Genomic DNA, 57,671 nt, shown 5'->3' on the forward strand with positions numbered 1-57,671 from the left:
TAGTCACTTTAACCATAGCAGAAAGGGGTTCTTTTTTCATCACTTAACGGGTGAAGATGAAAAAGTAATTGTAAGCTGCCGTGAGGCAGTTTCACATGGTTTTAATTAAAAGTATGAATTATTCAGGGTTAATTATCATAGTAACTTTTTATAATTTGATTTATGTAAACTTAAATCATTATTCCTTAAAAATAAAAAACTCTAGGTAACAAAGTATTTATAATATAGTACTTTGTTACCTAGAGTTTTTTGTATAATTCCTTATTTTTGAGCCAAATTTTGTCAGGGGTTAGTGATTTATTTAGCTAAACTTAAAATCGCTTCTGAAACCGTATCTTGAGTGATATAGGTAGCATTTTGAACATCAGTTACTAAGTCACCAACCACAAAACTATGAGTTGCCTTATCAAACATAGCAAGGTCGTTTGTATCATTCCCAAACATAATAAAATCAGTTGGCAATTGAAGACTATCAAAAGCACTCCACTTTGAGATACCTGTTGGAGATAAGTCAATTAACTGTTCAGATCCGTGGAAATGAACAGAGATATCAGCTTGTTTGAGCTCTTTTATTATCTCTTCATTAGTAGTGAACAAAACTGTTTTAACAATCATCTCTAGTTCTGAAATAGCAACGTTTTGAGCTGTTTGATTCGGATCAATACCAAGATATAGGGGGTGAGTGGTGTCTCCTGAGTAAGAGTAGTTCCAGTCACTATCAATCATATAATTTAATTGATGTTTGTCAATTAAATCTAATATTAACTGAATTTGTCCATCAGAAAAAGGAGTAGTCTGAATGGTTTTATTTTGTCTTGTGAAAGCACCATTTCCTCCAATTAAATCAAATTGATGAAAATCTTCTGGTAAAACAGGTAACATATCGCGAATAGGTCTTGCAGAAGCAAAGACAACTTGCCTTTTTTTACTTAAACAACGAATTGCTTCAGCAACAGCTTCGCTCATCACTTTACCTTTAAAAATAGTAGTGCCATCTAAATCAAATACAACGGTCATTAGTTACGCTCCTTTTTGTTTATCCATTGACTGTAATTCATTTTTAATTGAGAAACAAGTTCTTTATAAGAAATTCCTTTTAAAAGGGCAAATTGTTCAAGGTTTTCTTGTTGCATCATAAGATAATCAACGTCGTCCTTTGTTACTTCTTTTGCCCAAGCTAAAGCTTCCAAACCATCAGATTCAAATAATAACCTGTCTAAAGGAACTCGCCTAATAACTTGTTGAACAGCTGGATCAGTCATAAGAGAAGGCCCGACAGTAAAATAGGTGTCTAGTCCTAAGTAATTGTCTAAATAATCAAGAGAAGAATACCAATGAACCAGATAGGTGTTAGGATATTCTTGAATGATATGAGCAATTTTCTTTTCCATTCCTTTTGTATGGAGGATGACAGGTTTATTTTGTTCAGAAGCAAAAGCTAGTTGTTTTCTAAAAATTATTTCTTGAATAGTTAAGGGGACAGATGTCCATTCATTATCCATGCCAATCTCCCCAATAATACTAGCTTCTTCTAGAATGGGAAGAAAATCAGAAAAGCTCATTTGATCAGCATCCCAAGGGTGAATACCAGCACTAAGTGATAAAAAGGGAAAATGGCTAACTAATTGTTTATTAGTTAGCCATTCCTTAGTTGTTTGGCAATTAATGGTTGCTGGAATACTATTTACTGTTAGTAACTCAAATAATTGTCCCTCAGCGTCAAAATGACAGTGTGCATCAATCATTTACTCAAACCTCCTAATTGCGGATTAGTAATTAAGCCATAAATTGTATTGCGTCGTTCCCCTTGATTGGCTAGCCATTCTCTTGTTTGATTTTCTTGTGACAAATCAATTTCACTAATCATTCGACTCGGCGTATCTCCCATAACTAAAATACGGTTGGATAAATAAAGAGCCTCGTCAATATCATGGGTCACTAAAATAATCGTTTTATTAAGTTCTTTCGCAATTTTTTTTAACCAATCTTGTAAGGTATTACGTGTAAAAATATCAAGAGCGCCAAAAGGTTCATCAAGCAGTAAAATGTCACGCTCAACCATAACCGTTCTAAGAAAGGCGACTCGTTGTTTCATTCCACCAGAAAGAGCATCTGGGTAAGCATCTTTTACTTCATACAAACCAAATTGCTGTAACAACGAATCAATTTCTTTTTCACTATGTGTTAAACCGTGAATCTTTTGATAAAGAGTGATGTTTTCTGTTACTGTTTTTGAGTTAAACAATAAATCATCCTGAGGCATATAAGCAAAATGATTGTTAAGACCATGAACAATTTTCTCATCCACTTTAAGTTGTCCTTTATCCTTATCAAGGGTACCGGCAAGGATTTTAAGAAGACTAGATTTTCCGCAACCACTAGGACCTAGAATAGAAACAAATTCATGTTCTTTTACACTAAGACTAAGATGTTCAAACACCCATTTACCTTCATAAATTAAGCCTAAATCTTCTATTTTTATGTGTGTCATAAGTATTAATCCTTTTTGATAAAGTCGTTAGTATACATTGTTTTTGAATCAATTTCTTTTTCAATTAATTTATTTTCTGTCATAAAATCTGTGTAGTTTTGCCAAACTTCATCTTTCATAACGCCCCATTCTTTCGGATTACTTGTATAATTTTTTGACAAGAACTCTTGTGACTTTTCTAAAAAGGCTAAATCTTGATCAGGAGTAGATTCGTGTAAGATACCAGCACTTTCTTTCGGGTTTTCCATTGTCCACTCATAACCTTTTTTAGTGGCATCAATAAAGTTTTGGATTAACTCAGGGTCTTCTTTAATTAACTTGTTTTGAGTGACAACAATAGGTGTGTAGTAGTCTAGTCGACTATCTAAGTCTTTTAACGGCATAAAGTTTAAATCATAACCATCCATCTTAGCTTTAGTTAAATCCCAACCTTCATAAAACCACTTAATATCAACGTTATTTCCTAAGTCGCTTGCACCAACACCAGCATTACCAACAGTTGTTAGTTTACTAAAGTCAGCTTTATCATTTGTCATAACGGCATTTAAGACAGCTTCTTCACTAGCTGATTGCCAACCTGCGTAAACTTTTCCTTCAAAATCTTTAGGTGATTTAATATTTTCAGAAGCTAAGCTCACAAAACCAGATGTGTTATGTTCTAAAACAGTAGCAATTGCAGTGACTGGAATAGGAGCGTCACTAGCTGTCGCGTAAGTTAAATCTTCTTGGTAACTTAAAGCAAATTCACCTTTTCCAGCGCCAAGTAAAGCTAAACTCGTATTATTTTCACCTGGTTCAATAATCTCTAAATCGATTCCTTGATCTTTGTAATACCCTTTATCTTTAGCGACGTAAATACCTGTATGATTGGTATTAGGTAAGTAATCAAGAATTAAAGTTACTTTTTCTAAATCGTCCTTTTTATCTGAAGTAGCACTATCTTTTGTGCCACAACTAGCAAGTAGAGCTAAACAGGTGAGGGATACAGCTGCTAATAATATATTTCTTTTTTTAAACATGAGAAATCATCCTTTTCTTTACTAATATTTTTTCAATAAAAGAAACTAAGGCGTTAAGTGCTAAGCTTAGAACAATAATAACAATCACTGTCGCAAAAACTTTATCTAATAAATAACCATTTTTTGCTCGAATCATGTAATAACCTAAGCCTGCTGAGGCACTAAGCCACTCTCCAACAATGGCGCCACCAACACAATAAGTCGCCGAAATCTTTAAACCTGAAAAGAATGCTGGCATTGCTTCGGGAATTTTCACCATGGTATAGAGCTGTTTTTTTGATGCGCCATATGTGCGTAAAAGATCAATTTTTTCTTCATTGGTATTTTTTAGAGCGTCTGAAAAAGCGACTGCTATTGGAAAAAAACACATAAGTATAACAATCAATACTTTGGGTGTTAGTCCAAAACCAAACCAAATCGAGAAAATAGGTCCTAAGACAAGAACTGGAATGGTTTGAGAAATAACTAGATGAGGATGCAGCATTAATTTTAATGGGTTAAAAATATCCATTAATAAAGCCACACCAAAAGCTAATCCAGATGCCAAAACTAAACCAATTAAAGATTCTTCAAGAGTAATGAGCGCATGTTGAAAGAGTGTCGCTCTTTCTGCAATTAAGGCGTTTAATATTTGAGAAGGAAGGGGAAGAATGTATAAGGGAACATTAAAAATGCGTCCCAAAATTTCCCAAATTAGTAAAACAACAGAAAAACTAATAACGGGATATAACCATTTTTTATTCATTAAATGGGTCCTCCTTTCATTTTTTACATAAAAAAAGACAAGGCTAATGGTTAACCTTGTCGAATCAATGTGATTTTAAAATCATTCTAACTCCCTACGACGGTACTAACCGACAGGTTCAAAGGGTCTAAAGCGATGCTTACTCTCAGACTAAAAAGCCTCCCCCGCATATTCAAATATAGGCTGAGTTTATCACTTAAAATGAAAGCGGTCAACTTAAAAATTGATTGGAGTTATTTTTACAAAACGTTATACTAGAAGTATCAAAAATAAAGAGGGATATCTATGGCAAATCATCATGCGTTATCGATTAGATTATTAGAAGTTAATTCATTATATATCAATGAAATTGACCGCAATGCATTCAGCATCTTTTTTGCCATTAAAGGCAATTTTTTATGTAAGAAAAAGAATGAATCTTTTCTATTAAAAGAACAATCTTTTATTATTAATAATGGCTCTGAATCTATTTTGTTTTATAAGCAAAATAAGCAAAATTCATTACTACAGTTGACCTTTTATTTTTCAGAAGTTGAAAAAATTATCGGGGAAGATTGGCGACCGTATTTTAGTGATGATAAATTAATTTATATTAGTGATGAGGATCGGGGAGTACTAACGGAAAATATTTTCCGTTTAGTTTTAGATTATTCATCTTACGGGATAAAGGAACAACCTTTTGCGACAATGAATCGTTTGTTTTCTTTTTTAGATCAATTAAACAAGATTGTTTTAATCGAGAAACAAACGGAACAGGCTAATTATTTTTTGGTGAGTGATCATCCTAAAGTGATGTCTGTTATTCGTTATGTTGAGGAGTTTTATAATCGTAGAATCAGTCTTCAGGAAATTGCTAAAAAAGAATTTTTATCAGAAGCTTATTTGTCCCGTTTATTTAAAGAAGAAACGGGGATTAATTTCTCAGAATACGTGGATTCTATTAGGCTACAACATGCAGTCAATGAGCTGAGGAGTTCACAGTTACCAGTTTTAACGATAGCTTTAAATAATGGTTTCTCGACAGCTAAGCGCTTTTCAACTCTGTTTAAAGAAAAATACGAGATGACACCCCATCAGTACCGGAAGCAGATAATAAAAGAAGAACACTTAGAAATGGCTGATATGGAAGAGAAAGAAGATTTTGATATCATTTCAGAAGAAGAGATGATTCAAATTATTGCTCAGTATATGCTGAATAAAAATATTAAAAATGATACAGAAGACCTACCAGCTCAGTATCATTTACCAGTGGGCAGAGAAGTCCAAAAAGTACTAACAAAACCTGAAAAAATAATTAATATAGGAGATGCTGAAAAAGGGATTTCAGAAGATGTAAGGGAACAAATTAGGCTCTTACAAGAAAAAATTCCTTTTGAGTACATTCGATTTTTTGGCTTGTGTGATGAAGTGTCTCATGAGCATCATATTATTATGGATAAATTTGTGAATAATCATAGGTTGTTTACCTTTATTCATGAAATGCGTTTGAAGCCGATTATTGTGTTAGAAGTTCGTGAAGAGACAACTTTAGACTCGTGGAAAAAAGAATTGGAGAACTTAAAAAAAATCATCCAAGGTTATGTCCATTTTGAAGCAAGTTTTAAGTTTGGCTGGTATTTAGAGATTAAATTAAGTGAATCCACAGAACGGGATGAAACTGAATTTTATTCTTACGCAGCTAAGTTTCTTAAAAACAATTTTACAACAGGGCATATTGGCTTGACTCTTTCTTATAAAGACCAGAGAGCGTTTAAAGATATGTATCTTAGATTAGAAGAAAACCTCAATGTGCCCCATTTTATTTCTTTTAATTACAGAGATTACACCTTAAAAAGTAAACGTCATGCAACTGAATATCTTGAATTTATTGAAGAATTGGACCAGTTAAAAGAATGGTTGGAAAGTAGAGATAATTCTCGGATACCAGATATCATGGTATCGGAATGGAATATAGTGGCTAGTAACAAACAAGTGTTAACAGGTACTTTCTTCCGTTCGGGGATAGTAATGAAGTCCTTAGTTCAATTATCTTCCCGTGTGAAATGCGTTGGCTTTTGGCTAAACTTGGAAAGTGAAACGTCATTAAATAGGGAGAGCAAGGGATCGAATTTATCCATTTTTCTACATGGTTCACTCAGAAGGCCTTTATTTTTTGTGTTAACTCTTTTTGAAAGAGTGGGAGACCAAATTATTATTGAAAATGAGAATTATATCTTAACTAAGCGATTTAATTCCTACTATTTATTGTTTTACAATTATTATTACCTTAATCCAGCTGATACTGCTTATCAGAATTTATGGAAAACCTCTAAAAAAGAGGCTAACTTTTTGTTTAGTGAGTTAAAAAAAGGGAATTATTTAGTGAAACGCTTTTTATTAGATAGTAATCACGGTGGTATTTATAATCAGTGGTTAAAAGCAGGTGGTATTTTAGAGATGGATACTGATATTCAAGAATATTTGTTCCAATCTGTTGTACCTGATTTCCAAGTAAAAGAGCTAGCCATATCAGACGGAGTGTTAGAAGAGAAGGCTTTGTTAGAAATTAATGCTTGTTACTTACTTATCATAAATCGAACAAAAGATCTGTAATTTCACATAAATCAAAAAAAGACCTTCTTATTTTGATATGAAAGCGAAAACAGTTTTAAAGAAGTAAGGATTTACCATGTATATCATAAAATAACACACGACAATAATCAGATTAAATCATATGATTAAAGTGTGGAAACGTATAAAGAGGTGCGCAAGTGAAAAAAGTTTTAGTATTACACACAGGTGGAACAATTTCAATGACACAGGAAAAAGATGGTGCGGTAGGTTTATCTGCTAATCATCCCTTAACTGAGAGTATGGATTTGATTCCAAAAAATGTTGAAGTAAGTGTTGAGGAGATATTTAATTTACCTTCTCCACATATTACACCAAAAGAAATGTTGATTTTAAAAACAAGAATCGAGCAAGCTCAAGAAGAAGCTTATGATGGAGTGGTTATCACTCACGGAACAGACACGCTAGAAGAAACAGCTTATTTTCTAGATATTTCTTTTGATAAAAGAATTGCAGTTGTGTTAACAGGTGCGATGCGCTCAAGTAATGAATTAGGCTCAGATGGTTTATATAACTATATTCAAGCTATTATTACAGCAGCTGATGAAAAATCAAAAGATCAAGGTGTTTTAGTTGTTATGAATGATGAAATTCATGCCGGCAGATTTGTCACTAAAACCCACACAACAAGTGTCGATACCTTTAGAACCCCAACTTTTGGGCCAATTGGTATTTTGTCTAAACATCAAGTTATCTTCTTAAAAGAGGTAGTAGAACATCATGCTCTTTCGATTAAGGAAATTGAAGGTAAAGTTATTTTACTTAAAGCTTATGCGGGTATGGATGCTATGTTGTTTGATGTTTTAAAAGAAGCAAAAGTTGACGGTGTTGTAGTTGAGGCTCTTGGAGCTGGAAACTTACCGCCAGAAGTAGTTACATCTTTGAAAGAATTAATAGACTCAGGTATTCCAGTAGCACTTGTTTCAAGATGTTCTAACGGGATTGCTGAAGATATTTATGACTATGAAGGAGGTGGCATTCCATTAAGAAAAATGGGTGTCATGTTTGTAAAAGGTCTTACAGGACCGAAAGCGAGATTGCGCATGCTCGTAGGAATTAATGCACGTTTATCACATCATGAGTTACGTCAATTTATGACAGAATAAAAACTAAAGGGGATAAACCACATGATGTATCGTATAGAAAAAGATAGTGTTGGAGAACTTGAAATACCTGTAGATAGTTATTACGGGGTTCATTCGCTAAGAGCGAAAATAAATTTTCCAATTACCAATCAACGACTTGACCAAGATTTTATTATCAGCTTAGCCCAAGTAAAAAAAGCAATGGCTTTAGCTAATCATCAATTAGAATTATTACCAGATCATAAAGCAAACGCGATTATCGCAGCTAGTGATGAGATTATTAGCGGTAAATTACATGACCAGTTTATTGTTGATCCTATTCAAGGTGGAGCTGGTACAAGTAGTAATATGAATGTTAATGAAGTGATTACTAATCGCGCTATTGAGATATTAAATGGTGTCAAAGGTGATTTTTCTGTCGTGCATCCTAACGATGATGTGAATAAAGGCCAATCAACAAATGATGTTTACCCAACAGCAGGTAAACTAACATTACTTAAAAAAATTCCTTTACTGATGGCTGAATTAGAAAGACTAAGTGAGGTTTTTAAAGATAAATCAACAGAATTTGAATCGATTTTAAAACTAGGTAGAACACAATTAAGTGATGCTGTTCCAATTACCTTAGGACAAGAATTTCATGCTTATTACTCTGTAACAGAAAGAAATATTAAACGTTTAATTCATGCTCGTGAAGAATTATTAGCTGTTAACTTAGGTGGAACAGCTATTGGAACAGGCATTACAGCTCATGAAGACTTATCTGAAACCGTGATTCCGTATCTAAATGCTATTTCAGATGAAGAGTTATCTATTGCTGATGATTTAGTTGACGGGACACAAAATATTGAACAATACGTTGTGTTATCAGATACACTAAAAGTGATTGCGATTAGCTTGTCTAAAATTGCTAATGACATTCGTTTATTGTCATCAGGACCAAACTCTGGTTTAGGGGAAATCGTTATTCCGGCTCGCCAAAACGGTTCATCTATTATGCCAGGAAAAATTAACCCAGTTATTCCAGAAGTTTTAACTCAATGTGCCTTTGTGGTAATGGGGAATAATGCGGTGATTGGTTCAGCAGCAGAAGCAGGGCAATTAGAGTTAAATGCCTTTGAACCAGTTGTTTTCCATAAATTACTAGAATCATTCCAAGTATTAACAAATGGAATTGCGACATTTATTGATCATTGTGTGATTGGCATCGAAGCTAACGAAGAAAGATGTCATGATAATTTAGAAAGAAGTACTTATTTAGCAACTGTCTTATCAGAAACAATTGGTTATACGAAAGCAGCAGAAATCGCCAAAGAAAGTCTGGCAACAGGCCAAACGATTCGTGAAATTGCTGAAGAACAAGGTATTTCAATAGATGGTAAAAATAAAGTAACTGTTAAATAGAACAGATTGGTAGGAGAAGAAGAATGGACGTTAAAGAACTCGCTTTAGAAGCACATGAGAAGAACCGTGGTAAGTTAGAAATTAGAAGTAAAATGCAAGTAACCAATAATGAAGAATTGGCTTTAGCTTATACACCTGGTGTGGCTGAACCTTGTAAGAAAATAGCTGAAAACCCAGAAGATAGTTATAAATATACATCTCGTGGTAATTTAGTAGCCGTTATTTCTGATGGTACTGCCGTTTTAGGCTTGGGCAATATTGGACCAAGTGCTTCAATGCCAGTTATGGAAGGAAAATCGATTCTATTTAAAGAGTTCGCTGATGTCGATTCATTCCCATTGGTTATTAACGAAACAGATCCAGACAAATTAGTTGAGATTATTGCTTCTCTAGAGTTTAGTTTTGGTGGTATTAACTTAGAAGATATCTCTGCACCAAGATGTTTTGAAGTAGAAGAGAAATTAAAAGAGCGTTTAGATATTCCTGTCTTCCACGATGACCAACACGGAACAGCTATTGTAACTGTTTCAGGAATCATCAACAGTTTAAAATTGTTAAACAAAGAATTTGCTGATTTAAAAGTAGTCTTAAATGGACCAGGAGCAGCTGGAACAGCAATCATTAAGCTATTACAAGAGTTTGGTGTTAAAGATATTATCGCTTGTGACCGTGAAGGAGCTCTTTATGAAGGTCGTGAAGGATTAGTAGATCCTCATAAAATCGATCTTGCTAAAACGACAAATCCAAGACAAATAACAGGTGGCTTAAAAGAAGCTATTGTGGGAGCTGATTGTTTCATTGGTGTATCAGTGGCAGGGGCTCTAACAACTGAAATGGCAAAATCAATGGGAGATAACCCGATTGTTTTTGCAATGGCTAACCCAGTTCCTGAAATTATGTATGACGAAGCGATTGAAGCAGGCATTAAGATTATGGGAACAGGTCGTTCTGATTTTCCAAATCAAATTAACAACGTTCTTGCTTTCCCAGGTATCTTTAAAGGTGCTTTAAGTGTTCGTGCTAGTCAAATTAATGAAGAAATGAAAAAAGCAGCAGCCCTTGCGATTGCTGATTTAATTACAGAAGAAGAACTAACAACTGAGTATGTTATTCCAAATCCTTTTGACAAACGTGTAGCACCTGCAGTAGCGAAAGCAGTAGCAGAAGCAGCAGTTGCTAGTGGTGTGGCTAAAGGAGGTTTATAATAGTGACTTATCGTATTGAGAAAGACTCGATTGGTGAAGTGCGTGTCCCTATAGAAAAAAAATGGGGCGCTCAAACAGAACGAAGCCGTCAAAACTTTAAGATTGGTCATCATGTAATGCCAATCGAGGTGGTCTATGGTTTAGTCGAGATTAAACGAGCTGCAGCCATTGTTAACCACGAGTTTGGTAAATTACCTATTGAAAAATCAGAAGTGATTGTAACGGTTTGTGATGAGATTTTAAGCGGTATGTGGGACGATGAATTTCCGTTAAATGTTTTCCAAACAGGTAGTGGTACACAAAGTAATATGAATACCAATGAAGTGATTGCTCATTTGTGTGAAGAAAAGGGCTCTTTAATTCATCCAAACGATGATGTTAATATGTCTCAAAGCTCCAATGATACTTTTCCAACGGCTATGCATATTGCGGCGTTAAAGAGTTTACAACCTTTACAAGAAGAGATGGATCAATGGATTAAGTTACTTAATGCTTTAGAAGAAGAAAATAAAGACATTATCAAAATTGGTCGAACTCATTTACAAGATGCAACGCCATTAACTTTCGGACAAGAAATCAGTGGTTGGAAAACAATGATTATGAAAGCCAAAGAATTCATTACAGCAAGTAGTGAACCCTTAAATCATTTAACGATTGGTGGAACAGCCGTTGGAACTGGATTAAATGCCCCTAAAGGATTTGATGTGGCAATGGCTAGTGAGATTGCTAAACATACGGAATTACCATTTGAAACAGAAGCCAATAAGTTCTATGGTTTAACAAGTTATTCAGGGATTTCTTTTGCTCATGGTGCGATTCGTGCTTTAGCAAGTGATTTAATGAAAATTGCCAATGATATTCGTTGGTTAGCTAGTGGTCCTCGTGCAGGACTAGGTGAAATCATAATTCCTGAAAATGAACCAGGTAGCTCAATTATGCCTGGAAAAGTTAATCCAACTCAGGCGGAAGCTTTAACAATGGTTGTATGCCAAGTTTTAGGAAATGATACAACGATTCAATTTGCTAGCAGCCAAGGAAACTTTGAGTTAAACGTGTACAAACCAGTCATTATTTTCAACTTTTTAGAGAGTGTGACGTTACTGCATGACGCGATGGTTTCTTTTAGAACTAACTGTTTAGTTGGAGTTAAAGCAAACGTTGAAGCTATGACTCAAGGTGTGGAACGTTCGTTAATGTTAGTCACAGCTTTAAGCCCGTACATCGGTTACGAAAAATGTGCTATTGTGGCTAAATTAGCCCACCAAGAGAATCTATCTTTAGAAGAAGCGATTTTAAAATTAGAGTATGCAACTAAAGAAGAATTTAGAGAATGGGTTAAACCTGAAACAATGATTTAATTAAATAAGTTATAAAAACACTTTCTGTTGTCTAAAATGATAATAGGGAGTGTTTTTATGTTTTTTTGTCATTAATATCTAATAAATGGTATAATTAGGTAACATAAAAATGCTAAAGGAGGAATTTATATGAAAAAAGTATGGTTAGTTGGTCTATTGTTGTTACCAGTCGTTTTTTTAGTCTCTTGTGGATCAGATAAAAAAAGCGATGTAAAGGTAGCGTCTATTCAACAAGTTTTAGGTAATACAGCGAGTAGTATTCAAAGTAATGCCCTGTATCATTTTGAAAAAGGGAAATTGAATGTACTAATTACTTTTTCTCCTTTCCAAGATCCTAATCTAGAGCCATCAAGTAGTGAATTTAAGAAAACATTTCAGAATGATTTAGAAATGTTCAATAAAGACTTTCCCAATGAAGCATTAACTGAAAAAGACTATGACAGTCAGATTGAAAAAGAATTTAAAGACGTGGTATTTAAAATTGATGATAAAGCCAAAGAGGTAACCTTAACCAGTAAAGAGGTAAAAAAAGTCTTTAAAATGTCTGATAGCAATGATAAAAGATTGATTGATGCTATTGGCAATGAATATGAACTTGTAATTGATGAGAAGTAATTATCTACGAAACACTTAGTGATAAAAGCTAAGTGTTTTTTTGTTATTTTCTTTTCTTTAACTCAATTTATAGTAAACTAATGAGAGAAAGAATTTACTAGGAGAAGTGTGAATGAAAATCTTATTAATAGAAGATGATATGAAATTAAGGCATTTAGTTCAAAGTCACTTAGAAAAATATGGCTATCAAGTCACAGCAGTAGCTGTTTTTGATGATATTGTTACTATTTTTAACGACATCGATCCTCATTTAGTCTTAATGGATATCAATTTACCCGTTTTTGATGGGTTTTATTGGACAAGACAATTAAGGAAAATAACGAAATGTCCGATTCTCTTTTTGTCAGCAAGAGATAGTCAAATGGACCAAGTAATGGCACTTGAATATGGCGCTGATGATTATTTAATTAAACCTTTTTCATTTGATATTTTGTTAGCAAAAATTAAAAGTCATTTGAGAAGATCTTATGGCGAATATTCTGATTTAAAAGAAGAAAGAGTGATTCGTCAAGAAGGATTGCTTTTTTATCCGGAGCGACTAGAAGCTGTTGTGGATGATAAAAAAGAGTTATTATCTCAAAAAGAAGGTCAGTTGTTAGAGATATTAATGAACCGCTACCCTGATGTTGTCTCGCGACAGGACTTATTGAGCGAGATATGGGATGAGGAGCATTTTGTTGATGATAATACCTTATCCGTTAATATGACACGACTGCGCCGCAGATTAGATCAATTAGGGTTAGAAGAAAGTGTTCTTACCGTTCGCGGAAGGGGGTACCGTTTATTATTAACTTAAAAAATTCTTTTTTATTTTTTGTTAGAAATCAACGTCTGTACTTAATTAGTTTTTGGATAAGTATTTTTCTTATTATTGGAATCGTCTATTTAGATGGTTATCGCAATAGTTTGTTGCTTATTTATGGTGTGTTATTAAGTCTTGTTATGAGTTTTGTTTATCTATTTGTGACGTGGTTTAGACAAAAAAGATTGTATCAAGTGTTACAAAAACAAGATGAAAAAACTTCTTTTGAAGTGATACAAGAAGATGAAAGTCAATTATCTCAACAAATTTTTGGAGTAATGAATCAGCAACATCAAGATTATTATCAAGAAATTTCGGCGCATAAAGATTCTTTAGACGAACATCAAACCTTCATGTATCAATGGGTTCACCAAATGAAAACACCGATTGCGGTCTTAGAATTAATGGCAGAGTCAAATGATATTGAAAAAAATAGTGTGTTAGAAGAAACGGATCGATTGTCAGAAGGTTTAGATTTGGCTTTAAATATGGCGCGCTTAGAATCTTTCCATCAAGATTTTATTATTGAAAAAGTTTCTTTAAAAAAATTGATGACACAAGTCGTGAATGAACAAAAAAGAACTCTAATTAGAAATCAAGTTTACCCGAAAGTCATTATTCAAGATGACCTTTTTGTAGAGACAGATAAAAAATGGTTGAGTTTTTCGTTGTCTCAGATTTTGTTAAATAGCATCAAGTACACTGATCCAGAAGAAACGAGATTATACATTTATTCTGAGGAAGAAAAAAATGAGATTAGTCTGATCATCCAAGATTTTGGAATTGGCATTCAATCTGAGGATTTGCCTAAAATTTTTCATCCTTTTTTTACAGGAGAGAGAACCAGAAAATCTCGTGAGGCAACGGGGATGGGGCTTTACTTAGTAAAGAAAGCTTTGGATAACTTGGAACACGTTATTGAGGTTGAGTCAGTCGTAGGAGAAGGTACTATAACAACTATTCGTTTTAGAAAGTAGGTCGACATATGTTGGATTTTAAGTTAATTGGGGACGTTAATAATAAAGAACCCATGGAAAAATACATGAAAAATCATTTTCCTTTTTTAGGAGCTAAATCACCTGATCGAAAAAAACAGAGCAAAGAGTTTATTAAAGAGAGCAAACAATTAACACATGAAGAACGATTAGCTTTAGTGGAAGAACTATACGCTCGAGATGAAAGAGAGTATCAATATGTGGCGATCGATGTGTGTGAGGCAGTTGCTAAACAGCTGACTTTTGAAGAGTTAAATGATTATACTCATTTTATAGAAGAAAAATCCTGGTGGGATAGTGTGGATGCTTGGCGTAAAATTTATGGAATTCATATTCAGAAGCATCCAGAAAATAAGGAGAAAGTCTTTGATTTATTTTATCAACATCCTAACTTTTGGATGAGACGCTTATCTATTATTTTACAGCTATCAGAAAAAGAGAACACAGATGAAGAGATGCTGACTAAAAGTATTCTTCATGATCTAGAGACGGATGAATTTTTTATTCAAAAGGCAATCGGTTGGTCATTAAGGCAATATAGTAAAACAAATCCTAATTGGGTAGAAGGATTTATATCAAAAGTGGAATTAAGTCCGTTAGCTAAGCGAGAAGGGTTAAAACAAATACAAAAATAAAAGGTTGTCAGATTGATATTTACTCAATCTGACAACCTTTTTTAAACTAATTCTTTAATGAAAAAATGCTCGGTTCCAGTTAAAGGATAGTTTCTTAAAACCATTTGTTCTTTGTAACCAAATTTTGGGTAATAATTTTTTCCTTGGAAGCCAAATGTAGAGATTAATATATATTTGCAATTTTCTTTGAGAGCAAGTTCCTCAGCTTGTTTTAATAAGTTTTTACCATAGCCGTCTTTTCGGAAATTTTCCTCTACTGCTAGATAATCAACTTCCATCCAATTACCAAAAATCTTACCACTGATTCCTGCGATTAGTTGGTTATTGTCATCTTTAATAGAGATTAAAAACTCTTTTTCGTCAAGGGTTTCAAAATGTTTTTTATTGTATTCAACCAAAATATCTCTTAACGCTTTAATATCTTCTTTTTTGGGAGTTAGCGTTTCTTCTGTTTTCATTTATTCATCTCCTTTTGTTGTTAGTCTAGCTTATTATGTCACAGAGGATTAAATTTGTCTTAATTTGATTGCAAAAACTTTGTGAATATTTTATAGTGATAAAGTATACAAGAGTAGAAAGTAGGCGTCGATATGAAACCATCAATCTATGGATTGACCCAAGAAGAACTAATTGAGTGGCTAATTAGTCAAGATGAAAAAAAATTTAGAGTAAACCAAATTTGGGATTGGTTGTATGTAAAACGAGTAGTAAATTTTAGTGAAATGAAAAACTTGTCAAAAGATTTAATTGGAAAATTAGAAGCAGCTTTTATTTTAAATCCTTTAAATGAGATTGTGGTGCAAGAATCAGAAGATGGCACTGTGAAGTATTTATTTGAATTAGAAGATAAACACATGATTGAAACAGTCTTAATGAGACAAAAATATGGTTTATCTGTGTGTGTCACAACTCAAATTGGATGTAATATTGGTTGTTCTTTTTGTGCCAGTGGGTTATTAAAGAAACAACGTAACTTAACTGCAGGAGAAATTGTTGCCCAAATTATGCAAGTGCAACAATACTTTGATGACCGTGAAGAAGGTGAACGAGTAAGCCACATCGTCGTCATGGGAATTGGTGAACCCTTTGATAATTACAAAAATGTGATGACTTTCCTAAATATTATGAATGATTCAAAAGGATTGAATATTGGAGCAAGACATATGACTGTTTCAACCAGTGGATTGGTTCCCAAAATTAAGCAATTTGCCAAAGAACCTATGCAAATCAACTTAGCAATTTCTCTTCATGCGCCAAATAATGAAGTTCGAACTAAAATGATGGTGATTAATAAAGCTTATCCATTAGAACGCTTGATGGATGCCGTTGATTATTATTTAGCTGAAACTAATCGTAGAATTACCTTTGAATATATCATGTTATCTGGTGTGAATGATTTACCTGAACACGCAGAGCAGTTAGCTAATTTATTAGAAGATAAGAAAAAATTATCTTATGTTAACTTGATTCCTTACAATTCAGTGAGTGAACATGATGAATACAAACGAAGTACTAAAAAAGACATGATTGCATTTTATGAAATTCTAAAAAAACGAGGCGTTAATGCGGTAATGAGACAAGAATTCGGCTCAGATATTGATGCAGCTTGTGGTCAATTAAGAAGTAAGCAAATGAAAAAATAGGAAAAAAGGATAACATAAAAGTTATCCTTTTTTTGTTTCGTGTTCAAAATGTTGACTTATTGTAAGTAATTTGATATTATTTTTCCCAATACATTAAAGAAAGATTAAAAAGTTTTTCATCTTAATTTAGTGATAAAACAAAAAGGGGTGGTTTTTATGAATAAGGAGACAAATGTATTTTTTGTGAATCGTGTTTATTTGAAGTGGCAGGAGAGAGCTGTCCAGGATTGTGAAGACTACCAGTGTTGTTGTTATTGCTAAATTAACTAAATCAATCAAGATAATTAAAATAGAGATAGATGAGGAAGATTAGATGATAAAACCAATAATTGGTATTTCTTTAAACGAAACAGAAGATTCAGGAGAAAAAATGCATAACTTGCCTTTACATTATTTACCTTCAGGCTATGCCAAAGGAGTTCTCCAAGCAGGAGGGTTACCGATACTCTTACCAGTGTCTTCAAAAGAAGATGCAAAAGCGTATATCGACAAAATCGATAAATTGATATTAACAGGTGGGCAAAATGTTAACCCGAAATTTTACAATGAAGAACGTATTTTTGACGCTTCATTAATGCACACTAAAAGAGATGAATTTGAATTAGCTTTAATTGATGAAGCCATTAAACAAAAGAAACCCATTTTCGCTGTTTGCCGAGGACTGCAGTTACTAAATGTTGCTTTAGGAGGAACACTTCATCAAGACTTAAGTCAACGAGAAAATGAAGTCATTAAACACATGCAAGATCCGATTCCAAGAGAAGTACCTGTACATAAAGTGACCATTGATGAAAACAGTTTGATTTCTCAAGTTTACGGGACTGAGACAATGGTTAATTCATTCCACTTTCAAGCGATTAAAGATATTTCTGATGATTTAGTGGTCACAGCAATTAGTGATGATGATATTATCGAAGGGGTTGAAAGTAAAAATCCTGAAAATCGTTGGATTGGCTTACAGTGGCATCCTGATTTTTATTTTGAAGAGTTTGCTCATGAACGTAAAATGTTTGATTTTGTTGTCAACGAGTTATAGAGGAGGGACTTATGAAAAAAATAATAGGTAGTTTATTAGTTGCTGGTGCATTGTTATTAACGGCTTGTGGAACGACTCAGAAGAGTACAACTGACAATCAAGCTAAAGAGGTCAAACAAGAAATTAGTGTGATCTCAGCAGGAGAATTATCAACATTAGATAGTGCTCTTTATTCAGATGTTAATAGTTCTGATATGATAGGGCAATCAATGGAAGGTTTATACCGCTTAAACAAAGAAGGTTTTCCTGAATTAGCTATGGCAAAAGAAGCGCCAAAAGTAAGTGATGATGGATTAACGTATACCTTTACTATTCGCGATGAAGCTAAATGGTCAAATGGTGACGATGTGAGAGCAGAAGATTTTGTTTATTCCTTTAAAAATGTGATAGATCCTGATTATGGTTCGACAAGTAGTAACCAAATGGATATCTTTAAAAACGGACGTGCGATTCGTGAAGGAAAAAGTAATTTAGAATCCTTTGGTGTGAAAGCTCTAGACGATAAAACGTTAGAATTAAGTCTTGAATATCCGATTCCATTTTTAGATCAAGTATTAGTCGGAACACCATTTATGCCAAAAAATGCTGTCTTTGCTGAAGAAAAAGGAAGTAGTTATGGCACTAACTCAGATAACTTTGTAGGAAATGGACCATTTCTTGTAAAGGCGTGGAGTGGAACTAACGACACTTGGACGTTAGAAAAAAATCCAACTTATTGGGATGCCAAAAACGTTAAACTAGAAAAAATTGACGTACAAGTAGTTAAAGAAGTAGCAACTGGTGTGCAGTTATTTGAAGCAGGTGAAGTGGATTATGCCACATTAAGTGATACTTATGCTCAAGAGTACAAAGACTCAGAAAGTGCGACTTTTGTTCCTAAAGCAATGGTGGGTTATTTAAGTCCTAATCAAAAACGCGAAGTAACAGGAAACGTTAATGTGCGTAAAGCAATTTTACAAGCCATTGATAAAGAGCAATTTGCCAATGAAATATTAGGTGACGGCTCATTAGCTTTAAATGGCTTTGTACCAGAAAATTTTGCGAAAAATCCGGCGAACAAAGAAGATTTTAGAAAAGAAAATGGCGATTTACTAAGCTATAATGTTAAAGAAGCACAAAAGAGTTGGGAATTAGCTAAAAAAGAATTAGGTAAAGATAAAATTGAATTAGAATTAATGTCAGCAGACTCTGGTACAGCTAAAAAGACTATTGAGTATGTGCAAGGGCAATTACAAGAAAATCTACCTGGTTTAACAATTACGTTAAAATCTATGCCGCTACAAAACAGGTTAGATTTCCAAAATAAAGGTGAATTTGATTTGGTTTTTGGTACATGGACACCAGATTATTCTGATCCAATTAACTTTTTAGAATTTTATGATTCTAAAGGTGGTTTAAATACTGCTAAATATAATAACCCAACATATGATAAAGGGTTACAAGATGCGAGATTTGCTTTAGCTCAAAACCCAGAAAAACGTTGGAGTAAATTATTAGAATTAGAAAAAATATTAGTTGAAAAAGATGCAGGTGTATTACCTTTATATCAAGGTTCTGTTGGTTATCTTAAATCAGATCGTTTACAAGACATTCAAGTTTTCCCATTTGGAAGAACGGTTTCATATCGTTTAGCTTACGTTAAATAAATTAAAAGTAAAAAAAACTTTTATTTCTTGACATTGATTTATTCTTATTTTACAATAAAGGAGAATAAATCGTACAGATAACACAAAGTCAATTTGTGTCGAGAGAGAGGCGAAATTTATCATTTGATGAATTTCGGCTCTCTTTTTCTGTCATAAAGAGGGAGAGAATTATGGAACAAAAAAAATTTCATGTTAATTTAGCCGTTCTTGCAACTGGAATGATGGCATTTGCAGGGGTCTTAATCGAAACAGCGATGAACGTGACGTTTCCAACACTTATTGAGGAGTTTAGTATTACAACCAGTCAGGTACAGTGGGTAACAACTATTTACTTATTAATGATTTCAATTGTTGTCCCGTTGTCATCTTATTTAATAAAAAACTACAGCAAACGACAATTATTTTTAGCTTCAAGTATCTTTTTCATTTTAGGTGTCGTTATTGATGCTATTGCTTTTTCATTCAGTATTTTGCTAATTGGTCGCTTGTTTCAAGGGATTGCAACAGGTATTGCCTTACCATTGATGTTTAACATTATTTTAACCAAAGTACCTCTTGAAAAACGAGGAATGATGATTGGTATTGGTAACTTAACAACGTCAATTGCGCCAGCTATGGGTCCAACATATGGTGGGATATTAACGACTCAATTAGATTGGAAATATATCTATATCTTGTTAATTCCAATTTTAGTTGTTTCAACATTAATTGGTCTTTATGCGATTCCAAAAGAAGAAACAAGTAAAGCTGATTCCATTAATATGAAAGCAGCCATTTACTTATCAATTATGTTTACAGGTCTGTTATTCTTCTTTAGTTACTTACAATCACCATTTGGATGGGGATCATTAGTAGTTGGCTTAATTGCAGGATTCCTTTTCTACAAAACAAATAAAGAAAAAACATTGTTAAACTTAACAGTCTTTTCAAACAAAATGTTTACTGTTTATTTAATTTCATTTTTAGTTTATCAAGTGTTACTTTTAGGTGTATCGTTTGTACTACCAAACTTTATTCAAATTGTTGCTGATGTTCCTGCTTCAAGAGCGGGTATCATGATGTTCCCTGGAGCTTTAGTTGGAGCTTTATTTGCCCCGTTCTCAGGGAAAATGTTAGATAACTTAGGCTTTAAAAAACCAGTTGGGATTGGTATTTTAACAGCTATGTTAGGTTGGTTTGGTTTAATATTTGTGATTGGGACAAGTAATATGGTCTTAATTACAGCCTGTCATGTTATTTTTATGATTGGTGTTGGTCTTTCATATAGTAATGTGATGACAGTTGGTTTATCTGCCATTGATGCCAGTTTACAAGATGATGGTAATGCTGTCTTTAGTACGCTACAACAATTTATGGGCGCTATTTCAACTTCATTTGTTGCTATCATATTAGATGTGTTCCAAAAACGTCCGAATACTGATTACCAAACAGGAACAGAAACAGGAGCTAAAGTCGCATTAGTTAGTTTGTTTGTTTTATTAGTAATTAGTGGAATTTTAGTTTTTAAAACGTTTTCAAAAAATGACGAAAAAGGCACTATATAAATGTAATGATAACCTAATGTTCTTGTTTAAGAACATTAGGTTATTTTTTTATAATATTTGTAGATAAAATATAAAATAAATACGAACATTAAAGAAAATCACATTTTCTCTTTTATCTTATTTGAAATATGGTATGATTTATTTATAAAAGATTTTTTAAACACCATTATTTGTATAGAGAGGGGAAGAGAGTTAATGGACAAAAAAACACCATTGTATCAAAATCATGTTGATTTAAAAGGGAAAATCGTCCCATTTGGTGGATATGAGTTACCCGTTCAATATGCAGCAACAGGTTTAGTTAAAGAACATATGGCTGTTCGCCAGAGTGTTGGATTATTCGATGTGTCACATATGGGTGAAATTTTCATTGAAGGACCTGACGCATTAACGAACATTCAGTATATTTTTACCAATGATTTTAAGGATATGGCTGATGGCCAAATCAAATATACCCTAATGTGTAATGAAACAGGTGGTATTATTGATGACTTAATTTTATACAAGTATAACGATCAAAAGTATATGGCCGTTGTGAATGCTTCCAATCTAGAGAAAGATTTTAAATGGATTGAGTCTCACGTAACTGGAGACGCTAAAGCAATTGATAGAAGTGAAGAAACTGGCTTAGTAGCACTTCAAGGACCAAATGCTAAAAAGACATTGGCAAAATTAATTGCTAGTGAAGATCTACCCTCAAAATATTATACGTTTAAAGAAGGCGTTTCATTAAATGGCATGACAGTTGATGTCTCTGAAACAGGTTATACAGGAGAATCAGGTTATGAAATTTATGCTAAAGCTGAAGACATTGTAAAAATATGGGAGCTAATCCTTGAAGCAGGTGAAGAATTTGATATCGTTCCTTGTGGATTAGGTGCCAGAGATACACTCCGTCTAGAAGCTGGAATGCCTTTATATGGTCATGAAATGAATGAGGAAATCAATCCTTTACAGGTCGGCTTAAAATTTGCAGTTAAACTAAATAAGCCTGATTTCCTTGGAAAAAAAGCGTTAGAAGACAATCAAACAAGTACAGTTAGAGTTGGTTTGAAAATCACTGGAAAAGGAATTGTCAGAGAAGACGCTCCTGTTTTTGTAGGTGATAAACAAATTGGAATGTCAACTTCTGGAACGCACGCACCATTCTTAGGCTATGCCATTGCTATGGCTTTAGTGGACAAAGAGTTTGCTGAAATTGGCCAAGAAGTAGAAGTAGAAGTAAGAAAACGATTAATTAAGGCAGAAGTTGTACCAATGCCTTTTTATAAAAAATAGAACTTTAGGAGGAATTTAGGATGTCAAGACCAACAGAATTAAACTATTTAGCAACTCATGAGTGGGTAAAATTTATTGATGAAACAACAGCGATTGTGGGAATTACAGACTTTGCTCAAGAGCAATTAGGAGATATTGTTTTCGTAGAACTTCCTGAAGTTGACCAAGAAGTAACTAAGGGCGATCAAGTAGCAGAAGTAGAATCAGTTAAAACAGTATCGGATATTTATACGCCATTTACTGGTGTGATTTCAAAAATCAATACAGAATTAGAAGATGCGCCTGAAAGTGTTAACGAAGCACCTTTTGAAAACTGGTTATTTGAAGTAAGTAATATTACGGATAAAGAAGAATTATTAGGTCTAGAAGACTATAACAAAGTAGTTGAAGAGGAGGCTTAACATTAATGGGGAACTATAACTACATTCCATCGAGTCAATCTGAACAAGATGAATTAGTGAAGATACTTGGGTTAAACAGTGTTGATGACTTATTTAAAGAGATTCCAGAATCTTTAAAAATTAAAGATTTAAATATTCCTAGTGGCAAATCGGAAGTAGAAGTTCGTCGTATGATGGAAAAAATGGCGGCTAAAAACCAAGTGTTCCATTCTATTTTTAGAGGAGCAGGTTCTTACTACCATTATATTCCGTCAATCGTTAAGCAAATTACATCAAAAGAAGAATTTTTAACAGCATATACTCCTTACCAAGCAGAGATTAGCCAGGGAATTTTACAGTCTATTTTTGAATTCCAAACAATGGTTTCTGAAATGACTGGTTTACCAATTGCTAACGCTTCTGTTTATGATGGTTCAAGTGCAGCAGCTGAAGGGGTTAATATGTGTATTGACCGTCGTCGTAAAAAAGCTTTAGTTTCAGCAACAACGCATCCAATGACGATTCAAACGATTCAAACTTATTGCCATGCCATGGGAACTGAAGTAGTCATTGTACCAGAAAAAAATGGCTTAACAGATATGGATGCTTTAGCAGAATTATTAGACGACACTACAGCATGTCTTTATGTAGAACAACCAAACTACTTTGGTGGTATTGAATCATGTGAAGCATTAGCTGAAGTGGTTCATGAAAATAAAGCAAAATTTATTATGGGAATTAACCCAATCACGTCATCAGTCTTAAAAACACCATTTGAGTGCGGGGCAGATATTGCAACTGGTGAAGGACAACCATTAGGATTACCAATGAATTTTGGTGGACCATACCTAGGATTTATGGCAACAACTGAAAAAATGATGCGTAAATTACCAGGACGTATTGCTGGTCAAACAGTGGATAAAGACGGAGAAAGAGCTTTTGTTTTAACGCTTCAAGCGCGTGAACAACATATTAGACGTGAAAAATCATCTTCGAATATTTGTTCAAACCAAGCTCATTGTGCGTTAACAGCAAGTGTTTATCTATCTGCAATGGGACCAAATGGCTTAAGAAACGTAGCTGAACAATGCTACAGTAAAGCTCATTATTTACAAAAAGAGTTAAGTCAATTAGAAGGTTTTGAACTAGTTCATGACTCTGAATTTTTCCATGAGTTTTTAACGAAATCACCAATGGATCCAGTTGCTTTAAATAAAGCACTACAAGAAAAAGGTATTTTAGGTGGTTTACCAGTTGACGGAAATATTTTATGGTGTGTGACAGAACTTGCAACTAAAGAAGAAATGGATGAGTTAATCACAACATTAAAGGAGGTTACTAAAGGATGAAATTAGTATTTGAAAGAAGTAAATCAGGTCGTAGTAATGACTTTATTCCTGCTTTAGATGTTGAGAAGATTGAATTACCTGAGGCTTTTTCTCGTAAGCAAGAACTGCGTTTACCAGAAATCTCGCAAGTGGATATGAGTCGTCATTATACAGAGCTTGCAGATAATAGTTTTGGTGTGAACAATGGCTTTTATCCATTAGGTTCTTGTACCATGAAATATAATCCTAAAATTAACGATGAGATGGCTAATTTACCTAACTTTAGTCAAATCCATCCTTTACAACCTATTGACACAGTTCAAGGTTCTTTAGAAGTTCTTCATACTGCTGAAACACTTTTAGGTGAAATTACTGGCATGGATGCCATGACTTTCCAACCAGCAGCAGGAGCTCAAGGTGAGTTAACAGGAATTATGTTGATTAAAGCTTATCATGAAGACCGCGGAGACGCGAAACGTAATAAAATTATTGTGCCAGACTCAGCTCATGGAACGAACCCAGCGACAGCTTCAATGGTTGATTATGAAACGATTAATATTCCCTCAAAAGAAAATGGTCGTGTGGATTTAGAAAAACTAAAAGAAGTTGTGGGAGAAGATACGGCAGGTTTAATGTTAACAAACCCAAGTACTGTTGGTTTATTCGAACATGATATCATTGAAATCACAGAGATTATTCATAATGCTGGTGGTCTTTGTTATTATGATGGAGCTAACCTTAACGCGATTATGGGAACGGTTCGTCCAGGAGATATGGGATTTGACGTGGTTCACTTAAACATTCATAAAACATTTTCTACGCCTCATGGTGGTGGTGGTCCTGGTTCAGGTCCGATTGGTTGTAAAGAAATTTTATTACCATACTTACCAAATAACCATGTAGTAAAAGTAGGAGATAGATTTGAATTTGAAACAGCTGAAAAAACAATCGGTAGCGTGAAAACATTCTACGGCCATTTCGCTGTTGTGGTAAGAGCTTTAACTTATATCTTATTCTTAGGAAAAGAAGGTATTCCTCAAGCATCTCGTACAGCTGTCTTAAATGCTAACTACATGCGTCATGAGCTAAAAGATTTTTATGATATGGCTTATGAAGGGCCATGTATGCATGAGTTTGTTATGACACTTGATAAAATGAAAAAAGAAACAGGTGTGACAGCTTTAGATGTGTCTAAAGCATTATTAGATCACGGCATGCATCCGCCAACCATGTATTTCCCAGATGTAGTGAAAGAAGCTTTAATGCTTGAGCCTACTGAAACAGAAAGCAAAGAAACTTTGGATAAAGTGATAGCTGTCTTTAAAGAAATTCATGCAGAAGCTTATAGTAACCCACAAGCTATTAAAGATGCACCTTTAAATACTTTAATTAAACGAGTGGATGAAACTCAAGCCGCAAGAAATCCAATCTTAACGTATCAATTTTAATTGAGACTTATTGAACGAAGATGACAAAAATCATCTTCGTTTTTTGCATTTATCAAGCTAAAATTTAAGTTAGTTATGTTAAACTATAAAAAAGGGGGATTTTGGATGAATCAATACCTAACAGATTTGCAAAATTCAGTTGTTGATAGCTTAACAAAAACGGTGAACAATCGAAATCTCTACTATAACCATGTGACAAAAACTTTAATTGTTATTGCCGTATTTGTTTTATTATCCTATTTTGGAAAAAAATTATTGAATAAATGGGATGTTGAACCAAATAAAAAGAAACGGATTCAAAGAAGTCTTAAAAACACTTTGTTAACTCTATGCCTTATTGGGATATCAATTATTTGGATAAATGCATTGAATTCATTGGTCATTATTTTACTATTACTAGGTCTTTTTGGAGTTGTTTTGATTCGAAGTACGTTGGATAATATTATCGGTTGGTATTTTATTCGGAAACGAGATTATTTTAAAGTTAATCAACGAATTGAAATTGACGGAAAAATTGGGAAAGTGGTTGGGGTTAATTTCTTTTACTTTGAATTAGCAGAAATTAAAAATTGGTTGTCTTCAGAAGGCGTAACAGGACGAGTTATTAAAATACCTAATAAGGAGATTTTGACGAATGAGGTCTTTAATTATGATTATATGAACCGTTTTGTTCGCCAAGAAATCAATTTTTTAATTCGACATGATAGTAATTACGGCGCAGCTAAAGCATTAGTGTTAGAAGCGATGACTGATCACTATAATCAGAACGTGACAGGTGTTTTAAATGCGGATTTATATGAGAAATTAGGTATCAGCCCTGATCCTACTGTTAATTTACAAGTTCAAGAAGGTGGCTTAGCTTTAGCTTGTCAGTTTTTAGTGGATTTTGGTGAAGTGGCTAAAATAAAAAGTGCCTTGTATGAAGATATTTTAGAAAAATTCAATGGGCATCCAGAAATTGAGTTTGCTGTCATTGAAGTGAAAAGAGTAGACTAAAACGAACTTTTTTAGTTCGTTTTTTTGTTTTTGTAAAAAATAAGGGTAATTATGACTTTTACTTTTTGAAAAACGCTTAAAGTATAGTAGAATAAAAACTGTTATTATTTTTATTAAGGGAGAGGAACACATGGAGTGGATTAAACTTATCGGTATCGTTATTATCGTTCTAGGTTTCATTTTTAAATTCGATACTATTGCAGTGGTTGTAGTCGCTGCGCTTGCAACAGCTCTTGTTTCTGGTATTACACCAGTTGAATTTTTAGAGCATTTAGGAAAGGCTTTTGTGGATCAAAGAATCGTAACAATCTTTTTCTTAACATTGCCTTTAATTGGATTAGCAGAGTCTCATGGATTAAAAGAACAAGCTGTTAACTTAATTAAGAAATTGAAAGGACTCACAACAGGGACTTTCTTATCAATTTATTTAATTGTTAGAGAATTAGCGGGAGCCTTTTCTATTCGTTTAGGAGGACATCCTCAGTTTGTTAGACCGTTAGTTCAACCAATGGCAGAAGCATCAGCTGAAGCTAAGTATGGTGAATTAGATGAAAAAGACAAAGAAACGATTAAAGCTAAATCAGCTGCTATGGATAACTATGGTAACTTCTTTGGACAAAATACGTTCATTAGTGCTGCGGGAGTTTTATTAATTGCTAGTACACTTGATTCAATGAACTATGATGTATCAGCTTTTGATATTGTTAAAGCATCAGTACCAGTTGCTCTAGTCATGATTGTGATTGGTGTCTTATCTAATATCTTATTTGATAAGAAATTAGATCGAAAATACAAAAACAAAGGAGATAAGAAATAATGGAGACATTTTTTAACAATCTATTAGAGTTCTTCTTTGTATTAGTAGGGCTTCAGTTGACATACACAGCGTATAAAGTTTTTAACGACAAAAACAATTCAAAACGTATTGGTTCTAGTCTTTTCTGGTTAGACTTAGGTGTATTATTTATGCTTGGTAAAGTGTTACCTAATGCAGTAAATGGTGCTTTAGTTGTTTTACTAGGTGTGATTTCATTATTCAAACAATTTGAAATCAGTAAATTTGAAGCTTTTGACCAAGAAAAATTAGATAAAGATGCGAAAAAATATGGAAATAAAATCTTTATTCCTGTTTTATCACTAGCGGTTGTTTCCGTTGTTTTAGCGATGTTTATTCCGCTATCAAGTAAATCAGCGATTGGTGTGGCATCAGTTGTTGGTATTATTTTAGCGATGATTATCTTTAAATCAAAACCAAAACACGTGATTCAAGAAAGTGACCGTATGATTCAAGCTATGGGAACTTCAGGGATTTTACCACAATTATTAGCCGCATTAGGCGCTATTTTTACGATTGCTGGTGTGGGAGATGTTATCTCTAAAATGATTGGTGGTTTTGTACCAGAAGGTCACCGTTTAGCAGGCGTGATTGCTTACGTTCTTGGAATGGTTATCTTTACGATGATTATGGGGAATGGTTTTGCAGCCTTCACTGTTATTACAGCTGGTGTTGGGATTCCATTTGTTATCGCTCAAGGAGCAGACCCTGCGATTGCTGGAGCATTAGCTTTAACTGCAGGATACTGTGGAACATTATTAACACCAATGGCAGCTAACTTTAATATTTTACCAGCCTCATTACTTGAGATGGAAAATCAAAATGGTGTCATCAAAGAGCAAGCAAAAATTGCTTGTATTATGATTGTTGTACATATTGCCTTGATGTATTTCTGGGCATTTTAAAAATAGAAAGGAAGATTTAAGATGAAAATATTAGTAACTGGATTTGATCCATTTGGACAAGATACAATGAACCCTGCTATTGAAGCAGTGAAAAGATTACCAGATACAATTGCTGGAGCAGAGATTATCAAATTAGAAATTCCAACCGTTTTTAATAAAAGTGCTGAGGTAACTCGTGAAGTAATGGCTAAACATGACGTTGATTACGTGTTAAACATTGGTCAAGCAGGGGGACGTTTCGACTTAACACCTGAGCGTGTTGCTATTAATTTAGATGATGCGCGTATTCCTGATAACGAAGGCAATCAACCAATTGATGTAGAAATCAAAGCTGACGGCGAACCAGCTTATTTCTCTCAACACCCAGTTAAAGCAATGGTAACAGCAATGAAAAACGCTGGTTTACCAGCCTCTGTTTCAAATACAGCAGGGACTTTTGTATGTAACCACATTATGTACCAAAGTCTATACTTAACACATAAAGAATTTCCAAAAGCTAAAGCTGGTTTCATGCATGTGCCATTCTTACCAGAACAAGTTTTAGAACGCCCAGGAATGCCTGCAATGAGTTTAGAAGATATTACTCGTGGGATTGTTGCTGCTATTGAAGCTATCGTTGAATTTGACGGTAAAGAAGATTTAAAAGTTGTTGGTGGACAAACTCACTAATATAAAAATAAAAAGTTGTAACCTAAAGTTTTACCTAGGTTACAACTTTTTTTTTATGTCTTTTATTAACTTTTGTTTGAATAAATTAGATTGCTGAGGGTGATTACTATAAAGATAAAAATCTCTTGGTTTGAAGGTGATACTTGTGATAATAACTTCTTTCAGAGAGTCTTCAAGTAATAAAGAGACAACACTCTTAGCAGAAGTCAGATAGAGGCCTTTTTTAAGCTGACAAGCCGTTAAAGCATTTAAATGGCCAGAGACTTGTAATTGATAATTTAGTGGCATGTTAATTTGATTATCGAGTACTTCTTGGAGTGAGCTTCCTGATTCTCGTTTAATAAATTGATAGTGAGATAATTCGCTAAGAGATATAGTATCTGGACAGTAATCAGGATGGGCAACAAAAATAAGATTATCTGTAAAGAGAAACTCTTTAGAAAAGTCAGCTAGTTCATGTCTTTCAGGTAAAATAGCGTAGTCGATAGTTTTATTTTTAAGTTTAGTTATAAGGGTATGAGTGTTTTCGGTCATAAAAGATAATTGATAGTTATTGTCATCATTAGCTAGCAAACTTCGCATTAAATCATCGCTATTAAGTTGTGTTGTGCCTATAATTTGAGTTTCTTGATGATTCGTTAAAAGAGCTTCGATTTGTTTTTCTTGTTCAAATAAAAGAGATGCGGCTGTAACAATTTGTTGCCCTAAATCTGTTAAGACAATATTTCTTCCTTGTTTCTCAACTAAATTGACATGATAGTCTTTTTCCAAATTTTTAATGTGTTTAGTTAATGCCGGTTGACTGATATGTAAGTGCTGACTGGCTTCAGTTAAGGTGTCATATTGACTGGCTTCATAGAAGAAACGTAAGGCGTTTAAATTCATCATTAACACTCCTATAACTTTTTGTTATGAATTAGGTTCTTATTGGTATTATAAATCATTTTGACTTAGCTTTACAATAAAAGAGTAAGGGGATGAAAGAATGCAAACAACATTATACTTAATTCGTCATGGTCAAACGAAATGGAATCAAGAACAAAGAATGCAAGGGTGGCAAAATTCAGATTTGACAGATGTGGGGAAAAACCAGGCTATTTTATTAGGTGAAAAGTTAGAAAAGGAAGCTATCGTGTTTGATGCTTTTTATTCAAGTCCTAGTGAACGAGCCCTTGAAACAAGAGGGTTAATCAATCAATCTCTTCGATTTCCTGAGTATGAAGCAAGTGGTCTTCAAGAAATTAACATGGGAAATTGGGAAGGTAAAACTTATGATGAAATAGAACGAATAGATAAGGAAGAGTGGCAACGTTTTTGGGACGCGCCATTATCTTTTCAAGCTACTAATCAAGGTGAAACCTTTGAAGCTCTTTCTTTAAGAAGCCGTGAATCTATTCAGAAAATGGTGGAGCTACATCAAGGTCAAGTCATTGGAATGGTCTCGCATCGAATTACGATTAAAACCATGGTTGCCGATTTACTAGGTCTGTCAATTGAGGAGTTAGATGATGTGGCACCTAATAGTATGACTAAAATCGTTTTAACAGATGAACAAGCAATTCTTGAAGTTTATAGTGATACGTCACATTATGAATAAGAAAAAACAGTTAGCCTTAAAGCTAACTGTTTTTTCTTATCTAAATATATCTTCAATACAAATACCTGAAACCTCTTTTGGAAATGTCTTTAATGCTAGTAATTTAGCAAAAGTAGGGGCTTCATCAACTAGATGGGCATTCGTTATTTTATGTCCTTCTTTAATACTTGGTCCGTAAAACATGACCGTTGTTTCATAGTTTGGTTTGCCTGGATGAGAACCATGTATACCAAAATAGCGATTTGGTTTACCAATGTCTTCTTTTTTGACGTCTTCAAAGATGTCACCAGTTGTTTCATCACTAAAATAATAACCGTCAGAAGCTTCTATCATGAAAGTAGCACGAGGGTCAGCTCCCATATTACGACATTCTTCAGATGTGTAAATAGCATCAATACCTTTTAAGTCTTTAATGGCGTGATAAATCTCTTTTGGATCAACTTTACTAGTGTTTTTACAATAAATATAAGTCGAGCCATCACAACTTTTAGCATAGACTTGCCAGTTATTTTTTATGCTTCCGTTAGGTTTAGTTTCAGCCCAACCTTTTTCAGCAAATAAAACATTTAGCTTAATCATTTTATTAACATCAAGTTGATAATGATCTCCTAAAACCACAAAGTTAGTGTGGTCAAATGTCCCATTATCTTTTGTGGCTTGAATGATTTGAGCGACTCGTTTGTCTTGGCGAATCAAAGCATCTACAGCTTCTGTTGATTGAACGCCGTAAGCATGACGCATACTATCCATATCTACAAGGTGAATTAAAGTTAAATCAGGTTTTTTAGTTGAAATCGTATCAACAGCACAGGCTGTTACAAAATCATCTAAAAAGGGTTGCATAATGCCTTTTCTTAAGTGACCATATTTTTGATTCATATTTAATAAAAATAATGGTGAACTTGCCTTTAAAGAAATCATGACTTGGTTTGTCCATATGCGGTTTGGAAAAATTTCAGCAATGTTGTAATCAATGCTACTACTTGCTGTGACTGGCCATAAAAAGGCAGCAGTCGTTAAGCCTTCGTTTTTTGCCACATCATAGACAGTCGGAACTTTAATTTCTTTATCATACCAGTACCAATCTGGTGAATTTCGTGTTGATTGTAATTTTGTGTTGTTAATCACGCCATGATCTTTGGGATACATACCAGTCATTAAAGTTACATGGGACGGGTAGGTAAGTGTTGGATAAATTCCTTTTACTTTTTCTACATGAGTTCCCTTATCAATCAGTTTAGATAGGGTGGGTAGTTTGTCCTTATGCAGTTTAATATCGAGAGCACCTAAGGCATCGACGGAGATAATAATTAGTTTCTTTTTCAAAGTAACTCCTCCTTAAGACAATTATAACAATAAAACATTTTTTTGAAAAATAATTGACAAGTTTTTTTTTTATGGGTATACTGTGTTCAATTATTAAATAAAGCACGTTGGAGTGAAGGACATGAACAAATTAATTACGCGTCAAACCTCACAACTGAATAACTTTTACTTTAGCTATTATAGAGACTGTTTGTAACCATTTGTTTCATGGGTACAAACAAAACGTTTGTATCTATGAGGGCTAGAGAACTTTAATTTGACTTTAAAGGCCACATAGATGATCACAAAATCTATGGTGGCTTTTCTTTTTTATATTGAATACTTGTATTCGAGAAAGACGGTAACTATAGATTTGTTGTATTAATCTATGTAAGTTATCGTCTTTTATTTTTTTAATTAGAAAGGAGAACCAATGAAATCAGATATTTCAGGACAAACCAGATTAGCAGGAGTGATTGCTAATCCTATCAAACATAGTTTATCACCTATGATTCATAATAAAGCCTATGAGGTGAAAGAAATTGATGCTGTTTATCTCGCTTTTGAAGTAGAGAAAGAGCAATTTAATCAAGCTTTATCTAGTGTATTAACTTTAGATATGTTAGGTGTTAATATTTCGATGCCTTATAAAAAACTTGCCTTTGACGCATGTGATGAGGTATCAAAAGAAGCTGAGTTAATAGGAGTTGTTAATACAGTTATTCCGCAAAACGGCAAGCTATTCGGGTTTAACACTGATGGCATTGGGTTTGTTGAAAGTTTAAAGAGTCAACAAGTTAGTGTAGCTGATAAAAAGATTATGATTTTAGGAGCAGGAGGAGCAGCTAAAGCTGTTTTATGTCAATGCGCTCTTGAAAAGGCCAAGGAAATAAATGTATTTAAACGAAACAATACAACGTATCAACAAGTTGCAAGAGAGTTAGAAGAAATTGCAAAACAAACAGGAACCTTGATACGATTGTTTGATTATAAAGATGACAAAACAATGAATGAACTAATGAAAACAAGCGATATTATTATTAACGGCACACAAATTGGCATGGGAGAAGATAAATCACTGCCGGTAGCTAGTATGTGTGAAGTGAATTCAACTCATGTTTTAGTGGATTTGATTTATCACCCGTTAGAAACTGAATTTTTAAAACAAGGGAAACAAAGAGGAGCCCTAACGATTAATGGTTTAGGAATGCTTGTTCATCAAGCAGCTCACGCATTTAAGTTAATGACTAAAAAAGAGATGCCTGTGACAGCAATCGAAGAAATGTTGATTGACCAATGGCAATAAAAGGAGAAAATACAATGATTATTATTATGAGACAAGACGCAACAAAGGAACAAGTAGAAGCAGTGATTAAACGTGTGAAAGAAGAAGGATTAGAAGTCCATTTAAGTGAAGGCAAAGATAAAACAGTTATTGGATTAGTTGGAGACACTGAAAAAGTCATTGATGTTCCGTTCAGAGGATACGATGGTGTTTTAGATACGGTTCGCGTAACAAGCACATATAAATTAACGAGTCGTGAGTTCCATCCAGTAGACACAGTAGTTGACGTAGATGGTTTGAAAATTGGTGGCGAAGAAAACTTTGTTACAATGGCAGGTCCATGTTCGATTGAAGGATTAGACCAAATTATGGAATGTGCAAGAATTGCTAAAGCAGGTGGCGCGACTGTTTTACGTGGTGGAGCCTTTAAACCAAGAACATCTCCATACGCTTTCCAAGGATTAGAAGAAGAAGGTCTAAAATACATTCGTGAAGCAGCTGATAAATTTGACATGAAAGTTATCACAGAAGTTATGGATGAAGCGAACCTAGAATTAGTAGCTAAATACACTGATATTTTACAAATTGGGGCTCGTAACATGCAAAACTTTAAATTGCTTCAAGCGGTTGGGAAAACTGGGTTGCCAGTTGCTTTAAAACGAGGAATAGCAGGAACAATTGATGAGTGGTTAAATGCGGCTGAATACATTGCTGCTACTGGGAATCAAAAAGTCATTTTTGTTGAACGTGGTATTCGTACTTACGAAACAGCTACAAGAAACACACTTGATTTAAGTGCTGTTCCTGTTATTCAAAAATTAAGTCACTTCCCAATTATCGTTGATCCAAGTCATGGTGTTGGGGTTTGGGATTACGTAACACCGATGGCAGTTGCAGGTGTTGCAAGTGGTGCTTCAGGAATGATTGTTGAAATTCATCCAGAACCAAGTAAAGCGTGGTCAGATGGTCAACAAAGTTTAAATGAAAAACGCTACATGAATATGATGGAGCAAATTGATGTGATGACAGAAGCAATGAAACAAGTGAAAGCTATTAGAGAAAAAATTTAAAGGGAGTCTTTCAAATGAAGTTAAGTGTGAATTTACCAGAAAAGTCTTATGAGTTACTCATTGAAAAAAATAGCTTAAACCAAGTCGGGAATTGGGTAGCTAGTCTATGGGAAAAACAAAAAATTGTGTTAATTACAGATACAACTGTGGCCAGTCTTTACGAAAAACAGGTGAAGACAAGCATTGAAGCACAAGGATTTGAGGTTTTTACTTATGGGATTGAACCAGGAGAAGGTAGTAAGAGTCTTGCTACTGCCGAAAAAATTTATCATTTTTTAGCTGAAAAAGAGATGACTCGAAAAGACGGGATTATCATTCTTGGTGGTGGCGTAGTAGGTGATTTAGGAGGCTTTGTTGCTTCTACTTTTATGCGTGGTTTACACTTTCTTCAAATACCAACAACCTTACTGGCTCAAGTTGACAGTAGTATTGGTGGGAAAACGGCAGTTAATACAAGTGTCGCTAAAAACTTAGTGGGTACTTTTGCCCAACCAGATGGGGTATTAATTGACCCGATGACACTTAATACGCTAGAAGACAGAAGAATTAGAGAAGGCTTAGCCGAAGTAGTCAAATCAGCAGCTATTGCTGATAGTAACTTATGGCATTTACTGGAAACATTAAAAGATGAACATGATGCTTTGGAAAAATCAGAAGAAATTATCTATGCTTGTTGCCAAGTGAAACGTAAAGTGGTAGAAGAAGATGAGAAAGATACGGGAATTCGCCTTATTTTAAATTACGGTCACACCATAGGACATGCCATTGAACAAACTTATGGGTATGGCGTGGTGACTCATGGTGAAGCAGTAGCCATAGGAATGTGTTGTATCACAAGAGCTGCGGAAAGACTTGGCACTATGCCAACTGGAATTATAGAGCCTTTAGAAAAGATGTTGAGTAAATTTCATTTGCCAACAACGATTGATAATTGGAATGAAGAATCTATCTTTAAGGCTTTAACTCATGACAAAAAAACAAGTGGCAATCAGATTCGCATTATTCTATTAGAAACGATAGGCCAAGCTAAAATTACAACGATTCAAACAGAAGAGATGAAAAACTATATTAAAGGATAAAAGGGAAGTGTTTATATGAGATATGTAACAGCAGGAGAATCACATGGACCAGAATTAACAGCCATTATTGATGGCTTACCAGCAGGGATTCCCATTTCGATAGAGGCAATCAATCATGATTTAAAAAGAAGACAAGGTGGTTACGGTCGTGGTGGCCGTATGTTGATTGAAACAGATACGGTTGAAGTCACGTCAGGCATTAGACACGGGAAAACATTAGGCTCACCTATCACTTTAGTTGTTAAAAATGACGATTTTAAAAACTGGGAAACGGTTATGGGAATTGAACCAGTTGATGAGCGTGCTAAAAAAATGCGTCGCTTATCCAAACCACGTCCAGGACATGCCGACTTAGTAGGTGGGATTAAATTTGAACATGATGATTTAAGAAATGTCTTAGAGCGTTCATCAGCCCGTGAAACAACTATGCGCGTTGCGATTGCAGCTATTTGTAAGCAGATGTTACAAGCACTAGATATTGAAGTGGCTAGTCATGTGTTAGAAATTGGTGGCGTTCGTGGAAGTATTCCAGAAAATATGACAGTTAGTGAGATTCAAGCAAAAGCGGAAAGCTCAGTTGTGAGATGTGTGGATCCTCAAATAGAAGAAGCGATGAAAGACAAAATTGATCAAACTAAGTTAGATAAAAATACAATTGGTGGTGTTGTGGAAGTTGTTGTCGGTGGCGTACCAATTGGTTTAGGTAGTCATACACAGTGGGATGCTAAGTTAGACGGGAAAATTGCTCAAGCCGTTGTATCGATTAATGCCTTTAAAGGGGTTGAATTTGGTGTTGGTTTTGAAGCAGCACGTCTTTACGGAAGTGAAGTAATGGATGAAATCATTTGGAGTAAAGAAGCAGGTTACACGAGAACAAGTAACAACTTAGGCGGTTTTGAAGGCGGCATGACAAATGGCATGCCAATCGTGGTTCGTGGTGTCATGAAACCAATTCCAACTCTTTACAAACCACTTCAATCTGTTGATATTGATACAAAAGAAGTTTATAAAGCTAGTGTGGAACGCTCAGATAGTTCTGCGGTACCAGCTGCTAGTGTTGTAGCAGAAGCTATGGTGACGATTGAAGTTGCGAAAGCGATGTTGGATAAATTTGAAAGTGATTCATTTAATCGGATGAAGGACGAAGTGAAACGTTATCGCGAGTACACTCTTAATTTTTAATATCACATAAGAGAGGAACTCGAATAGATGAAAAAAATAGAAAACGTATTACTTATCGGTGTTGGTTTGATTGGCTCTTCTTTAGGATTGTGTATTAAAGAAGAGCACCCGGAGATTACTATAGTAGGGTTTAGCCATCAAGAAGAAGAGTTAAAAGGGGCTCAATCTTACGGGATTATTGATACTTATTCACTTGATTTACAAGAAGCAGCTAAGCAAGCAGATGTGATTATTCTTTGTACACCTGTGATGGTAACAATGACTCTTTTAGAAAAATTAAGTTATTTTGACTTAAAAAAAGACGTCATTGTCACAGATGTTGGAAGTACAAAAGTTGAAATTTTAAAGCAAGCCAGATGGTTAAAACAAAGAAATTATACTTTTATTGGCGGTCATCCTATGGCAGGCTCACATAAGTCAGGTTTTATTGCAGCAGATAAAGATTTATTTGAAAATGCTTATTATATTCTTGTAACTGAAAGTGATGAACTTAATAGTGAGAAAAACCTATTAAGAAACCTTTTTAAAGGAACACGAGCTAAATTTTTAGAGTTAGAACCAGAGACTCATGACCGAATCACAGGTGTTTTAAGTCACATGCCCCATTTAATTGCCTCTCAATTAGTTGAGCAGGCAAAAGAATTAATGGATGATGTGCCAGAAGCACTTAACTTAGCAGCTGGAGGTTTTCGCGATATTACTCGTATCGCAAGTTCAGATCCCCTAATGTGGACGGATATTTCTTTAAGTAACTCGTCTATATTAATAGAAGAAATAGATAAGTGGACAGCTCGTTTAGTTGGATTAAAAGAAGCTTTAACAGATTTAGATGAAGGCACTTTGTTTCAGTTTTTCAAAGGGAATAAAGAAGTTCGAGACACCATTCCCGTTCATAAAGAAGGGAGTTTACCAGGCTTCCATGATCTGTACTTAAATGTACCAGATTATCCTGGAGCAATAGCTGAAGTGACAGGTGTCTTAGCAAAAGAAAAAATTAGCTTGGTCAATATTAAAATCATGGAAACAAGAGATGATATTTTCGGTGTCTTATGTGTTTCTTTTAAGAATGAAAAAGACTTAGAACGGGCAAAAATAGCCGTATCAAAACAAACTATTTATGACATGGTTAATCAATAGTAGGAGGTTTGTATGAAATTAAAAACAGGAATTAAAAGTTTACAGGGAGAATTAAGCGTCCCAGGAGATAAATCAATTTCACATCGCAGTATAATGTTTGGTTCACTTGCCAATGGGATAACAGAAATCACTCATTTTCTAAGAGCAGATGATTGTTTAGATACGTTAAAATTATTTCGTCAAATGGGTGTTCAGATTGAAGATGACGGTGAAACAATAAAAGTTCATGGCGTTGGAATGAAGGGACTTAAACAACCAGAAACGGTTTTAGATGTTGGAAATTCTGGAACAACTATTCGTTTACTAATGGGGATTTTAGCAGGACAATCCTTTGATGTGACTTTAACAGGAGATGGCTCTATTCAGAAAAGACCAATGAATCGAGTGATGTTACCATTACGAGACATGGGGCTAACAATCGAGGGAAATGAAGGCACTGAGTTTCCTCCTGTTATGATTAAAGGCGGCAGTGACTTACAGGCAATTCACTATCAATTACCTGTTGCCAGTGCACAAGTCAAATCAGCCCTATTATTCGCCGCTCTTTTTGCTAAAGGAGAAACGGTTCTTCTTGAAAAGGAGCTTACGCGAAATCATACAGAAGTCATGATTAAACAGTTTGGTGGTGACATCGACGTTAATGGGAAAGAAATAAAAATTAAAGGTGGACAAGAGTTCACTGGACAAAAGGTTCAAGTACCTGGTGATATTTCTTCTGCAGCTTTCTTTATGGTAGCTGGTTTGTTAGTTCCAAATAGTAGAATTGTTCTGAAAAATGTTGGTTTAAGTCAGACTAGAACAGGTATTATTGACGTGATTAAACAGATGAATGGCCAAATTGAAGTCATTGATATTGATGACACAACGGAATCAGGAACTGTTATTGTGTCAACGAGTGAATTAGTTGGTACAGAAATATCAGGTGAATTAATTCCACGTCTGATTGATGAAATTCCAATTATTGCCTTACTTGCAACACAGGCAAAAGGACAAACTATTATTAAGGATGCCGAAGAATTACGTGTCAAAGAAACTGATCGTATTCAAGCTGTTTCAGATGAATTAAATAAAATGGGGGCAGATATCACGCCAACAGAAGACGGTTTAATCATTGAAGGTGGTACTTCTTTACATGGTGCTAATGTTACTAGTTACGGTGATCACCGAATTGGGATGATGCTACAAATTGCGGCTCTTTTAGTTGAAACAGGCGAAGTGATACTAGAAAAAAGTGATGCTGTATCAGTTTCATATCCTGAATTTTTTGATGATTTAGCTCATTTAGTGAGTGATGGTCATGATTAGAGTTATTTTAGTTGGTTTTATGGGTTCTGGAAAATCAACAATCGGTAAAGAGTTAGCGAATTTGCTAGCTCTTCCTTTGATTGAAATGGATAAAGAAATTGAAACTTTAGCAGGTCAATCGATTTCAGCTATTTTTGAAGAAGTGGGTGAAGAAGGATTTCGCCGATTAGAAACACAAGTCTTAAAAGACGCTCTGAAAAAGCAAGGCATTATTGCTACAGGCGGAGGAATCGTGACTCAAAAAGAAAATCTTGCTTTATTAAATGAAGAAAAAGTAGTGATTTATCTAAAGGGTGGCTTATCTACATTGATAAATCATATTGAAAAAGATCAGGTGAATCAACGTCCCTTAGCAAAAGATATCTCGTCACTAACAAAACTTTTTGAAAAACGTCAAGAAGCCTATGAATCTGTAGCTACTGATACTATTTTAATTGACCAAAAATCTGTTTCAGAAATAGTTTCAGAAATAAAATCGAAGGGATTGATTTAATGGAAATTGGTTATTTGGGACCAGAAGGCTCTTTTACCCATAGTGCTGCCAAACTATTAATTGAATCACAGCAATTAATTCCTTGTCAGACTATTCTTTCCTGTCTCAGAAGTATTGAGAAGGAAGACTTTGATTTTGTGGTTGTTCCAATTGAAAATGCGACAGAAGGAACAGTTAATCAAACCTTAGATGTGGTTTATCATCATTTAGATGTGCCGATTCAAGGAGAAGTTATTTTGCCTATTAGTCAAAACTTGATGGTTCATCCTCAATGGAAAAACAAGTGGCAAAGCATAACAGAGGTGAAGTCTCATCCTCAAGCTTTAGCTCAAACCCAACAATTTTTAGAGGATACATTACCCAAAGCGCGTCAAACGGTCACGTCTTCTACAACGGAAGCAGCTAAATGGTTAAATGACCATCCCAATCAAGCAGTGGGAGCGATAGCTTCGATTGAAGCTGCAGCAACTTATGGTTTAGAAATTGTGTGTCCAAATATTCAAGATATTCCAACCAATGAAACAAGGTTTTGGGTGATTGGTAAAAAGGCATTAGAAACGGGCCAGCATCCACTAATAACTTATAGAAAAAGTATTGGGGTTTATTTTCCTGAAAACAAACCAGGAAATTTACACAAGGTATTATCAGTTTTTAGTTGGCGCGAGTTAGACTTAACGAAAATTGAATCTCGTCCTCTTAGAACTCATCTAGGGGATTATTTTTTCTTAATTGATATTAAAAATGATCAACCAGATTTAGTCTCACTAGCCCTTGAGGAAATAAAATCTCTAGGTGGCATTATTAAAGTACTAGGTGATTATCCCGTTATGAGAAAAAGCGCTTTAGACTAAAAAAACTTTAAGAAAAAGGGTTAAGAGTATCTTTCTTTTTATAAATGGCTTATGCTAAATAGATAATAAAAAGTTAGAGGTGTTAGAGATGTCAGACATGACTAGGATGGAACGCCATCGTCAAGCTGAGAAAGAAAAACAAGCTAAGATTGATAAGAAAAATCAAAAAAAACAAGGTAAAAAAGATAATATTGAGGAACCTATATCTCCAGGACAACCTCCTAAAGGGAAAAAACCTCGTAAAAAGCGTAAAAAACTACGCATTTTCTTAACGATTTTACTGGTATTAATTGCTCTTTTTGGTTTTGGTTATATGAAAGGCTACATGAAAACCAAAATGGACAAAAACAATTTACAACCAGATGTTGGGAATTTTATGGGAGATAAGAGTATGGACGGCTCAACTAATATCCTATTATTAGGTAGTGATTCTCGTGGTGAAGATCAAGGGCGTTCAGATACGATTATGATTGCCCATTATGATAAAAAGAATAAGCAACCAAAAATCGTATCAATCATGCGTGATACATTAGTGCCGATTCCAACTAAAGATGGTGTGGAATACAATAAAATTAATGCAGCATATGCGTATGGTGGACCTGATATGGTTCGTAAAACAATAAAAGATACATTTGGGATTCCGATTCAGTATTATGCGATTGTTAACTTTGAGTCTTTCCCGAAAATTGTTGATACGTTAGCACCTAATGGGTTAAAGATTGATGCAGAAAAAGATTTAGAAGTTGAAGGAACGGTTATTAAAAAAGGTCCTCAAAAGATGAATGGGAATGAAGCTCTGCAATATGCTCGTTTTAGAAAAGACGAGGAAGGGGACTTTGGGCGTGTTAGACGTCAACAACAAGTTATGACAGCACTTCTTTCTCAAAGTTTAAATCCTTTAAACGCATGGCGTATTCCAGAAGCACTTGGTGTTGTCAGAGGTTATACTCAAACCGATATTCCTTTTGGTTTTTATCCTTCAACTGGAACTAGTTATTTATTTAGTCGCCACAAACCACTTGAGATTTTAACGGTACCTGTTGAAGGAACTTGGACAGATGGCTATTATGACTACGCTGGTAGTGTGTTAGAAATAGACGAAGCAGCTAATGCTGAGGCGATTAAAAATTTCTTTAATCACTAATAAATATCGGGCTTTTTCTTTACATTAGTTTGAGAGAACACTATAATGTAGTTTAGGCATTTGATGCCGGAATGAGAAAAGAATTGAGGAAATCGGATGAAAATTGCAGTCGTCACGGATAGCACCGCTTTTATAAAAGAAGACTATCGAAATCGTGAAGATTTATTTATAGTCCCAGTGCCATTAATCATGGATGATGAAGTTTATTTAGAAGGCGTTGATATTCATTTAGATGGTTTTTATGATAAATTAAACCAATCTAAAAGTTTTCCAAAAACTTCTCAACCTGCCATAGGTGAATTAATTGAGTTATATGAAAAAATTGGCGCATTAGGATATGATGCTGTTATTAGTATTCATATGTCTTCAGGGATTTCAGGCCTTTACTCATCATTGAATAGCTTTTCTGAGGAAATAGAATCTACTTCTGTTTATCCATTTGATTCTTTATTAACAAGTGGTCCAATGGGGAAGATGGTAGAAATTGCTTTAGATATGGTGACAGCTGAAGACGCTAATCCTGAAAAAATTCTAAATAAATTATCAGATATTAGAGAAAAAGTTGAAGGTTTGATTGTTGTAGACGATTTAAATCATTTAGTACGTGGAGGCCGCTTAAAGAATGGGGCCGCAATTATTGGTACCTTATTAAAAATTAAACCCATTCTGAAATTTCAAGATGGCGACATTGTTTTAAGTGAAAAAATTCGTTCACAAAAAAAAGCATTGAAACGTGTAGAAGACATTGCTTTAACTGAAATTGCCAGTCAACCAGAAGATAGTACCTTCTATGTCATTCATTGTAATAACTTAGAAACGGCTAAACAGGTAGAACAAGATTTATTGGCAACAAATTCAGGACTAGAAGTTATTATTTGTGACTTTGGACCAGTTATTGGGACTCATTTAGGTGAGAAATCAGTAGCCATTGGTGTAGCTCCTAAACATTAAAGTTAAGACTTAGCAAATAAAATTGTTAAGTCTTTTTTTATTTGTGTGTTACTATTAATGATAATGAAAAAAGATGTGTAGGAAGAAGGAATTAAAATGGTGCCTAGTAATTATCGACCAAGTAAAATTGTCGTAGACTTAGAAGCTATTTCATCAAATATTAAATCAGAACTTAATAGATTAGATAAAGGACAAGAGTTATTTGCAGTCGTTAAAGCAAATGCTTATGGTCACGGGGCTGTTGAGGTGGCTAAAAAGGCGATTGCTTCAGGAGCGAGCGGCTTGTGTGTTTCTAACCTTAATGAAGCTTTAGAATTAAGAGAAGCTGGCATTAAGACTCAAATTTTAATTTTAAGTTATGTGTCATTAGATTATCTACCTTTAGTCATTGAACATGATTTAACTCTAACTGCTCCAAGTTATGAATGGCTAGAAGACTTAGCTAAACAAACAAGTGAGCCAGTCAAAATTCATTTAAAAATTGATACAGGGATGGGACGAATTGGCATCGCCAATCCCGAAGAAATGATTTTAGCAAATGAGCTGATAATCAATAATCCACTGATTATTTTTGAAGGATTATTCACTCATTTTTCGAAGGCTGATTCAACTGATGAATCCTATGTGGCGTTACAACAAAAGCGATTTATTAAAGCTTTAGAGATTTTTGGGACAGATATGAGATACATTCATACCTCTAACTCAGCAACTGCTTTATGGCATAATGCTTGGGAAAGCAATCTGATTCGTTTTGGTGATGCCATGTATGGCATGAACCCATCAGGGAACGAGTTAGTTCCACCTTATGAACTAACACAAGCTTTAACGTTAGAAACTGAGCTGATTCATGTAAAAGAAGTTAAAGCAGGAGAAAAAATAGGTTACGGAACAACTTATGAGACTAGTGGAGATGAAATTATTGGAACCTTACCAATTGGTTATGCAGATGGCCTAATTCGTCGTTTCCAAGGATTTGAAGTGTTAGTTAATGGCAAAAAAGCGCCGATTGTGGGACGCGTTTGTATGGACCAATGTATGATACGATTAGAAGAAAACTTACCAGTGGGAACAAAGGTGACTATTTTTGGAACAAACGGCGAGTTATTTAACTCTGTTCAACAAGGAGCAGAATATGTTGGAACAATTAATTATGAAGTAACTTGTGGTTTAACAGACCGTCTACCACGAGAATTTGTAGGAGCTGTTTAAATGTTAACAGCTTATCTGAATATTTTAGTTGTTTTAGCCATTATTTTGTTAAGTTATATTTTAACGTGGAAACAATGGTTTAATAATGAAATTGCAGATGTTTTTTCAAAACTTGTTTTAAATATAACCTTGCCGCTGAGCATGTTTTTAAATATGACACAAAAGTTTACTCGAGATGAGTTTTTAGAGCTCTTTAAAGGGATTGCGCTACCTTTTGTTTCTATTTTAATTACATTCGGAATTAGTTTTCTTTATGCGAAGTTAACCAAAGTGCCGATTACAAGACAAGGCTCCTTTATGACGATGTTTACAGCAGCGAATACTATTTTTATGGGACTGCCTGTTAATATGGCTGTGTTTGGTGAAAAAGCGATTCCTTATGCGCTGCTTTATTACATATGTAACACGACATTTTTCTTTACTATCGGAATTATGTTGATTGCTAAAGATAACCCACAAATTGATATAAAAACGGCTAAATTTAGTTTGAATAAACTATTAAAGCAACTATTATCACCTGCCTTAATGGGCTTTGTGGTGGGAATTTTATGGCTCTTAACAGGAGTGGATGTGCCGAAGCCTTTGTTTGATTTTGCGAGTTATATTGGTGGTATGACGACTGCTTTGTCATTATTTGTTATTGGAATTATCATTTATCAAACGGGAATTACCAATTTAAAAATGAATAAAGATGTGGTTGGCGTCTTGTTAGGCCGTTATTTTATTTCACCCTTAGTCGTTTACTTAGTCTCATTTGTGATACCTGTTCCAACACTTATGCTACAAGTATTTATCTTACAATCAGCGATGCCCGTTCAAAATGCCATGCCGATTTTATCGAGAAGTTACGGAGCAGATGAAGAGTTTGCCACAACTAGTCTAACTTACTCAATTTTAAGTTATTTCGTATTTATTTTAGTGATTTTGAAATTGTTCATGTAAAATGTGTTATAATGCCAAAGGACAAAACAATGAGAGAAGGTGAGAGAATGAATACATTCAATCAATTTAAATTAAAGGATTTTATTATTAAGGCTTTAGAGGAGAAAAACTTTAAAGAGCCAACAGAAGTGCAACAAAAATTAATCCCTGTGATTATGCAAGGGAAAAACGTTGTGGGACAATCTCAAACGGGATCAGGTAAGACGCATACATTCTTACTACCAATGATGGAAGCAATCAATCCTCAGAAGGATGAAGTGCAAGGAATTATTACGACTCCAAGTCGTGAGTTAGCGGATCAAATTTATCAAGCAGCTGTACAAATTGCGAAACACTCTGATGAAGAAATTAGAGTCTCTCAATATGTAGGTGGAACTGATAAAAAACGTCAAATGGATAAACTACAATCAAATCAACCACATTTAGTTATTGGAACGCCAGGACGTGTGCGTGATTTAATTGAAAGCAAGTCATTAAAATCATATACAGCGAAATTCTTTGTTGTGGATGAAGCGGACATGACTCTTGATATGGGATTCTTAGAAGACGTGGATCAAATCGCTGCAACGTTACCAAAAGACTTACAAATGTTAGTCTTCTCAGCAACGATTCCAGTGAAATTACAACCATTCTTAAAAAAATACATGGACAATCCAGTAGTTGAGCATATTAAACCGTCATCAATTATCTCAGATACGATTGATAACTGGGTAATTTCAACTAAAGGGCAAGACGTTAACCAAATTATCTACAAATTATTAACGATTGGTAATCCATACTTAGTAATGATTTTTGCTAATACGAAACAACGTGTAGATGAAATTGCGTCGTCTTTAAAAGAACAAGGTCTAAAAGTAGCGACAATTCATGGGGACATTCCTCCACGTGAGCGTAAACGCGTGATGAAAAACATTCAGAACTTAGATTATCAATTTGTTGTAGCAACTGACTTAGCTGCTCGTGGAATTGATATTGAAGGTGTTTCTCATGTTATTAACGCTGAAATTCCAGCTGATTTAGATTTCTTTATTCACCGTGTAGGACGTACGGGTCGTAATGGTTTAGAAGGAACAGCGATTACGTTATACTCTCCATCTGATGAAAGCCAATTAGCTGAATTAGAAAAATTAGGTATTGAGTTCCATCCAAAAGCGATTCATGCTGGGGAAATCAAAGATTCTTACCACCGTGACCGTCGTAAAAAACGTGAAAAATCACAACGTCAATTAGATACAACGATGATTGGGATGGTTCAAAAGAAAAAGAAAAAAGTTAAACCAGGATACAAAAAGAAAATTAACGCTGCGATTACTCATAACGAGAAGAAAAAACGTCAGTTAGAAAGACGTCAAACAAATCGTACAAATCGTAAAGCAAGAAAAGAAGAGTTTTAATAGTAAAAGTCGTCTCCTGATCAACTCAGAAGGCGACTTTTTTTATATGGTATAATAAATAAAATAGTTATAGGTAGAAGGAGACATCATGAGAAAAAAGAAGAAAAAATGGTGGATACTTGGCGCAGTCCTTTTAAGTTTATGGTTGTTCATTCATCTGAGCCCAAGTCGTTCACTGAGATGGACCGTCTTGTTGTTTGGGTTTCCAAAAGAAGCATTTAGTTCCGAAATTGTTTATTCTTCAAAAGAAGGGAATCATCTGACATTTTATCAATTAGAACCGACCACTGTTGGTACCACTGGACCGATGCTTTTATGGAAAACAACGCAAATTGGCCCCTTTTATTTTTCTTGGTATTATGGGTCTCATTAATAGAAAAAGCAAGAGACAACCACTTTAGGTTAGCTCTTGCTTTTTTTGTTAAATGTTAGGGTGAAAATACTGCCTTGAGGGGAATTGTCACTGATAGCTATTGTTCCCTGATGATTATCTAGGACATATTTTACTAATGTTAAGCCTAGTCCAGAACCACCTAAACGTCTGTTACGTGATTCTTCTACCCGGTAGAATGGATTAAAAATAAGAGATTTATCTTCTTCTGAAATACCAGGTCCTTGGTCACTTATCATTAAAGTCGGCCTACGTTGAATATCACTTAATTGAATAGAGACAGTACCATCTTCAAAACTATATTTAAAGCTGTTTTCAATAACATTAAACAAAGCTTGATGAATTAAACCTGGATGTCCATATATGATGGATGAATCGAGTTTTATGTTGGTTTTGATACTTGGGTATAAAGGATTAAGTTCAGTTACAATTTCCTGTACAGTTTCATGTAAATGGATTGATTTTAGTTCAGTTTCATCAACTGGTTGGGATAAGGTTAATAGACTATCAACAATTTCTGATAATCGTTGAATCTGCTTATCAAAATTATCTAATAGTTGATTGTATTCAACTAATTCTCGATGTTCTTTTTTATGAAAAACATCTAACTTCGTTGTTAGAACAGCTAGTGGTGTTCTTAATTCGTGGGCAGCATGAGCTGAAAAGTTTTGTTGAATTATAAAAGAGTCATTCAATTTATTTGTCATGTCATTAAAACTAGTTGTCAAACTAGCAATTTCATCATCGTATTTTGGTAAAGGAATATTCTCAGCCAAATTACTGACTGTTCGTTTATCCATAGCTTTCTCCAGTGTTTCTAAAGGAGATAAAAGTTTCTTTATCAAAAGATAGGTGGCTAACCCACCTAAAATAATAATAAGGCTAAGAAGTAAAAAACTTCTTAACTGATAAGATTGTTGAATCTGATTAACAGTCGGGGCAGCTTCAATTGGCTGAGCTTCTTCAAGCGACATGGCTGGAACTGATACACCAGCTTCAATGGTATTAGTCATATTGATAGCTGATCGATTTAAAGCTAACGTTAAAAATAACGTACATATTAGTAAAATAAACATCACACCTAAGGACAATCTGATTCGTAAAGAGAGTTTGTTGAACATTTAGTTGTCCTCCTTTTTAATCAGATAACCTTCACCAACACGTGTTTCGATAAGATCAAAATCAAGTTTCTCAATTAATTTTTTTCTTAAAGTGGCAATATGGACCCGAACAGAAGTACTAAAGGGATCCGCTAATTCATCCCAAACATGCTCAATAAGTGCTTCTTGACTAATGATTTTATCTTGATTGTTAAGTAAGTATTCTAAAATGCCATATTCTTTTTTAGTTAATTTGATGGATTCATCCTTGATAGTTAGAGTTTTGTTATTAGAATTGAGAACAAGTGGCCCGTATTCAATCAGAGAATTTTCAGATGTGAATTGCCATCTCAACAAGTTGCGAATTCTTGCTTCAAGTTCTAAAAAATCAAAGGGTTTGATGAGATAATCATTTGCACCGTAATCCAATCCGGTCACTTTATCCGAAATACTACCACGAGCACTTAAAATTAATACTTTAACTTGGGAATTGTGTTGTCTAATTTTTTCCAATAACTGTAAGCCATTTAATTTAGGTAGGTTGATATCTAAAATGATTAAATCATAAGTCTCAATCATTATTTTTTCGTAAGCCTCTTCACCATCAGACGCGCCATCAACAGCGTAACCGTCTAATCGTAAGCCTTCAATAATGGCTTCTTGCAAATCTAGTTCATCTTCGACTACTAGTATTCTCATTTTCTTCACCTCGTTGGTTTAAGTATAAATGACTGGGTGTTAAATAGATGTTAAATGTTCTTAACTCTAATTTAACACCCCATTTTATATACTCTAAGTGTACCAAATAAAAAATTATTAGGAGAGATTACCATGAAAAAAATCATTTTATCAACAATTATCTTAGGCGCTTTAGGAATTGCAGGGGTGACAACAGTAACCTTAGCCAATTCAACTGATAAGGATACAGTGAATTTAGAGCAAATGGCAAAAGACGAGAATATGTCTCTAGATGAATTAACAGAGAAATTAACAAAAGAAGGCAGATTGACAGATGGATTACCATTGACAGAGACTATGACAGAGGCAACAGCTAGTGAAGATGTGGTAGATTTAGAAAAAATGGCTAAAGAAGAAAACATGACTGTTGATGAATTAATCAAAAAACTAACAGAAGAAGGTAAATTAGTGGAAGCAGGAACTACATCACCAGCTTCAGAAGTATCAAAATAACATGTTTGTTAAAGATTAATAATGTTATAATGAATTAAAAAAGAGGTTTATTTATGACATTACATTTTGAAATGCTACAATCTACCGATGACAAATGGCTTGAAATGGCTGATAAAATCGCTCAAGTTTCATGGCGAGCTGGTCAGTCATTAGCTGATAAAATGAGGTCTAATCATTTTTCTGATTGGGAAGTTGTCATGGTCGGATTAGCAGAAACAGAAGAAATAGCTTGTTTTTGTACTATAAGTAAAGAGGACGGATTACTAGACTCAACTCTGACGCCATTTATTGGTTATGTATTTGTATCAGAAAACTGCCGTGGTCAGAGAGTGTCGGAGAAGTTATTGACTCAAGCTGAAGGCTATTTAAAAGAAATCGGTTTTGGTGAGGTCTATGTGGTGAGTGGAGAAATTGGCTTATATGAAAAATATGGCTATCAAGCCTTAACTCAATCTGAAACAGTTCACGGCGCAATTGAAACGATATTTGTTAAAGAATTATAGTGATTAGAAAAAGCTAACCAGTTTTTGGTTAGCTTTTTTTTTAATCTAGTAAATGTCGTTCCATCATTTATTTTCGAAATAACGTATAATTAAAAGATAAAAAAGGAGTGATTTGATGCTACAAGTTGAATTAACACGTTTTAAAGTCAAAAAGGGAAAAACAGAAGTTGTGAATGAATGGCTAACATTTTTAAATGACCACATGGAAGAAACCTTAATCACTTTGGAGCAAGAAAAAATGTATGTTGAAACGATTTTTCGAGAAGTGTTAGATGGGGAAGAATATCTATATTGGTATTCGGTTCAAGAAGAAGGTGGACAAGAAGTGGAAGAGTCCACTCATTGGATAGATCAGAAACATTTAGCGTATTGGGATGAATGTATTGATAAAACCATTAAAGCAGTAGATTTAGCGCCAGAAGTTGTGATGATTCCTCAAGGGATTAGAAAACATATGGCATAAAATTAGTTTTAAAAGCACCTGTCATTGATAGGTGCTTTTTATATTCAAACAAAGACTTGAATGTTTATTCGAATTAATATATTATATATTCAAACGAACACTTGAATATCGAAAGGGGATAATGAAATGACAGTTGAAACGTGTGAGATTACTTGTATTCATGAGGAACAGGTCGAAAGAGCAAAAAGTAAAATCAATGAAGTCAATGTAGGAGATCTAAGTAGTCTATTTAAACTACTAGCCGACGAAAATAGATTTAAAATTTTACATTCTTTGGCTTTTGAGGAAGAGTTATGCGTCTGTGATATTGCTAATATTATTGGCGCAACCAATGCTACCACGTCCCATCATTTGCAATCATTAAAAAAATTAGGGGTCATTGATAGTAAAAAACAAGGGAAACTCGTTTATTACTTTAGTGTTGACAAACGTATTCGAGAGTTACTTGTATTTGGTAAAGAACTAGAAAAGGAAGATGCTTAATGAGCACTAAGAATTACCGAGTCGAAGGGTTAAGTTGTACAAATTGTGCGGGGAAATTTGAGAAAAATGTTAAAGAGATTTCAGGTGTGACAGATGCAAAAGTAAATTTTGGTGCAGGTAAGATTGCGGTTGAAGGAACAGCTACCATTGAAGAAATTGAATCAGCGGGAGCTTTTGAGAATTTGATTATTCAAGATGAAGCAGATAAAACGAATAAAGAAAAAGTGAAAGAGCCTTTCTTGAAAAGGAATTGGACTTTAATAGTTGCGGTGATTTTAATTGGGATTGCTTTCTATTTTCGTTTAACACAAGGAGAGGAATCAGCTATTTCGATTGGTTTCTTTGTATCAGCTATAGTAATTGGCGGTTTTAATCTGTTTATTGAAGGAATTAAAGATTTATTAAAGCTTGAATTTTCAATGGAAGTCTTAATGACTGTTGCTATTATCGGGGCAAGTATTATTGGTGAATGGGCAGAAGGCTCGATTGTAGTTATTTTATTTGCTATTAGCGAAGCTTTGGAGCGCTTTTCCATGGATAAAGCAAGACAGTCGATTCGTTCTTTGATGGATATTTCACCTAAGGAAGCTTTAATTAGAAGAGGCAATCAAGAGCAAACGATTCCTGTTGCTGATATCCAAATTGGTGACGTAATGCTTATTAAGCCAGGTCAAAAAATTGCCATGGATGGTGTGGTGATTAAAGGACATTCTGCTGTTAATCAAGCGGCTATTACGGGTGAATCAGTGCCCGTTGATAAACAAGTCAATGATGACATATTTGCAGGTACTTTAAACGAAGAAGGTGCCTTAGAAGTCGAAGTCACAAAACATGTTAATGATACAACGATTGCGAAAATAATTCATCTTGTTGAAGAAGCTCAAGGAGAAAGAGCCCCAGCGCAAGCTTTTGTGGATACTTTTGCTAAATATTATACACCAGCGATTATGGCGATTTCTGCTCTTATTATTGTTATCCCTCCACTATTTTTTGGTGGAGATTGGAATACGTGGTTATATCAAGGTTTATCTTTATTAGTAGTAGGATGCCCTTGTTCATTAGTGATTTCAACACCTGTTTCAATTGTCTCAGCGATTGGAAATTCAGCCAAAAATGGTGTGTTAGTTAAGGGTGGTATTTATCTGGAAGAATTAGGTGGTTTAAAGGCCATTGCTTTTGATAAAACAGGTACTCTAACTAAAGGTAAACCAGTTGTGACAGACTTTTTAGTGAGTGAAAGTCAACATGAATCAGATTATCTGATGGTGATTGCTGCTTTAGAAGTCTTATCACAACATCCTTTAGCAGCAGCTATAGTGAATGAAGCGGATAGACGAGGATTGAACTATTCCTCTATTAATATTACAAATTTTAGCTCTATTACTGGAAAAGGGATCGAAGGAGTTTATCAAGGTGTCAATTATTTAGTAGGTAGTCCAAAACTTTTTAATGAGGAATTAATTGAACAATCAATCATTATGAAAGATTATGATCGATTGCTTGAACAAGGTAAAACGGCCATGATTTTTGGAACAACACAAGAGATTCTGGCAGTTATCGCTGTGGCAGATGAAGTAAGAGAATCCAGTAAAGAAGTCATTAAGAAACTTCATCAACTAGGAATTGAACACACGATTATGTTAACAGGGGATAATATTAAAACAGCTCAATTTATTGGATCAGAGATTGGCGTAACGGATATCAAAGGGGATTTGATGCCTGAGGACAAATTAGATTATATCAAACAATTACAAAAAACTTATGGTAAAGTCGCCATGATAGGTGACGGGGTGAATGATGCCCCAGCTCTAGCGGCTTCAACTGTTGGCATTGCCATGGGAGGAGCTGGAACGGATACGGCATTAGAAACCGCTGACGTAGCTCTTATGGGAGATGATTTACAAAAATTACCCTTTATCATTGGCTTAAGTCGAAAAACACTGAAAATCATCAAACAAAATATTATTTTCTCTTTAGGAATTAAATTATTGGCGTTACTCTTAATAATCCCAGGTTGGTTAACCTTATGGATTGCTATTGTAGCTGATATGGGAGCAACTTTGTTAGTAACTTTAAATGGGTTACGTTTGATGAAACAGAAATAATTAAAGAAACCTTCAGATACGTTCTGAAGGTTTTTTGTTATGCATAGAAGTTATCAAATGCTTGATTCAAGTCTAAAAGTCCTTTAGTGATAATTTCTTTTTTAGGAAGAATAGCAGTTCCTTCGACTCGAACCATATCGACAGCTGAAAAGCCCATAATCTCTTTAAAAATCCCTTCTAGGTATAAATGACTAATATCAAGTTTTTGATAACGGTCTTCATTTGTATAAATCGAACCACTGGATTGAATGACTAATAGTTTATAATCGTCAGTCATCAAGCCTTCAGAGCCGTTTTCAGTGTATTTAAAAGTTTCGCGAGCGATTAAAATATTGTCAATGTAGTCTTTCATGCGCGACTCTACATTAAAGTTATGAAGAGGCATGATTAAGACGATTCGTTTATAAGCTTTAAATTGTGTCAATAATGCCTGTGATGTCTTAGCTATCTGCTGTTCTTCAGGTGTTAAATCTTGTTGCTTTTTATTCCAAATACTTAATAATTGGCCATTTTCAATACGGGGAATATCATTTTCATAGAGATTTAAAATCTCTACGGGGCTTGATGGGCATTTTTGTTTGAACAAAGTTAGAAAATGTTCTTGAAACTCATAAGAATAGTGTTTTTTGTTTTGATAATCTGGATGTGAATTAATAATAAGTGTCTTCATTTGGTGATGCTCCTTTCATTTGATATCATCATAATAAAAAAGGGTGTCAAAGAATGGCACCTAAAGGGAGGAAATATGAAAAAGGCGGAACGATTAAATCAAGAATTGATTTATCTAAAAGATAAAAAGAAATTTCAGCTGAAAGATTTAATGGAGAATTTTAATATTTCGAGAAGAACTGCTTTAAGAGATGTTCAAGAATTAGAGCAGATGGGACTTGCTTTATATACCGATTATGGAAGAGGGGGAAGTTATAAATTATTAGAACAAAAGCTACTAACTTCTATCAATTTTAATGACCAAGAAATTCAAGCTATATTTTTTGCTATCAAATCTTTAGACTTAGTTTCTTCAACTCCTTTTGAAAAGTCTTATCCTCAAATAAGGAAAAAACTTCTTGAAGTTTTACCTAAAAAACAACAAGAGGAGGTAGCTAAAATATTAGAAGTGATTAGTTATCATCAGGTGTCACCCGTTAAACCAGTGAATCACTTATCATTGATTTTAGAAGCGATTCTAAATAAAAAACTAATAAAAACCAAATATACTCAATATAAAGAAGAATGGAAGATTTATCAGTTATTCGATTTATTTTACAGAAGTGGTGTTTGGTTTTGTAATGCTTATGATGTGGAGCAAGCAAAATGGCAGGTGATTCGTTGTGATTATTTAACTGAATTAAGTTTTGATGACTCAGGTAGACAAGCGTTTACTCAAGAAGAGATGGAGTCTTTTCTGCATTTATATGAAACTGAATTTCATGATATAGCATTTGAGTGTGAGTTAACAGATTACGGTAAAGAGCTCTTTCTTAAACGACATTATCCTAATATGAAGCTTGTTGAAGTTGAAGGATTAGCTTTGATTCAGGGGAGTTACAACGAAGAGCATCAAGATTATATGATTCAGTATTTAATCTCTTTAGGCAAACATGTTAAAATAATTTTCCCTGAATCATTGAAAGTAAAGTATAAAAACGAACTACAAAGAATAATTGATAGATATTAATTAAAGAGAGATGGTGAGTAAGATAATGTTTATTTCAAAAGAATTAATTGATAACTTCTCGAAAGCTTATAGAAATGAACAATCTGTGGTGTGTTATGCAGAATCTCAATCATTTGGAGGCCCAAGTAATAAAGTAATTATGGTTATGGATGAAGAGATATTGTATTTAATTTTTCTAAATGTGACCTTAACAAAAGTGATTCATGTCACTGAAATCAAACGAGATAGTTTGTCTGAGGAATCAATAAAAAATAGTGGCTTTTCCTTAAGTGTGACATGGCGATTTAAAGTGTCTCATACTAAATGGCGTTTTATCATTATGAAAAAGATACTAACGTTAGGTGATATGCAAAGAGAATTTATTGATAAGATATCTCATTAGTCAGAAGTGACTAGGAACAACAATAAAAAAATAAGCCATTAAAAACGAAAGCTGTTTTTAATGGCTTATTCTATTGTCTCATTTGAGATGTGATATCTGCTAAGGTGACTTTTTGAAGTGAATCCATCATTTCATTTTGGATTTGTTGGTAAGTGTCTTCCAATACATCTTGAATTTGACTACCAACGACACACTTAATTTCTGTATTTTGATGAATACCAAATGGTAACTCATCTTCATGAACAGCTAGATAGACGTCTAATAAAGTAATATCAGCAGGCAATCGAGATAACTTATTTGATTTTTTACCCACGTAACTTTCAATCAGATTAGCTTTTTTTAGTTGCCCCATGATTCTTCGAATAACAACAGGATTGGTATTGACACTACCTGCAATTTGAGTAGATGTTAAGTGATTATCGGCTTCAATATCTAATAAACTTAAAATATGAACTGCAACACTGAGTTTAGTAGACAAGTCATCACCTCCTTGATTTAGTAACGAACACTGATTCTAATGTGATTATCCTTGTTTGTTTCTATTTGGTCAAGTAAAGCAGCCGCGTAATCAAGATAGCTAATAACACTTTCTCCTTTTTCATTCGTTGTAAATTCTTCACCAGCTAAAACATAATTTCCAGTTTTCACACCTTCAGCATTAAAGAAAGCAGCAGGGCTGATGTATAACCAGTCAAACTTAGTTTCTTTTCTTAAATTTTCTAAAGCTTCACTCATAGCTATTGCTGTTGGTTTGTAAGCATCTGGGAAATCTGCTCCATCTTTTAGTTGTTCTGTGTGGGCTTCATTAGTAAATAAACTTCCAGCACCGCCAACCATGACAAGACGAGTGTTTGTATTTTCTAAAATAGAAGCTAAGTGTTTTACACTTGTTACGTGAAGTTCTGGTTTATCACCAGGAGCGTTAAAAGCATTAACAATCACGTCAAAAGCTGCTACATCTTCTGTTGTTAAATCAAATAAATCTTTTTCTAATACGTTCATATCAGTTGTTACTTTTGCTTTGTTTCTGACAATTCCTGTTACCTCATGTTGACGAGTGATTGCCTCTTGAGCGATTAAAGATCCTGCTTTTCCTGTTGCACCAATAATACCGATTTTCATAAAAAATTCCTCCTAAATTAAATGTAACTTTATTTGTTACATTTAGAATAAAATAAAAAAATAAATTTGTCAAAAATAAAGCATACAAAAAAACTGCCAGATAAAAAATCGGGCAGTAAGAAATTAATTTAATTGTTTTTCTAGCTTCACACAAATAATTCCATCCTCAATAAATTCATCGGAAACGACATTGTAACCTAATTTTTTATAAAAAGGAATGGCTTGTTTTTCACCATGGATACGTGAGAGAGTACAGTTATTTTGACGACCAACTTGCTCTAATTCTAAGATAACTCGGCGTCCAAGTCCTCTTTTACGCCATTCGCGGCGAACACAAACGCGGTCAGGGCGAACAGTTGTTAGATCATCTTGCTGGTAACGACCAGTTGCAACAGGAGTTTGATGATAAAAAATGACGAGGTAGTTGGTCTGATCTGAGTCATAGACATCAAATTCGGCTTTTGGAGAAATTTTTTGCTCTTGAACAAAAATAAGAGTTCTCAAAAAGAATGAAGCGGCTTTTATCCATTGTTGATTGTTGAAGACAACTGAAATCATGTCAATAAACTCCTTTACTTTTTATTTTTATTCTACTATTATGATACCATTAATTAAAGGAGTCGTTTTATGAAAAAGAAAATTATCATAACTTTTTGTGTATTTTTTGTTTTAATCGTTGCCGGATTAGGATTTGGTGTGAATTATATGTTCAACTATGCTATTGTTTCTGGTGATAAAGACTTTATAAAAAGTGAAAATGTAGCCAAATTAGAAAAGAAATGGAAGTTTGCAGAAGGGAATTTAAGTGAGCGTTCCATTACATCAGATGATGGATTGAAGCTAAATGCGCGTTACGTGACACAGCCAAAGGAAACGAATACTACAGTGATTGTGGCTCATGGTTATATGAGTGATGGATTAGCTATGGGACAATACGCTGAGATGTTTTATAAGATGGGTTATGACGTGTTAGTACCAGATAATCGAGGTCATGGGACGAGTGAAGGGAAATATGTAGGCTTTGGTTGGTTGGACCGTTTAGACTATGTGAAGTGGATTGATGAAGTCCTTAAAGAAAAAGGAGCAGAAGAAGAAATCATTTTATTTGGTGTCAGTATGGGAGCGTCAACTGTGATGATGACAAGTGGTGAGGAATTACCACCACAAGTGAAGCTGATCATTGCAGATTGTGGTTATGACACAGTTCAAAACGAACTGACTTATCAATTAGATGAGATGTTTAGCTTACCAGCTTTTCCAATAATTCCTTTAACTTCCATGTATACAGATATGAAAGTAGGGTATAATTTCAAAGAAGCAAGTTCTAGTAAACAGCTTGCTAAGAATAAATTGCCACTGTTATTGATTCATGGAGACAAGGATACCTTTGTGCCAACTAAGTTTGTTTATAACCTGTATGACGCAACTAAGGGACCTACAGAGATGGTTTTATTTGAGGGGGCGGATCACGCTGAAAGCTTTAAATCTAACCCAGAGAAATATGAAACGACGATTACTGAGTTTATTTCCAAGTATTTACCTAAAAAATAGCGTCAATGTTGACATCATTCGTGATTTTCATTATAATTTGTATGCTAGTAAAGAATAGAATTTTTAAGCAGTTTAGAGAGCTTTCTGGAAGGTGAAAAGAAAGAGTGCTATAAAAGTGAGACTATCTTTACATTTTTTGATAAGAAATTATCACGACTTACTTACGTTAAAAAGTACTAAAGAGGTAATGAATGTTAAAGCATCGTTGCAAGCAAGGTGGTACCGCGGTAAACGTCCTTGTCTGCAAGGTGCTTTTTTATATTTTTTAGGAGGAAAACAGACATGAAACAACTGACAAGTGTTGAAGTAAGACAAATGTATTTAGATTTCTTTAAATCAAAAGGACATCAAGTAGAGCCAAGTGCTTCTCTTGTACCAATCGATGACCCAAGTTTATTATGGATTAACTCAGGAGTTGCCACATTAAAAAAATATTTTGATGGTACAGTGATTCCAGAAAATCCAAGAATTACGAACTCACAAAAAAGTATTCGTACAAACGATATTGAAAACGTTGGGAAAACAGCTCGTCACCACACAATGTTTGAAATGTTAGGAAACTTCTCAATTGGAGATTACTTTAAAAAAGAAGCGATTCATTGGGCTTGGGAATTATTAACAAGCGAAGAATGGTTTGCTTTAGATAAATCAAAATTATACGTAACCGTTTATCCAGAAGATAAAGAAGCTCGTCGTATTTGGCATGAAGAAATTGGGTTGTCAAATGACTCAATTATTGATATTGAAGATAACTTTTGGGATATCGGTGCTGGTCCATGTGGTCCTGACTCAGAGATTTTCTATGACCGTGGCCAAGAATTTAACGATGTGGCTGAAGATGATCCAGAAAACTACCCAGGTGGCGAAAATGAACGTTATTTAGAAATCTGGAACCTAGTATTCTCAGAATTTAACCACACTGAAAATCATGAATATATTCCATTACCACAAAAAAATATTGATACAGGTATGGGATTAGAGCGTATGGTATCTATCTTCCAAGACGCACCAACTAACTTTGAAACAGACCTTTTCTTACCAATTATTCATGCAACGGAAGAGATGTCTCAAATTAAAAAATACGAC

Annotated in this window: 59 protein-coding genes and 1 riboswitch (1 of these 60 running past the window's edge); of the genes, 45 read left to right on the plus strand and 14 right to left on the minus strand. The window is 34.4% G+C overall.

Translation table 11 applies throughout. The annotated features are described in order from the left end of the window. Positions 1-297 precede the first annotated feature (297 nt). The 5 genes from ACODH8_RS11710 to ACODH8_RS11730 are packed head-to-tail and all read right to left on the minus strand — an operon-like array spanning position 298 to position 4,255. A complete protein-coding gene (locus ACODH8_RS11710) occupies positions 298-1,017 on the minus strand; it encodes an HAD family hydrolase (protein ID WP_332466928.1) in 720 nt (239 codons plus the stop codon). Next, positions 1,017-1,745, minus strand: coding sequence for a TatD family hydrolase (locus ACODH8_RS11715; protein WP_332466927.1), 729 nt, complete (start codon positions 1,743-1,745; stop codon positions 1,017-1,019). Before ACODH8_RS11715 ends, ACODH8_RS11710 begins: the two co-directional genes overlap by 1 nt. Continuing rightward, a complete protein-coding gene (locus tag ACODH8_RS11720; protein ID WP_332466926.1) occupies positions 1,742-2,491 on the minus strand; it encodes an ABC transporter ATP-binding protein in 750 nt (249 codons plus the stop codon). The genes ACODH8_RS11715 and ACODH8_RS11720 overlap by 4 nt, the downstream gene beginning before the upstream one ends. Positions 2,492-2,496: 5 nt before the next feature. Then, complete coding sequence (locus ACODH8_RS11725) at positions 2,497-3,510, minus strand: ABC transporter substrate-binding protein (protein ID WP_332466925.1); 1,014 nt, start codon at positions 3,508-3,510, stop codon at positions 2,497-2,499. Next, positions 3,503-4,255, minus strand: a complete 753-nt coding sequence (locus ACODH8_RS11730) for an ABC transporter permease (RefSeq protein ID WP_332466924.1) — start codon at positions 4,253-4,255, stop codon at positions 3,503-3,505. Before ACODH8_RS11730 ends, ACODH8_RS11725 begins: the two co-directional genes overlap by 8 nt. A 74-nt stretch (positions 4,256-4,329) precedes the next feature. Then, a riboswitch (TPP riboswitch) is annotated at positions 4,330-4,431 on the minus strand. Between the two features lie 109 nt (positions 4,432-4,540). Between ACODH8_RS11730 and ACODH8_RS11735 the strand changes: the two genes are divergently transcribed. From ACODH8_RS11735 to ACODH8_RS11775, 9 genes are all read left to right on the plus strand, one after another. Beyond that, a complete protein-coding gene (locus ACODH8_RS11735) occupies positions 4,541-6,847 on the plus strand; it encodes a helix-turn-helix domain-containing protein (protein WP_332466923.1) in 2,307 nt (768 codons plus the stop codon). A 158-nt stretch (positions 6,848-7,005) separates the two neighbouring features. Beyond that, positions 7,006-7,971: an asparaginase gene (locus ACODH8_RS11740; protein ID WP_332466922.1), complete on the plus strand. Its 966-nt coding sequence runs from the start codon at positions 7,006-7,008 to the stop codon at positions 7,969-7,971. A gap of 21 nt (positions 7,972-7,992) precedes the next feature. After that, positions 7,993-9,354 carry an aspartate ammonia-lyase gene (locus ACODH8_RS11745; RefSeq protein WP_332466921.1) on the plus strand — a complete coding sequence of 454 codons (1,362 nt, stop codon included), beginning with the start codon at positions 7,993-7,995 and terminating at the stop codon, positions 9,352-9,354. Between the two features lie 23 nt (positions 9,355-9,377). After that, entirely contained in the window at positions 9,378-10,559 is a 1,182-nt protein-coding gene (locus ACODH8_RS11750; protein WP_332466920.1) for an NAD(P)-dependent malic enzyme, read from the plus strand. 2 nt (positions 10,560-10,561) lie between these two features. After that, entirely contained in the window at positions 10,562-11,917 is a 1,356-nt protein-coding gene (fumC, locus tag ACODH8_RS11755; protein ID WP_332466919.1) for a class II fumarate hydratase, read from the plus strand. Positions 11,918-12,046: 129 nt separating this feature from the next. Continuing rightward, positions 12,047-12,532 (plus strand): hypothetical protein, encoded by a 486-nt coding sequence (locus ACODH8_RS11760; protein ID WP_332466918.1) that lies wholly within the window; start codon positions 12,047-12,049, stop codon positions 12,530-12,532. A gap of 112 nt (positions 12,533-12,644) precedes the next feature. Beyond that, positions 12,645-13,328: a response regulator transcription factor gene (locus ACODH8_RS11765; protein WP_332466917.1), complete on the plus strand. Its 684-nt coding sequence runs from the start codon at positions 12,645-12,647 to the stop codon at positions 13,326-13,328. 146 nt (positions 13,329-13,474) lie between these two features. Then, positions 13,475-14,311 (plus strand): ATP-binding protein, encoded by an 837-nt coding sequence (locus tag ACODH8_RS11770; protein WP_332526056.1) that lies wholly within the window; start codon positions 13,475-13,477, stop codon positions 14,309-14,311. A gap of 8 nt (positions 14,312-14,319) precedes the next feature. Continuing rightward, positions 14,320-14,964 carry a DNA alkylation repair protein gene (locus ACODH8_RS11775; RefSeq protein WP_332466915.1) on the plus strand — a complete coding sequence of 215 codons (645 nt, stop codon included), beginning with the start codon at positions 14,320-14,322 and terminating at the stop codon, positions 14,962-14,964. A gap of 41 nt (positions 14,965-15,005) precedes the next feature. Here the strand turns inward: ACODH8_RS11775 and ACODH8_RS11780 are convergent, their stop codons facing one another. After that, the gene (locus ACODH8_RS11780; protein WP_332466914.1) at positions 15,006-15,422 is read right to left on the minus strand and encodes a GNAT family N-acetyltransferase; all 417 of its coding nucleotides are present in this window, start codon (positions 15,420-15,422) and stop codon (positions 15,006-15,008) included. Between the two features lie 132 nt (positions 15,423-15,554). Between ACODH8_RS11780 and rlmN the strand changes: the two genes are divergently transcribed. The 12 genes from rlmN to pcp all read left to right on the plus strand — a co-directional run bounded on the left by rlmN (position 15,555) and on the right by pcp (position 28,672). After that, positions 15,555-16,607 (plus strand): 23S rRNA (adenine(2503)-C(2))-methyltransferase RlmN, encoded by a 1,053-nt coding sequence (gene rlmN / locus ACODH8_RS11785; protein ID WP_332466913.1) that lies wholly within the window; start codon positions 15,555-15,557, stop codon positions 16,605-16,607. Positions 16,608-16,920: 313 nt separating this feature from the next. Beyond that, entirely contained in the window at positions 16,921-17,643 is a 723-nt protein-coding gene (locus ACODH8_RS11790; RefSeq protein ID WP_332466912.1) for a gamma-glutamyl-gamma-aminobutyrate hydrolase family protein, read from the plus strand. Positions 17,644-17,654: 11 nt separating this feature from the next. Continuing rightward, positions 17,655-19,289 carry a peptide ABC transporter substrate-binding protein gene (locus tag ACODH8_RS11795; RefSeq protein WP_332466911.1) on the plus strand — a complete coding sequence of 545 codons (1,635 nt, stop codon included), beginning with the start codon at positions 17,655-17,657 and terminating at the stop codon, positions 19,287-19,289. A gap of 167 nt (positions 19,290-19,456) precedes the next feature. Further along, a complete protein-coding gene (locus tag ACODH8_RS11800; RefSeq protein WP_332466929.1) occupies positions 19,457-20,833 on the plus strand; it encodes an MFS transporter in 1,377 nt (458 codons plus the stop codon). A gap of 195 nt (positions 20,834-21,028) precedes the next feature. After that, positions 21,029-22,111, plus strand: a complete 1,083-nt coding sequence (gcvT, locus tag ACODH8_RS11805; protein ID WP_332466910.1) for a glycine cleavage system aminomethyltransferase GcvT — start codon at positions 21,029-21,031, stop codon at positions 22,109-22,111. 20 nt (positions 22,112-22,131) lie between these two features. Further along, positions 22,132-22,512, plus strand: a complete 381-nt coding sequence (gcvH, locus tag ACODH8_RS11810; protein ID WP_332466909.1) for a glycine cleavage system protein GcvH — start codon at positions 22,132-22,134, stop codon at positions 22,510-22,512. A gap of 5 nt (positions 22,513-22,517) precedes the next feature. Then, positions 22,518-23,840 (plus strand): aminomethyl-transferring glycine dehydrogenase subunit GcvPA, encoded by a 1,323-nt coding sequence (gcvPA, locus tag ACODH8_RS11815; protein ID WP_332466908.1) that lies wholly within the window; start codon positions 22,518-22,520, stop codon positions 23,838-23,840. Next, on the plus strand, positions 23,837-25,267 hold the full coding sequence (gene gcvPB / locus ACODH8_RS11820; protein ID WP_332466907.1) for an aminomethyl-transferring glycine dehydrogenase subunit GcvPB: 1,431 nt from the start codon (positions 23,837-23,839) through the stop codon (positions 25,265-25,267). Before gcvPA ends, gcvPB begins: the two co-directional genes overlap by 4 nt. Positions 25,268-25,372: 105 nt before the next feature. Next, positions 25,373-26,263 carry a mechanosensitive ion channel family protein gene (locus tag ACODH8_RS11825; RefSeq protein ID WP_332466906.1) on the plus strand — a complete coding sequence of 297 codons (891 nt, stop codon included), beginning with the start codon at positions 25,373-25,375 and terminating at the stop codon, positions 26,261-26,263. Positions 26,264-26,393: 130 nt separating this feature from the next. Further along, complete coding sequence (locus ACODH8_RS11830) at positions 26,394-27,080, plus strand: DUF969 domain-containing protein (protein ID WP_332466905.1); 687 nt, start codon at positions 26,394-26,396, stop codon at positions 27,078-27,080. Continuing rightward, positions 27,080-28,003 carry a DUF979 domain-containing protein gene (locus ACODH8_RS11835; RefSeq protein WP_332466904.1) on the plus strand — a complete coding sequence of 308 codons (924 nt, stop codon included), beginning with the start codon at positions 27,080-27,082 and terminating at the stop codon, positions 28,001-28,003. Before ACODH8_RS11830 ends, ACODH8_RS11835 begins: the two co-directional genes overlap by 1 nt. A 21-nt stretch (positions 28,004-28,024) precedes the next feature. Then, entirely contained in the window at positions 28,025-28,672 is a 648-nt protein-coding gene (gene pcp, locus ACODH8_RS11840) for a pyroglutamyl-peptidase I (protein ID WP_332466903.1), read from the plus strand. A gap of 39 nt (positions 28,673-28,711) precedes the next feature. Here pcp and ACODH8_RS11845 read toward each other — a convergent pair whose 3' ends face one another. Beyond that, on the minus strand, positions 28,712-29,557 hold the full coding sequence (locus tag ACODH8_RS11845; RefSeq protein ID WP_332466902.1) for a LysR family transcriptional regulator: 846 nt from the start codon (positions 29,555-29,557) through the stop codon (positions 28,712-28,714). Between the two features lie 100 nt (positions 29,558-29,657). Between ACODH8_RS11845 and ACODH8_RS11850 the strand changes: the two genes are divergently transcribed. Then, positions 29,658-30,269, plus strand: coding sequence for a histidine phosphatase family protein (locus tag ACODH8_RS11850; protein WP_332466901.1), 612 nt, complete (start codon positions 29,658-29,660; stop codon positions 30,267-30,269). A 36-nt stretch (positions 30,270-30,305) separates the two neighbouring features. On the opposite strand, the gene ACODH8_RS11855 is transcribed toward ACODH8_RS11850, so the two are convergent. Next, positions 30,306-31,595, minus strand: a complete 1,290-nt coding sequence (locus tag ACODH8_RS11855; protein ID WP_332466900.1) for an ectonucleotide pyrophosphatase/phosphodiesterase — start codon at positions 31,593-31,595, stop codon at positions 30,306-30,308. A 412-nt stretch (positions 31,596-32,007) separates the two neighbouring features. Between ACODH8_RS11855 and aroE the strand changes: the two genes are divergently transcribed. The 14 genes from aroE to ACODH8_RS11925 all read left to right on the plus strand — a co-directional run bounded on the left by aroE (position 32,008) and on the right by ACODH8_RS11925 (position 45,989). Then, positions 32,008-32,880, plus strand: coding sequence for a shikimate dehydrogenase (aroE, locus tag ACODH8_RS11860; protein WP_332466899.1), 873 nt, complete (start codon positions 32,008-32,010; stop codon positions 32,878-32,880). A 14-nt stretch (positions 32,881-32,894) separates the two neighbouring features. Next, on the plus strand, positions 32,895-33,929 hold the full coding sequence (aroF, locus tag ACODH8_RS11865) for a 3-deoxy-7-phosphoheptulonate synthase (protein ID WP_332466898.1): 1,035 nt from the start codon (positions 32,895-32,897) through the stop codon (positions 33,927-33,929). Positions 33,930-33,943: 14 nt separating this feature from the next. Then, positions 33,944-35,008 carry a 3-dehydroquinate synthase gene (gene aroB / locus ACODH8_RS11870; protein WP_332466897.1) on the plus strand — a complete coding sequence of 355 codons (1,065 nt, stop codon included), beginning with the start codon at positions 33,944-33,946 and terminating at the stop codon, positions 35,006-35,008. A gap of 15 nt (positions 35,009-35,023) precedes the next feature. Further along, a complete protein-coding gene (aroC, locus tag ACODH8_RS11875) occupies positions 35,024-36,190 on the plus strand; it encodes a chorismate synthase (RefSeq protein ID WP_332466896.1) in 1,167 nt (388 codons plus the stop codon). A 27-nt stretch (positions 36,191-36,217) separates the two neighbouring features. Then, a complete protein-coding gene (locus ACODH8_RS11880) occupies positions 36,218-37,327 on the plus strand; it encodes a prephenate dehydrogenase (protein WP_332466895.1) in 1,110 nt (369 codons plus the stop codon). Positions 37,328-37,339: 12 nt separating this feature from the next. Further along, the gene (gene aroA / locus ACODH8_RS11885; RefSeq protein ID WP_332466894.1) at positions 37,340-38,632 is read left to right on the plus strand and encodes a 3-phosphoshikimate 1-carboxyvinyltransferase; all 1,293 of its coding nucleotides are present in this window, start codon (positions 37,340-37,342) and stop codon (positions 38,630-38,632) included. After that, on the plus strand, positions 38,625-39,125 hold the full coding sequence (locus ACODH8_RS11890; RefSeq protein ID WP_332466893.1) for a shikimate kinase: 501 nt from the start codon (positions 38,625-38,627) through the stop codon (positions 39,123-39,125). Before aroA ends, ACODH8_RS11890 begins: the two co-directional genes overlap by 8 nt. Next, positions 39,125-39,976, plus strand: coding sequence for a prephenate dehydratase (gene pheA / locus ACODH8_RS11895; RefSeq protein ID WP_332466892.1), 852 nt, complete (start codon positions 39,125-39,127; stop codon positions 39,974-39,976). Before ACODH8_RS11890 ends, pheA begins: the two co-directional genes overlap by 1 nt. Before the next feature lie 88 nt (positions 39,977-40,064). Further along, positions 40,065-41,120: an LCP family protein gene (locus ACODH8_RS11900; protein ID WP_332466891.1), complete on the plus strand. Its 1,056-nt coding sequence runs from the start codon at positions 40,065-40,067 to the stop codon at positions 41,118-41,120. A 96-nt stretch (positions 41,121-41,216) separates the two neighbouring features. Next, positions 41,217-42,071 carry a DegV family protein gene (locus tag ACODH8_RS11905; protein WP_332466890.1) on the plus strand — a complete coding sequence of 285 codons (855 nt, stop codon included), beginning with the start codon at positions 41,217-41,219 and terminating at the stop codon, positions 42,069-42,071. A 96-nt stretch (positions 42,072-42,167) separates the two neighbouring features. Next, on the plus strand, positions 42,168-43,280 hold the full coding sequence (gene alr / locus ACODH8_RS11910; protein ID WP_332466889.1) for an alanine racemase: 1,113 nt from the start codon (positions 42,168-42,170) through the stop codon (positions 43,278-43,280). Then, the gene (locus ACODH8_RS11915) at positions 43,281-44,222 is read left to right on the plus strand and encodes an AEC family transporter (RefSeq protein ID WP_332466888.1); all 942 of its coding nucleotides are present in this window, start codon (positions 43,281-43,283) and stop codon (positions 44,220-44,222) included. Between the two features lie 47 nt (positions 44,223-44,269). After that, positions 44,270-45,616 (plus strand): DEAD/DEAH box helicase, encoded by a 1,347-nt coding sequence (locus ACODH8_RS11920; protein ID WP_332466887.1) that lies wholly within the window; start codon positions 44,270-44,272, stop codon positions 45,614-45,616. An 88-nt stretch (positions 45,617-45,704) separates the two neighbouring features. Then, the gene (locus ACODH8_RS11925; protein ID WP_332466886.1) at positions 45,705-45,989 is read left to right on the plus strand and encodes a hypothetical protein; all 285 of its coding nucleotides are present in this window, start codon (positions 45,705-45,707) and stop codon (positions 45,987-45,989) included. A 29-nt stretch (positions 45,990-46,018) separates the two neighbouring features. Here ACODH8_RS11925 and ACODH8_RS11930 read toward each other — a convergent pair whose 3' ends face one another. Both ACODH8_RS11930 and ACODH8_RS11935 read right to left on the minus strand, forming a co-directional pair. Further along, on the minus strand, positions 46,019-47,128 hold the full coding sequence (locus tag ACODH8_RS11930; RefSeq protein WP_332466885.1) for a HAMP domain-containing sensor histidine kinase: 1,110 nt from the start codon (positions 47,126-47,128) through the stop codon (positions 46,019-46,021). After that, entirely contained in the window at positions 47,129-47,806 is a 678-nt protein-coding gene (locus ACODH8_RS11935; RefSeq protein ID WP_332466884.1) for a response regulator transcription factor, read from the minus strand. It lies immediately after the preceding gene. A 132-nt stretch (positions 47,807-47,938) separates the two neighbouring features. On the opposite strand from ACODH8_RS11935, the gene ACODH8_RS11940 reads away from it, so the two are divergent. The 5 genes from ACODH8_RS11940 (at position 47,939) to ACODH8_RS11960 (ending at position 51,852) form a co-directional block, all read left to right on the plus strand. Then, on the plus strand, positions 47,939-48,298 hold the full coding sequence (locus tag ACODH8_RS11940) for a hypothetical protein (RefSeq protein WP_332466883.1): 360 nt from the start codon (positions 47,939-47,941) through the stop codon (positions 48,296-48,298). Between the two features lie 53 nt (positions 48,299-48,351). Further along, positions 48,352-48,801 carry a GNAT family N-acetyltransferase gene (locus ACODH8_RS11945; RefSeq protein ID WP_332466882.1) on the plus strand — a complete coding sequence of 150 codons (450 nt, stop codon included), beginning with the start codon at positions 48,352-48,354 and terminating at the stop codon, positions 48,799-48,801. 115 nt (positions 48,802-48,916) lie between these two features. Next, positions 48,917-49,264 carry a DUF6176 family protein gene (locus ACODH8_RS11950; RefSeq protein WP_332466881.1) on the plus strand — a complete coding sequence of 116 codons (348 nt, stop codon included), beginning with the start codon at positions 48,917-48,919 and terminating at the stop codon, positions 49,262-49,264. 126 nt (positions 49,265-49,390) lie between these two features. After that, positions 49,391-49,747, plus strand: a complete 357-nt coding sequence (locus ACODH8_RS11955) for a metalloregulator ArsR/SmtB family transcription factor (RefSeq protein WP_332466880.1) — start codon at positions 49,391-49,393, stop codon at positions 49,745-49,747. Further along, complete coding sequence (locus tag ACODH8_RS11960) at positions 49,747-51,852, plus strand: heavy metal translocating P-type ATPase (protein WP_332466879.1); 2,106 nt, start codon at positions 49,747-49,749, stop codon at positions 51,850-51,852. Before ACODH8_RS11955 ends, ACODH8_RS11960 begins: the two co-directional genes overlap by 1 nt. A gap of 37 nt (positions 51,853-51,889) precedes the next feature. Here the strand turns inward: ACODH8_RS11960 and ACODH8_RS11965 are convergent, their stop codons facing one another. Next, complete coding sequence (locus ACODH8_RS11965) at positions 51,890-52,522, minus strand: FMN-dependent NADH-azoreductase (RefSeq protein WP_332466878.1); 633 nt, start codon at positions 52,520-52,522, stop codon at positions 51,890-51,892. A 75-nt stretch (positions 52,523-52,597) separates the two neighbouring features. Here ACODH8_RS11965 and ACODH8_RS11970 point away from each other — a divergent pair, with 75 nt between their 5' ends. Continuing rightward, a complete protein-coding gene (locus ACODH8_RS11970; protein ID WP_332466877.1) occupies positions 52,598-53,530 on the plus strand; it encodes a helix-turn-helix transcriptional regulator in 933 nt (310 codons plus the stop codon). Positions 53,531-53,555: 25 nt separating this feature from the next. Continuing rightward, complete coding sequence (locus tag ACODH8_RS11975; RefSeq protein ID WP_332466876.1) at positions 53,556-53,912, plus strand: hypothetical protein; 357 nt, start codon at positions 53,556-53,558, stop codon at positions 53,910-53,912. Between the two features lie 70 nt (positions 53,913-53,982). Here the strand turns inward: ACODH8_RS11975 and ACODH8_RS11980 are convergent, their stop codons facing one another. From ACODH8_RS11980 to ACODH8_RS11990, 3 genes are all read right to left on the minus strand, one after another. Beyond that, entirely contained in the window at positions 53,983-54,390 is a 408-nt protein-coding gene (locus ACODH8_RS11980; RefSeq protein ID WP_332466875.1) for an Rrf2 family transcriptional regulator, read from the minus strand. A 17-nt stretch (positions 54,391-54,407) separates the two neighbouring features. Further along, positions 54,408-55,034, minus strand: a complete 627-nt coding sequence (locus tag ACODH8_RS11985) for an NAD(P)-dependent oxidoreductase (RefSeq protein ID WP_332466874.1) — start codon at positions 55,032-55,034, stop codon at positions 54,408-54,410. 123 nt (positions 55,035-55,157) lie between these two features. Then, on the minus strand, positions 55,158-55,592 hold the full coding sequence (locus ACODH8_RS11990) for a GNAT family N-acetyltransferase (protein WP_332466873.1): 435 nt from the start codon (positions 55,590-55,592) through the stop codon (positions 55,158-55,160). Positions 55,593-55,661: 69 nt separating this feature from the next. Between ACODH8_RS11990 and ACODH8_RS11995 the strand changes: the two genes are divergently transcribed. Further along, the gene (locus tag ACODH8_RS11995) at positions 55,662-56,585 is read left to right on the plus strand and encodes an alpha/beta hydrolase (protein ID WP_332466872.1); all 924 of its coding nucleotides are present in this window, start codon (positions 55,662-55,664) and stop codon (positions 56,583-56,585) included. 282 nt (positions 56,586-56,867) lie between these two features. Next, a protein-coding gene (alaS, locus tag ACODH8_RS12000; RefSeq protein ID WP_332466871.1) for an alanine--tRNA ligase crosses the window boundary here: on the plus strand, positions 56,868-57,671 show its 5' portion. The gene runs 1,839 nt beyond the window's last position; the window shows 804 of its 2,643 coding nt (coding positions 1-804); its start codon is at positions 56,868-56,870; its stop codon lies beyond the right edge, outside the window.

This window comes from Vagococcus fluvialis, assembly GCF_048815235.1.
Lineage (GTDB): Bacteria > Bacillota > Bacilli > Lactobacillales > Vagococcaceae > Vagococcus.

What these genes read in the sequence shown, in the direction of transcription:
- pheA (WP_332466892.1), top strand. Translation starts at nt 39,125, where the DNA reads ATGGAAATTGGTTATTTGGGACCAGAAGGCTCTTTTACCCATAGTGCT.
- ACODH8_RS11765 (WP_332466917.1), top strand. Translation starts at nt 12,645, where the DNA reads ATGAAAATCTTATTAATAGAAGATGATATGAAATTAAGGCATTTAGTT.
- ACODH8_RS11945 (WP_332466882.1), top strand. Translation starts at nt 48,352, where the DNA reads ATGACATTACATTTTGAAATGCTACAATCTACCGATGACAAATGGCTT.
- ACODH8_RS11965 (WP_332466878.1), bottom strand. Translation starts at nt 52,522, where the DNA reads ATGAAGACACTTATTATTAATTCACATCCAGATTATCAAAACAAAAAA.
- rlmN (WP_332466913.1), top strand. Translation starts at nt 15,555, where the DNA reads ATGAAACCATCAATCTATGGATTGACCCAAGAAGAACTAATTGAGTGG.
- ACODH8_RS11850 (WP_332466901.1), top strand. Translation starts at nt 29,658, where the DNA reads ATGCAAACAACATTATACTTAATTCGTCATGGTCAAACGAAATGGAAT.
- ACODH8_RS11835 (WP_332466904.1), top strand. Translation starts at nt 27,080, where the DNA reads ATGGAGACATTTTTTAACAATCTATTAGAGTTCTTCTTTGTATTAGTA.
- ACODH8_RS11925 (WP_332466886.1), top strand. Translation starts at nt 45,705, where the DNA reads ATGAGAAAAAAGAAGAAAAAATGGTGGATACTTGGCGCAGTCCTTTTA.
- ACODH8_RS11930 (WP_332466885.1), bottom strand. Translation starts at nt 47,128, where the DNA reads ATGTTCAACAAACTCTCTTTACGAATCAGATTGTCCTTAGGTGTGATG.
- ACODH8_RS11960 (WP_332466879.1), top strand. Translation starts at nt 49,747, where the DNA reads ATGAGCACTAAGAATTACCGAGTCGAAGGGTTAAGTTGTACAAATTGT.
- ACODH8_RS11970 (WP_332466877.1), top strand. Translation starts at nt 52,598, where the DNA reads ATGAAAAAGGCGGAACGATTAAATCAAGAATTGATTTATCTAAAAGAT.
- ACODH8_RS11905 (WP_332466890.1), top strand. Translation starts at nt 41,217, where the DNA reads ATGAAAATTGCAGTCGTCACGGATAGCACCGCTTTTATAAAAGAAGAC.
- ACODH8_RS11780 (WP_332466914.1), bottom strand. Translation starts at nt 15,422, where the DNA reads ATGAAAACAGAAGAAACGCTAACTCCCAAAAAAGAAGATATTAAAGCG.
- ACODH8_RS11890 (WP_332466893.1), top strand. Translation starts at nt 38,625, where the DNA reads ATGATTAGAGTTATTTTAGTTGGTTTTATGGGTTCTGGAAAATCAACA.
- ACODH8_RS11880 (WP_332466895.1), top strand. Translation starts at nt 36,218, where the DNA reads ATGAAAAAAATAGAAAACGTATTACTTATCGGTGTTGGTTTGATTGGC.
- pcp (WP_332466903.1), top strand. Translation starts at nt 28,025, where the DNA reads ATGAAAATATTAGTAACTGGATTTGATCCATTTGGACAAGATACAATG.
- ACODH8_RS11790 (WP_332466912.1), top strand. Translation starts at nt 16,921, where the DNA reads ATGATAAAACCAATAATTGGTATTTCTTTAAACGAAACAGAAGATTCA.
- ACODH8_RS11770 (WP_332526056.1), top strand. Translation starts at nt 13,475, where the DNA reads ATGAGTTTTGTTTATCTATTTGTGACGTGGTTTAGACAAAAAAGATTG.
- aroA (WP_332466894.1), top strand. Translation starts at nt 37,340, where the DNA reads ATGAAATTAAAAACAGGAATTAAAAGTTTACAGGGAGAATTAAGCGTC.
- gcvH (WP_332466909.1), top strand. Translation starts at nt 22,132, where the DNA reads ATGTCAAGACCAACAGAATTAAACTATTTAGCAACTCATGAGTGGGTA.
- ACODH8_RS11920 (WP_332466887.1), top strand. Translation starts at nt 44,270, where the DNA reads ATGAATACATTCAATCAATTTAAATTAAAGGATTTTATTATTAAGGCT.
- ACODH8_RS11940 (WP_332466883.1), top strand. Translation starts at nt 47,939, where the DNA reads ATGAAAAAAATCATTTTATCAACAATTATCTTAGGCGCTTTAGGAATT.
- ACODH8_RS11730 (WP_332466924.1), bottom strand. Translation starts at nt 4,255, where the DNA reads ATGAATAAAAAATGGTTATATCCCGTTATTAGTTTTTCTGTTGTTTTA.
- ACODH8_RS11750 (WP_332466920.1), top strand. Translation starts at nt 9,378, where the DNA reads ATGGACGTTAAAGAACTCGCTTTAGAAGCACATGAGAAGAACCGTGGT.
- ACODH8_RS11975 (WP_332466876.1), top strand. Translation starts at nt 53,556, where the DNA reads ATGTTTATTTCAAAAGAATTAATTGATAACTTCTCGAAAGCTTATAGA.
- ACODH8_RS11900 (WP_332466891.1), top strand. Translation starts at nt 40,065, where the DNA reads ATGTCAGACATGACTAGGATGGAACGCCATCGTCAAGCTGAGAAAGAA.
- ACODH8_RS11795 (WP_332466911.1), top strand. Translation starts at nt 17,655, where the DNA reads ATGAAAAAAATAATAGGTAGTTTATTAGTTGCTGGTGCATTGTTATTA.
- aroE (WP_332466899.1), top strand. Translation starts at nt 32,008, where the DNA reads ATGAAATCAGATATTTCAGGACAAACCAGATTAGCAGGAGTGATTGCT.
- ACODH8_RS11950 (WP_332466881.1), top strand. Translation starts at nt 48,917, where the DNA reads ATGCTACAAGTTGAATTAACACGTTTTAAAGTCAAAAAGGGAAAAACA.
- ACODH8_RS11725 (WP_332466925.1), bottom strand. Translation starts at nt 3,510, where the DNA reads ATGTTTAAAAAAAGAAATATATTATTAGCAGCTGTATCCCTCACCTGT.
- ACODH8_RS11745 (WP_332466921.1), top strand. Translation starts at nt 7,993, where the DNA reads ATGATGTATCGTATAGAAAAAGATAGTGTTGGAGAACTTGAAATACCT.
- gcvPA (WP_332466908.1), top strand. Translation starts at nt 22,518, where the DNA reads ATGGGGAACTATAACTACATTCCATCGAGTCAATCTGAACAAGATGAA.
- ACODH8_RS11710 (WP_332466928.1), bottom strand. Translation starts at nt 1,017, where the DNA reads ATGACCGTTGTATTTGATTTAGATGGCACTACTATTTTTAAAGGTAAA.
- ACODH8_RS11990 (WP_332466873.1), bottom strand. Translation starts at nt 55,592, where the DNA reads ATGATTTCAGTTGTCTTCAACAATCAACAATGGATAAAAGCCGCTTCA.
- ACODH8_RS11715 (WP_332466927.1), bottom strand. Translation starts at nt 1,745, where the DNA reads ATGATTGATGCACACTGTCATTTTGACGCTGAGGGACAATTATTTGAG.
- aroF (WP_332466898.1), top strand. Translation starts at nt 32,895, where the DNA reads ATGATTATTATTATGAGACAAGACGCAACAAAGGAACAAGTAGAAGCA.
- ACODH8_RS11775 (WP_332466915.1), top strand. Translation starts at nt 14,320, where the DNA reads ATGTTGGATTTTAAGTTAATTGGGGACGTTAATAATAAAGAACCCATG.
- ACODH8_RS11760 (WP_332466918.1), top strand. Translation starts at nt 12,047, where the DNA reads ATGAAAAAAGTATGGTTAGTTGGTCTATTGTTGTTACCAGTCGTTTTT.
- ACODH8_RS11825 (WP_332466906.1), top strand. Translation starts at nt 25,373, where the DNA reads ATGAATCAATACCTAACAGATTTGCAAAATTCAGTTGTTGATAGCTTA.
- ACODH8_RS11985 (WP_332466874.1), bottom strand. Translation starts at nt 55,034, where the DNA reads ATGAAAATCGGTATTATTGGTGCAACAGGAAAAGCAGGATCTTTAATC.
- aroB (WP_332466897.1), top strand. Translation starts at nt 33,944, where the DNA reads ATGAAGTTAAGTGTGAATTTACCAGAAAAGTCTTATGAGTTACTCATT.
- ACODH8_RS11720 (WP_332466926.1), bottom strand. Translation starts at nt 2,491, where the DNA reads ATGACACACATAAAAATAGAAGATTTAGGCTTAATTTATGAAGGTAAA.
- gcvT (WP_332466910.1), top strand. Translation starts at nt 21,029, where the DNA reads ATGGACAAAAAAACACCATTGTATCAAAATCATGTTGATTTAAAAGGG.
- ACODH8_RS11995 (WP_332466872.1), top strand. Translation starts at nt 55,662, where the DNA reads ATGAAAAAGAAAATTATCATAACTTTTTGTGTATTTTTTGTTTTAATC.
- ACODH8_RS11915 (WP_332466888.1), top strand. Translation starts at nt 43,281, where the DNA reads ATGTTAACAGCTTATCTGAATATTTTAGTTGTTTTAGCCATTATTTTG.
- ACODH8_RS11935 (WP_332466884.1), bottom strand. Translation starts at nt 47,806, where the DNA reads ATGAGAATACTAGTAGTCGAAGATGAACTAGATTTGCAAGAAGCCATT.
- ACODH8_RS11830 (WP_332466905.1), top strand. Translation starts at nt 26,394, where the DNA reads ATGGAGTGGATTAAACTTATCGGTATCGTTATTATCGTTCTAGGTTTC.
- ACODH8_RS11845 (WP_332466902.1), bottom strand. Translation starts at nt 29,557, where the DNA reads ATGAATTTAAACGCCTTACGTTTCTTCTATGAAGCCAGTCAATATGAC.
- aroC (WP_332466896.1), top strand. Translation starts at nt 35,024, where the DNA reads ATGAGATATGTAACAGCAGGAGAATCACATGGACCAGAATTAACAGCC.
- ACODH8_RS11955 (WP_332466880.1), top strand. Translation starts at nt 49,391, where the DNA reads ATGACAGTTGAAACGTGTGAGATTACTTGTATTCATGAGGAACAGGTC.
- ACODH8_RS11735 (WP_332466923.1), top strand. Translation starts at nt 4,541, where the DNA reads ATGGCAAATCATCATGCGTTATCGATTAGATTATTAGAAGTTAATTCA.
- alr (WP_332466889.1), top strand. Translation starts at nt 42,168, where the DNA reads ATGGTGCCTAGTAATTATCGACCAAGTAAAATTGTCGTAGACTTAGAA.
- gcvPB (WP_332466907.1), top strand. Translation starts at nt 23,837, where the DNA reads ATGAAATTAGTATTTGAAAGAAGTAAATCAGGTCGTAGTAATGACTTT.